This is a genomic window from Desulfovibrio sp. (assembly GCF_034006445.1).
In the GTDB taxonomy this organism is placed as follows: domain Bacteria; phylum Desulfobacterota; class Desulfovibrionia; order Desulfovibrionales; family Desulfovibrionaceae; genus Desulfovibrio.
Genome location: NZ_JAVESS010000010.1, coordinates 1 through 57671 on the forward strand (window position 1 = coordinate 1; position 57671 = coordinate 57671).

A 57671-nucleotide genomic window follows, 5' to 3' on the forward strand; every position below is an offset into this window, starting at 1 on the left:
TGGCTTTTTCAATGCGCGCCTTGGACATTTCCACCACAATGATCTTGCCCGCGCCTGCGGCTCTGACGGCCATAATGGTGCCAAGGCCGATGGTGCCCGCGCCGAGCACAACCACGTTAAGCCCCAATATGCTGCCAGCCATGCGCACGGCCTTGAAGCCCGTGGCCAGCGGCTCCATGACGGCTCCGGCCTCGGCGCTGACGCCTTCGGGCAGCACGTAGCACAATTCGGCGGGCACATTCACAAGGGATGCAAAAGCCCCGTCATTATGCAGGCCGGTAAAGGCCAGTTTTTCGCAGACGTTGTAGCGCCCTTCGCGGCAGGGTTGGCATTCGCCGCAATGCTGACAGGCATCGGGGGCCACCATGTCGCCAACCTTGATGCTGGTTACGCCCTCGCCAACGGCCACAACCTTGCCGGTAAATTCATGCCCCAGGATGAGGCTGCCCTGTTTGCCGGTGAGCGGGTGGGGAGCGTTCACAGGAATAAAGATGGGGCCGGCCAGGTATTCATGCAGGTCAGACCCGCAAATACCGCACCACTCAACCTTCACCTGCACCCAACCGGGGGCCGGGGGGGAAGGAAGAGGCACCGTTTCAACCCGCACATCTTTTTTACCGTGCCATACCGCGGCTTGCATGCTCTCCGCCATAACGACCTCTCTCGTAAAAGGGTATATGATGCCCTTTCATTTGCACAGGTCGTGCCTTAAAGGCCGCAGTGGCGCGGATTTTTGGCAATCAGGCCGGGAAGCGGCTCACATCCTTGATAGGGAAAAAATGCACATGTCGATTGTCATACCAGGTGCATGATGCTTGTTCCATGCCCGAACACAATCCGGCCTGTGCTGTGCTGGTATGGAACAGCATATACGCCCCTCTGCCCGGAATTTCGCTGTACGCAATTCCGGGCAGAGAAGAAAATCGGGGAGCAGCCAGCAAAAAAAGATGACAGATCGGCGGGATCAGTTGCAGTGATCTATTTTGCGCAGTTTCGCGTAAAGGGTGTTGCGCCCTATGCCCAAGGCCTTGGCCGCTTGCAGCATGTTGCCCTTGTAGTGGGCCAGGGCTGCCTTGATGGCGTGGGCCTCGATGCTGCCCAGGTTGAACTCCGTCATGCGGGGCAGGGCGGTCATGGCGCAGTCGCCGCCGCCAGCGGCCAGCGGCTCGTGCCGGGCATGCAGGGGGGCAGGCAGGTGTTCGGGAAGGATACAGCCGCCCTGGGCCATATTGACGGCAAAATCCATGCTGTGCACAAGCTGGCGCACGTTGCCGGGCCAGGCGTAGTCTTCCATAATGCGCAGGGCCTCGGCCGAAAGGCCGCCAAAAGGCTGGCCGTAGGTGCAGCACAGTCGGCGGCAGTGGTATTCCGCAATGAGGCCGATGTCGTCCTTGCGCTCGCGTAAGGGGGGAATCTCAAGCGCCAGCACGTGGATGCGGTAAAAAAGATCCTGGCGAAAACTCCCCGAGGTCATAAGCTGGTCGAGATCCCGGTTGGTGGCCGTGATAAGCCTGAAGTCCACCTTGATGTTCTGTTTGCCGCCCACACGGGTCACGCAGCGCTCTTCCAGCGGGCGCAGCAGGTTGACCTGCATTTCCAGGGGCATTTCAGATATTTCATCCAGAAAAAGCGTGCCCTTTTCAGCCAGTTCAAATTTGCCGGGGCGGCCCTTTTCCGCCGCGCCGGTAAACGCTCCTTTTTCATAGCCAAAAAGTTCACTCTGAATAAGCTCGCGGGGCAGGGCGCCGCAGTTGACTGCCACAAAGGGGCCGTCAGCCTGCGCGCTGGCCTCGTGGATGGCCCTGGCGAAAAGTTCCTTGCCTGTGCCGGTTTCGCCATACAGCAGTATGGCTGCCGGGCTTTGGGCCATATGCCGTGCTCTGGCCACAACACTGGCCATTTTTTCGCTGCGGTAGAGGATGTCGCCAAAGGGGCGGGGCTCTTCGCGGCGGCTTCGCCGGACGGGCGTCGGCAGAACGCGCGGGGCCTCGGCCTGCAAGGTAATTATGGAGTGGCGGTTTTCAGTGCCGCTGGTCATGAATGACACGATGCGGGCGCTGAGTTCCGGGTTTGCGGTGCAGCGCAGCGGCACGCTTTCGGCGTTGTTCTGCCGCCAGTGCGTGTGCGCGGGGCTGCAGAAAAACATGTCGGCGCGGCAGTCGCGCAGATCTCCGGCATAGCGCAACATGCGGGCGGCGAGGGTATTGGCGTAGCTTATGCGGCCCTCATCATCCACCATGAGTATGCCTATGGGCATGGAACTGAACAGGGTGTTCAAGAGGCTGCGCGACTTGTTTTCCATAGTGGCCAGCGAAGCGTTGAGCAAAAGGCGCTCAATTTCGCGGGCAGCGCCCATGACCAGCCACAGGGCATGGCTGTGGTCGGCGCTGGTGGGGCCGGAAATATCAAAACAGCCCCACAGGTCGCCAAATGGCGTGAAAATGGGAGCCGCCGAACAGCCCCAGGACTGGTGGCTGTTGCAAAAGTGTTCCACTCCCATGACCTGGGCTGGCGTGCCGTCGTTAATGGACAGACTGATGGCGTTGGTGCCCACGCTGAGTTCCGACCACACGGCCCCCGGCCCGAAATGCAGGCGGTCGGCCTCCAGCAGAACTTCCTTGCTGCCACAGGTGCGCAAAATGCGCCCCTCGGCGTCAGCCACCGTAATGAGCAGGCCCCTCTGCTTTATCTGATCATATACCTGCCGCTCCACATCCGCCGCCAGATCGGCGTAGATGTCGGCCAGGGGCTCTATCTGCGTCATGGGGGTGAACTCGCAGCACCGGGGCGAAAGGGGGTCGACGCCCATGTCGCGGCAACGCTGCCAGGATGCGGCGATGGGCCGGGGAAGTGTGGGATCGTCGATGTGTCCTGTTCTGATGAATGTTTCCCACACATCTCGCCTTTGCTTGCCGCTTGAGGAGCCGCCGCCGAGCAAAAGTCCGGGGCGCGGAGATTTGGATGTTCCTCTGGGTTCTTGCCGCATTTCAAAAACATCACCATTGCGCTGCAATACGTACATACCCTTCTCCTCATGCCGCATTCATGTGGCGTAAACCGCCTGCGGATGGCCGCATTGTGGCTTGTTCCGCGCGACCGACACACACCCTGTCAGGATGGCAAGACAGGCCCACCGCATGTGACGGTTCTGTGTACGCTGGAACAAATCTAGTTGGAGAAAGTAATACCTTAGTATTTAGAAAAAATGAATAGGGTTTTCGCAGGATTTTACTAGAGAACTACAACTATCATGGCAGAATTATGTCATGTTTTTATATTGAAGTGTCCTGTATTTGGTATGTTGTCATGTAAAAATGTTCCATTTTTGAACACTTTAACTGTGTATTGGTGATACTTAATAAAATTATATTAGATTTTAGCATGTTATAAGATGGCATCAGAGTTGCACTACTTGGACAAGAGCAGCAAATGGATGGGCCGGGTCGGGGGTATTGCCGAAAGTCGAATACTTTACGGCGGGCGTTGGCCGCCCCGGAATCCGAACGTACCGTCTGTCATAAAAAATCGCTCCACATGAGGAGGTTTGAGGATGGCCTACGAAGTGCAGATGCCCAAATGGGGCCTGACCATGAAAACCGGCAAGATAGCGCGCTGGCTTGTGTCAGAAGGCGGCGCGGTGGAAACGGGGCAGCCGCTTTTGGAAGTGGAGACCGACAAGATTACCAATGTGGTGGAGTCCCCCGCCAGTGGCGTACTTTTACAGATAGTTTCCCCGCAGGGCGAAGTGGTGCCGGTCATGCAGGTCATCGGCGTCATTGGCGCAGCCGGTGAAGCCGTGGCGGCGCAGCCCGCCGCCAGTGCCGCCGCCTCCTCCGCAGCCCCTGCCAAGGCGGAAAAAGCCCCGACTTCCGGTGCCGCTGCCAAAGCCTCCGGCGAGCCGGCACGGGCCATGCCCGCCGCGCGCAGACTGGCTGCGGAACTGGGCGTGGATCTTGCCTCGGTGCAAGGGTCCGGGCGTGACGGGGCCGTGACCGAAAAAGACGTGCGGGCAGCCCACGAAGCCGCCCAAAAGGCTCCTTCCGCTGGGGGGGCCGCCCCGGCAGCCTCCGGTTCCTGCGCGGGTTCTTCCGTGCCTTCCGGGCCTTCCGGCCCCGGCTGCGAAGACGAAATTGTGCCCATGGACGGCCTGCGCAAGCTCATAGCCGACAATATGATGGCCAGCCTTCAGGGTGCTGCCCAGCTTACGGTTTTTGTGGAAGCCGACGTGACCGAAATGGTGGCCCTGCGCGACAGCATGCTGGCCCGCAACAAAAAGAACCCCGACTACCGCCTTTCCTACAACGACATCATAGCCTTTGCCGTGTGCCGCGCCCTGCTGCGTCACCCCGTCATGAACAGCACCCTGCGGGAAGACGGCATCCATCTGCATAAACACGTCAATCTGGGCATGGCCGTATCCCTGGATACGGGCCTAATCGTGCCCAATGTGAAAAACGCCGACACCTTCAGCCTTGAACAGCTCAAGGAAAAGGTGCGCGACGCGGCTTCACGCGCCCGCAAGGGCGGGCTTTCCATGGACGAGATATCCGGCGGCACCTTCACCATCTCCAACGTGAGCATGCTTGGCGTCGACGGCTTTACGCCCATCCTGAATCCGCCGGAAACGGGCATCCTTGGCGTTGGCCGTGTGGTGGAAAAACCGGGCGTGTTCGAGGGTGAAGTGTGCGCGCGCAAGATGATGACGCTTTCGCTCACCTTCAACCATATGGTCACCGACGGCGGCCCGGCCATGAGCTTTTTGCGCACCCTTGCAGACATGCTGGAAAAACCGGTGCGCATGCTGGGCTAAGCCCGAGCGGACAAAGCGAGGAAACCATGCTTCAACGCTACATTGTTGAACTCGGCACCGGAGCGGATCTGCACGGTGCGGACATGACCAAGGCCGCCAGGCGCGCCGTGAAAGACGCCATTTCACGGTCATGTCTCTGTGGTCTGGTTGAAGTGCTCGGCCGCTCGTCTTTTCAGGGAGTGCACGTGCACGCTGAAATCGCCGTGCCCGACCCTGCGGGCGTGGATGTGGAGGCCGTAAAAGCCGCCATACCCATTGGCGATAAAAACGTGACCATTGTTTCCGGCGGATTGCGCGTTCCTGGTCTGGAAGTGCCTATTTTCGGGCCGGGATGCAGCGATATTGTGATGGCCTGCGCGGCTCTTACCGTGTCGGTCTATGTGGATTGAACAGGCACTGATCATGTAAAGGAGGAGAGCATCATGAAACATCCCGACAAGAAGGTCTTGCTGGAAATGTTCAGCACCATGACCAAGATCCGCCTTTTTGAAACGGAACTGCAAAAGTTCTTCGCGGCGGGCAAGATTCCCGGTTTCGTTCACCTGTATCTCGGTGAAGAAGCCGTGGCCACGGGAGCCTGCGCGGCTCTTAAAAAGACGGACATGATCACGAGTACCCACCGTGGGCACGGTCACTGTCTGGCCAAGGGCGGCGACCTCAAGCTCATGATGGCCGAAATCTTCGGCCGTTCCACGGGCTACTGCAAGGGCAAGGGCGGATCCATGCACATCGCCGACTTCAACATCGGCATCCTTGGCGCCAACGGCATCGTTGGCGGCGGCGGCCCCCTGGCCGTGGGCGCGGCCCTGAGCTGCCAGTACAAGAACAACAAGGGCGTGTGCGCCTGCTTCTTCGGCGACGGCGCGTCCAACCAGGGCACCACCCAGGAAGCGCTCAACATGGCCAGCGCCTGGAAGCTTCCCGTGGTCTTCATCAATGAAAACAATGGATACGGCATCTCCTGCGCCCAGCACAGGGCCATGGCCATTACCGATATCGCCGACCGCGCGGCAGGCTATGACATGCCCGGCGTTGTGGTTGACGGCAACGACGTGCTGGCTGTCTACGAAGCCGTGACCGAAGCCGTGGAACGGGCGCGCAAGGGCCATGGCCCCTCGCTTGTTGAATGCAAGACCTACCGCTGGCGCGGCCACTTTGAAGGTGATGCCTGCGTCTACCGTTCCGATCAGGAACTGGAAGAATGGAAGGCCAAGGATCCCCTGCCGCGTTTCGCAGCCAAGCTGGTTGACTCTGGTCTGGCCACCCAGGCGGAACTGGACGCCATCACCGCCAAGGTGACAGCCGACGTGGATGAAGCCGTGAAGTTCGCCGAAGACAGCCCCTTCCCCACTGAGGCTGCCCTGATGGAAGACGTGTACGCCTGACACTCCGGAGCATCATTCGGGACGGCGGAGTAATTTTAGGGAACCACCTTCATATTTTCATAATGGAGAAAGATATGGCCATCAAAACCTACCTGCAGGCGATCAACGATGCCATGCGCCAGGAGATGGAGCGGGACGAAAATGTGTTCATCATCGGTGAAGATGTGGGCAAGTTCGGCGGTTGTTTCGGCGTGACCCAGGGGCTTTTTGACAAATTCGGCGAACGCCGCGTTCGTGACACCCCCATTACCGAAAGCGCCATCGTGGGCGCTGCGGCGGGCGCTGCGGCGGCCGGTCTGCGGCCCATCGCCGAGCTCATGTTCGTGGACTTCATCGGCGTAGCCATGGACCAGCTTTTCAACCAGGCAGCCAAGATGCACTACATGTTCGGCGGCAAGGCCAAGGTGCCCATGGTGCTGCGCATGCCCCAGGGTGCGGGCGTCAGCGCCGCGGCCCAGCACTCCCAGTGCCTGGAAGCCTGGTTCATGCATATGCCAGGAATCAAGGTGTGCATCCCCTCCACCCCTGCGGACGCCAAAGGCATGCTCATCAGCGCCATCCGTGACGACAACCCCGTGGTCTTCCTTGAGCACAAGCTGCTCTACGGCGTGGAAGGCGAAGTGGACGACGCTGTTTATGAAATCCCCCTGGGCAAGGGCGAAATCAAGCGCGAAGGCACCGACGTGACCGTGGTGGCCACGTCCCTCATGGTGCACAAGGCTCTGGAAGCCGCCGAAAAGCTGGCCGCCGAAGACATCAGCGTTGAAGTGGTGGACCCCCGCTGCCTCGTGCCGCTGGACAAGGACATCATCCTCAATTCCGTCAAAAAAACCCATGCGCTGGTGATTGCCCAGGAAGCTGTGAAAACCGCCGGTGCTGGCGCTGAAATAGCCGCCATGGTGGCCGAGGAGGCTCTGGACTATCTGGACGCCCCCATAGCGCGCGTGGGCGCTCCGTACTGCCCCGTGCCCTTCAGCCCTCCGCTGGAAGCGGCCTACATTCCTTCTGCGGAACAGATTGTGGCTGCGGTCAAAGGCCTTCGCTAAGAGCGGAGCAACCGTTGCGCTAGAGCAGTTTACGAATGAAATGAGTTAAAGGCTCTAGCAGGTATGGCCGCAGGTATGGCCTGCGGCCGAAATTTCCACCGGAGTTCACGTGAAAGCAGCCATTATCGCCAATCCAGCTTCAGGCAAGGACATTCGCCGCATAGTCGCGCACGGCAGCGTCTTCGACAATCAGGAAAAGGTGCGCATGGTGCGCCGCATCCTGGTTGGTCTGGCCGCTGCCGGAGTGCGGGATGTTCTCTACATGCCCGAGGGGTACGGCATCGTACCCCGCGCCCTCAGCGATCTGGAAAGCCTTGAAACGCCTGTCAACGTGACTCCGGTGGATATGTATCTGCACAATACGCAGCAGGATACGGTCAATGCCGCCGCCCTCATGCAGGAAGCGGGCGTGGCCGTCATCATCGTGCTTGGCGGCGACGGCACCAGCCGCGCCGCCTGCAAGGGGGCGCGCAACACGCCGCTGCTGCCCCTTTCAACAGGCACAAACAATGTTTTTCCCATCATGACAGAAGCCACGGTGGCTGGCCTGGCCGCGGGCGTTCTGGCCTGTGGCGGCGTCTCTGTGGGCGAGGGCTGTACCGAGGTGAGCCTTCTTGAGGTTCTGGTGGACGATACGCCGGTGGACATCGCCCTGGTGGACGTGGCCGTGTCGGACAACCTTTTTGTGGGGTCGCGCGCCCTGTGGGACATGAGCGACGTGAGTCAGCTCTTTTTTTCGCGCTGCAACCCCGCCTGCATAGGATTTTCCGCCGTTGGCGGCCAGCTGGACAGCATCCGGCCGGAAGAGCCGCGCGGTCTGGCGCTGGATATTGATCCCGATTTCGCCTGTCGCGTGCGTGCGGCCATCGGCCCCGGCCTTTTTGCCGATGTGGGCGTGTCCGGCATGCACAAAATGCTGCCCGGCGACGTCATTGCCGTGCGTCACTCGCCCTGCACCCTGGCGCTGGACGGCGAGCGCGAGGTTGAAGTGCGCAAGGGGCAGCGGGCCGGGGTCAGGCTGTCGGACGACTGGCTGCGCGTGGTGGATGTGCAGCGCACGCTCGAATACGCGCGCCAGCGTGGACTGTTCATACGCGGGGCGCAGGTCTGCTACTCCCGCTAGAGCATTTAACACTTGAAATGCTCGCGTACGGCAGGCAAAGCCCGCCTGCTCGCATTTCGTGGCAAGGATTTTTCAGAAAAATCCTTGCAGAGCAGTTAACTCATTTCATTCGTGAACTGCTCTAGCGCTTGCGGCACGCGCGGTTACACGGCGACACGGCAACGTGGCAACTGCGGCACGCGCGGCACAGCAGCAAGCATGGCAGCAGGCCAGGGTCGGCACGCGCGGCAAGAGCGTCATGGTTCAAAGGCAAAACTGAAGGGGAGCATATGAAACTCAAGGCAGCATTCATTTTTCTTACCAAGATGGAATCCGGGGCGGATTCTCCCGCCGAATACAGAAACTGGACGCGCACTCCCGCTGTGGATCTTTTGTCCATTGGCGTGGCCACCTATGCCCAGGCAGTGGCGGCGGCCCAAAAGGCCGTCAATGAAGAAGGCTGCGTCTGCATTGAACTGTGCGGCGGGTTTGGCGTGCAGGGGACGGCCCTTGTGTCCCGCGCGGTGCAGGTTCCCGTGGGCGTTGTGCGCTTTGACGTGCACCCCGGCCTCGGCAACGTGAGCGGCGACGGCATTTTTGCCTGATCCGGAGCATTATTGGCTACCGTTGATGCAGCTACATTACTGAAAAAAGCCGCCGGACAGCCTTTTGCCATAACACATCTATAAAATCAGCAGGAGTATAGCAGTGAGTATTGAACTTGCCATGCCGAAACTGGGTCTCACCATGAAGACCGGCAAGGTTTCCAAATGGTTCGTGGCCGAAGGCGCCATGGTTAAGCAGGGGGACGACCTTTTTGAGGTGGAAACGGACAAGATCACCAACAAGGTCGAAAGCCCGGCCGACGGCGTGCTTTTTCAGATCCTCGTGCAGCCCAAGCAGGAAGTGGCAGTAGGCGCGGTGCTGGGCATTATTGCAGAACCTGGGGAAAATCCCGCCCGAGTTGAGGGCGGAGCCGCCTCTTCCCCTGCCGGTGATGCTGATGCCGCAAGCCCTGCCGCTGCCCAAAAGAGCACGCCAGCCGCCGCCCAGCCCCCACGCTCAGGCGGGCGGGCCTTCTCCTCTCCCGCCGCACGGCGGCTGGCGTGCGAACTTGATGTGGATATTGCCTGTGTGGTCGGCAGCGGCCCCGAAGGGCGCATTCTCGAGCGTGACGTGCGTGCCCGCTTTGATGCTGTAGGCAAGATCAAGATCACGCCCCTGGCCGCTGTTGTGGCCGCCCGCGCAGGGCTGGACATTACAACGCTCACCGGCACCGGCGAGGGCGGCAAGATCGTGCGCGAAGATGTGGAACGCGCGCTGCACCCCGAAAAGTTCGCGGCTGAAGAGGCCAAGGCCCAGGCCGGAGCAGCTTCTTGCGCCGATGGGTCTGGCGCAAATGGGTTTGGCGCAAATGGGTTTGGCGCCGACGGCCCTGGTACAGTGCCCATGGAAGGCATGCGCAAGATCATTGCCGACAACATGCAGGCCAGCCTGCAGAATTCCGCGCAGCTCACTTTGGTCAGCGAGGCCGACGTGACCGCCTGCGTGGACATCATCGCCGACCTCAGGGCCAGGCACAAGAAGGACAAGGACTTCCGCCTGTCCATGAACGATGTGCTCATCCTGGCCGTGTCCCGCACGCTGAAAAAGCACCCGCGCATGAATGCCACCCTTGATGGCGACACCATCACCCGCCACGCCGAAGTGCACATGGGCGTGGCCGTGGCCCTGCCCGAAGGGCTTGTGGTTCCCGTGCTGCACAATGCGGATGACATGGGCCTGCTCCGTATCGCCAGCGAGGCCCGCCTGCTGGCCGGGCGCGCGCGCAAGGGCGGCCTCACGCCCGACGACATGAGCGGCGGCACGTTTACCATTACCAACATGGCGCATTCCGTGGTGGACTTTTTTACCCCCATCCTGAAACCCGGCGAAACGGGCATCCTGGGCGTGGGCCGCGTGACGGAAAAGCCCGTGGTGCGCAACGGGGCCATTGTGGTGCGTTCCATGATGGGCCTGAGCCTCACCTTTGACCACAGGGTTGAAGACGGCGCTCCGGCGGCGGAATTTTTAAAGACGCTGACCGAGTTTCTGGCGGAACCGGCCCTGCTGTTGTTCTGAGGCGTTCCGGGCCTGAAAGGCTCGTGCCACGGTGAGGCATGCCGCGTTTGCAGCGCGCATGCGACAGCAAACCGCGCTGGCGGCGTAATGCAGGCTTGAATTGTGTACGGTTTTACGGGCGGGGTGCGCCAGGATTGCAGAGGCATTGGCGGAAAGCCAAGAATGCCCCGGGTTCGGGAAAGCCGGGTGGATATTCCGGCAGCGGGCGTATCCCGCACACAAGAAATACAAACAGCGTTCAGGAGAACAAAATGTACGACGTGCTTGTTATTGGTGGTGGCCCCGGCGGATATGCCGCCGCCATCCGCGCTTCACAGCTCAAGGGTAAGGTGGCTCTGGTCGAAGGCGGCAATATGGGCGGCACCTGCGTCATGCGCGGCTGCATTCCCAGCAAGATATGGCTGCGCGCCGCCACCCTGCTTGAACAGTCGCGCAATGCCGGAGAATTCGGCCTTGAACTGACTGTGGGCAAGCTGGACTTCAACGCGGTGCTGGCCCGCAAACAGGGCGTGTCCAACGACATCCGCATGGGTATGGAAGCACTGCTGGCCAACAACGGCGCGGAAGTCATCACGGGCATGGCGAAAATAACCGGCCCCAACAGCGTGGAAGTGGACGGCAAAAAATTTGAGGCCAAAAACATCATCGTGGCCACGGGCAGCATGCTCGACATGCCCGATGTGCCCGGTCTTTCCGGCGCGGCCTTCACCTCGGACGCCCTGCTGGACATGAAGGAAGCCCCGGCTTCGGTTCTTGTCACCGATCCCACCTATATCGGCGTTGAAATGGCCGCGCTGTTGAGCATCCTTGGCAGCAAGGTGGTCTACGCCGTGCCCGGCCCCCGCATCCTGCCCGATGAGGATCAGGATTCCAGCCAGCGTCTGGCCCAGTCCCTGCGCGAGCGCGGCGTGCAGATTATTGCGCGTCACACCCTGGTCAAGGTTGCGGGCAAGACCTGCACCCTCAAGAGCGGCGACAAGGAACAGACCGTTGACGTGGACAAGGTGCTGGTTTCCGGCCGCAAGCCCGTCAGCGCCGGGCTTGGCCTTGAGGCCCTTGGCGTGGGCTTTGGCGATGACGGCAGCATCGTGGTTGACGGCCAGTGCCGCACCGCCTGCCCCTCCATCTTCGCCATCGGCGATTGCACGGGCGGCTGGATGCTGAGCCATGTGGCGTCGGCCATGGGCATCTGCGCGGCGGAAAACTGCATGGGCATGTCTGCGAAGTTCCCGGCCCACCTGGTTTCCCGCGCCATCTGGGGCAGCCCGGAAATGGGTTCCGTGGGCCTTTCTGAAGAGCAGGCCGAGCGCAAGGGCTATGAGGTTGAGGTGGGCGGCTTCCCGTACTCCATCAACGGCTACGCCATGCTGCGCGGCGAGGTGGACGGCGCGGTGAAGATGGTTTCCGACGCTGAAACCGGAGAAATCCTGGGCGTACACATCGTGGGCAGCTGCGCTTCGGAGCTTATAGGCGAAGCGGTGCTGGCCATGCAGCTTGAATGCACGGTGCGCGAATTTGCCAAGGGCTTCCGCGTGCATCCGGCCTTCTGCGAAACAGTGGTGGACGCCGCACGCGACGCCGCTGGCTGGGCCCTGTACCTGCCCAAAAGAGGATAATACCGCATAAACAAGCTCCGGCCGTCCCACAGCAAACCGTGCCGGTTCAGCCGCAGGACGGCCGGAGCATGCAATTTTCAAGGAAGAAGCGCCATGTCCAGAGTTCAAGCCTTGCCGCAAAATACTCCGCCTCGGGCGGGCTGCGCGACGCCTCTGGAAATCCTCGACCTTGGCCGTATCGAATACGGCGAAGCCCTGGATTTTCAGAAAAGCCGCGTGAGTTCCCGCATCAACGGCGTCACCGGCGACACCCTGCTGTTGCTGGAGCACGAGCCGGTCATCACCATGGGGCGCGGCGGTCTGGCCGAACACCTGCATGTGAGCGAAGAACACCTCAGGCGGCAGGGCGTGGGGCTCTTCTGGGTGGAGCGGGGCGGCATGGCCACGTTTCACGGGCCAGGGCAGCTTGTGGCCTATCCCATCATTCTTCTGCACGAAAAAGACCTGCACCTGTATATGGAAAAACTGCTGGCCGCCATTGCCGCCGTGCTGCGCGGCTACGGGCTTGAGCCGCAGATGGGCGTCCACGGCCCCGGAGTGTGGGTCAATGGCGGCAAAATCGCCAGTGTGGGCATGGCCGTGCGCAAATGGGTGACCTTTCACGGCATGGCCCTCAACGTCAATACGGACATTGGCTGGTTCGGCCTCATCACGCCCTGCGGCAATCCCACCGAGCGCATAACCTCCATGCGGCAGGAACTGGGGCATGACGTGGACTTTGCCGAAGTTTCGCGACGCTTTGTGCGCGCCTTCGCCGACGAGTTCGGATTTTCGCCGCGCCCCGAACCGCAGGAGCGGCGGCCTGACTGGCTCACGGTGCGTCTGCAGCCGGAGGCAAGCGTCAGCCCCGTGGAGGACATGCTGTCCGGCCTGCATTTGCACACGGTCTGTCAGGAGGCCATGTGCCCCAACAAGGGCGAATGTTTTGCGCGCGGCACCTCCACATTCATCATTCTGGGCGACGTCTGCACCAGGGGTTGTCGCTATTGCGCGGTGGGCAAGGGCAAACCCGAAGCCCCGGACGCTGCCGAGCCGTATAATGTGGCGCAGGCCGTGCAGCGCATGAAGCTACGGCACGCTGTCATAACTTCCGTGACCCGCGATGACCTGCCCGACGGCGGCGCGGGGCATTTTGTGGCTGTCATGAAGGCCGTTCGGGCCGCCAGCCCGCATACCAGCGTTGAAGTGCTTGTGCCGGATTTTCAGGGCAACCGCGATGCCATCAACGCCGTCTGCGACGTGCGGCCCGACGTCTTCAATCACAACCTTGAGGCCGTGCGGCGCATTTTCGCCCAGGTGCGCCCCCGCGCCAGCTATGACCTTTCCTTGAAGGTTCTGGCCCATGCCGCAGAGAGGGGACTGCGCGTGAAGTCCGGCATCATGCTGGGCCTTGGCGAAACCTGGGACGAAATACGGCAGACCCTGGCGGATCTGCACGCCCACGGCTGCCGCTTTCTGACCCTGGGGCAGTACCTCGCGCCGTCCACGGCCCATGTGCCCGTGGCGCGCTATCTGGCCCCGGACGAATTTGATCACTGGAAGCGCGTGGCTCTGAACATGGGCTTTACCGGCGTGGCCTCAGCGCCTCTGGTGCGCAGTTCCTACAGGGCGGAAGCCATGCTGGAAGAGCAGGCCGCCGCGTCCCGGCTGCAGTCCTGCCATGGCCACGAGGCCTCCACGGACGCGACTGTGGCCAGTCAGGGGCATCAGGGGCATCAGGGCCGTCAGGGAATGGCGTGCGCCACTGCGCCGCAGGGGATTGTGTAGCAATCCCCATACTAAAGAGATTTGGGCAAGCCTTGCCTGTGGTGAAATGATTGATTCAGTGCCGTAGTTGCAGAACATATTATGACGCACTGTTGGGGCGCTGCACAGGCAGACGCTCGCTGTAGTGTCGAAAAAGCTTGTTATTTGTGTGGGTAAACGCCGTAAATGACGTGCGTAAACTTTAAGAATGGACATTCTCAAAGGTAATCCGCTCTAGGAGAAGAACATGAAGTTGTGGTTTAACACGCGCCATACCGCCGCCTCTCTGCCCGTTTTTCTGGTGGCCTTGCTACTGGTGCTGGCGGTCTGCTGGCTTCGGCCCGCCGCCGCTCATGCAGGCAGTTCATGGCTCATAGACGAGATGCGTTTTCACGCCTCGGCCCACAGCGCTCTGTCCTGTACCGATTGCCACACAGACATTGCCGAAGCCGCCGAGCATCCCACGGCCAAGGGGCTGAATCAGCCCGGCAGCACGGCTTTTTCCGCCGAGGGCTGCTACAATTGCCACAGTGAGGTGGAAGCCGAGCTTGCCAAGGGCAAACACGCGGGCAAGGCCCTTGTGAAGGGGCAGGATTATGCCCAGTGCACCACCTGCCATAGCCCGCACTATGTGCTGGGGGCCGAGGCCCGCGCCAAGGGGCTGAGAAAGGGCGCAAATATTTCGCAATCCTGCAATGTCTGCCATGAGATGAAAAAGGCCTTGCCCGTGCCCGCTGCTGACGTGGCCGCCTGCCTGACCTGTCACGGTCTGCAGACCGGAGTGGCGCAAGCGGCCTCGGGCGCGGCGACGGCTTCGGGTTCCGGCGGCGCTGCTGCCCCGCAGGCACAGGCTTCACAGGGCCAGGCCACACAGCCGCAGATTGCGCAAGCAACGCAGGGCCAGTCCGCGCAAGCGCAAGCCCTGCAAGCGCAGGCTCTGCAACCCCGCGCCCTGTGCATGACCTGCCACGGCCCTGAAGCCAGGGATATGCCCGGAGCCGCCCGCATGGACGCGCAGGCCCTGGCCGCCATGACCCACAAGAATATGGACTGCCTGTCCTGTCACAAGGACGCGGCGCGCTATCCGCACAACAAACAGGAGCGCGTGGCCTGCCTGACCTGCCACACGCGCCATACGGAATCGGTCATTCATGACGCCCACAGCCGGGTAAGCTGCGAAAGCTGCCATCTGCAGGGCGTGACCCCCGTGCTCAAGAACGGCATGGTGGTGGCGCGCGTGAACGCTGGCCCCCTCATGGCGCACGACATGGGCCTGCCTTCGGGCACGGCGTCCTGCGTGCGTTGCCATTCTCCGGCCATCTCCGCCGCCAGCCCGGCGGGTGCGGGAAGCGTGGGCGCGGCGGATGCCGTGCTGCCAGCCAAAAGCGTGCTGTGCATGGGCTGCCACGCGGGCACCTTTACGGTGCAGGATACGCCCAGCCGCCTGGGACTCGGCATCTTTGTGCTGGGTTTTGCGGCGCTGATGCTGTTCTGGTTCTCCACCAGCAATCTCGGCAAGGGAAGTCTTGCTCCGGCATCGGACACGCAAAGCAGTGCCGACGGCACAGGCCAGACCCACGGTTGCCCGCGTCCCGAACACCATGGCACGAGCGAAAACCGCTGGCTGGCGCTCCTTGTGGACGTGCTGCTGCAACGCCGCCTGTACCGCGAATCGCGCACGCGCTGGGCCATACACGCCCTGATCTTCTTCCCCTTCCTCATCCGTTTCAGCTGGGGCGTGCTGGCCCTGTTAGGCTCGCATCAGGCGGCTGGTATGGAATGGCCCTGGCTTATGCTGGCCAAGGACTGGGCCCCCACGGCCTTCATCTATGACGTCAGCGGTCTGGCCTTGCTGGCTGGCCTTGTGTGGGCAGCCCTGTTCTGGCGCAGGGAAAAGAAGGCGGCAGCCAATGCGCCGCGCCACGACTGGCCCGCCCTGTGGCTGCTTTTGGCCATCACCGTCACCGGCTTTGTGCTGGAAGGCATGCGCATGGCCCTTACCGGCATGCCTGACGGCAGTGAGTGGGCCTTTGCGGGCCACGCGCTGGCCAGCCTGTTCACCCTTATGAGCCCTGCGCAACTGGCCCGTGTGTACGGCTGGGGCTGGTATGTGCATGCCATAGTTACGGCGGCCACCGTGGCCTACATGCCCTTCAGCCAGTTGCGCCACATTGTCACCACCCCGGTGTTTCTGCTTGTCCAAACCCTGAGGGGCCGTCACTAGCCCCGGAACCACATAAGGAGACTGTTATGGAAATTGCCGGCTACAATATGCCCGAGGAACTGTATTACGACCAATACCACTTCTGGACCCGCGTTGACGGCGACGAACTGGTCATCGGCATGGACGATTTCGCTGAAAAACTGGCCGGACAGATAGTGTTTGTGCAGTTGCCCTTTGTGGGCAAGGTCGTCACGGCGGGCAAGAAGTTCGCCAAGGTGGAATCCGGCAAGTGGCTGGGCACGGTCTACAGCCCGGCGGACGGCGAAATAAGCGCCGTCAATGAGGAGCTGGAGGCCAATCCCTCCCTCATCAACAGCGACTGCTATGGCAAGGGCTGGATGTACAAGATCAGGCCCGTGGACATGAGCCAGATCAATACCCTCATCCACGGCGGCAAGGACGTTATCGAGGCCTGGCTGCTGGAGGATATCAAGAAATTCAAGAAGGACTAAATCATGCGTCAGTCAGCATTCAGCATCAGGCAGCGTATGGCCCTGGACGCCTGCACCGAGTGCGGCCAGTGCCTCACCGTGTGCCCGGCCGTGGCGGCCTCGGGCGATGCGGACCTCTCGGCCCAGGTGCGCATGCATAACCTGAAAAAACTGCTGCGCGAGGGCAACTTCTTCTGGAAGGCGCTCAACGAAATGCTGGGCCGGGAGCCTCTGGCCACGCCGCAGGTGCTCAAGGACTATGGCCTCTCCGTTTTTCGCTGTTCACTCTGCGGCGATTGCGAAGAGGTCTGCCCGGCCGGTCTGCCCCTCAAGAACATGTGGCTGTCCCTGCGTGAGGAACTCTCGCGCACCGGCGATGCGCCCGACAAGATACGCATGATCCGTGCCAACCTCGACGGCAGCCACAACGTCTTTGACGAGGATAACGACGAGCGCGGCGACTGGGTGGACGACATGCGCAAGCCCCCCAAGGGCGGTTGTGTCAAGGACTCCGCCGAGGTGGTGTACTTCACGGGTTGCGTGGGCGCGTACTTTCCGCTGGCCCAGAAGATCCCCATGGCCTTTGTGGAAATACTGGATGCTGGCGGCGTTGATTTCACCATTATGGCAGGGGACGAGTGGTGCTGCGGCTTTCCTTTGCAGGGCTCTGGCCAGAGCGAGGGGCTGCCCGCCATCATCGCCCATAACGTGGCTGCGGCCAAGGCTCGCGGGGCGCGCAAGGTGGTGTTCACCTGCCCGTCCTGCTACCAGATCTGGCGCGAAGCCTATCCCCCGGAATTCGAACTGGTCCATGCCTCAGAAATGGTGGCCCAGCTCGTTCTTGAAGACAGGCTGCCCCTGGGCGAACTGCCCATGACCGTCACGTATCACGATCCCTGCGACCTCGGGCGTGGCGGGCGTGTTTTTGACGAACCGCGCGCGATTATGGCCCGCATCCCCGGCCTCACTCTGGTGGAGATGGAGCATAACCGCGAGCATTGCCTGTGCTGCGGAGGCGGCGGCAACCTCGAAATGATTGATCCCGATCTTTCCGCCGCCATGGCCAAACGCAAGGTGGAGGAGGCCGTGGCCACAGGCGCGGAGGCCATTATCACCAACTGTCAGCAGTGCGTGCGCACCATGATGACCTACGCCAAACGTAACAAGGTCAATATTGATGTGATGGATATGAGCCAGCTTGTGGCCAAATCCTTAGAGGCTGGCCGCAAGGCCGTGGTTGCGGCCGAAGCCGCCAGGGCGGCGCAACCCGAAAGCGCTGCGGGAACTCAGGGATAATAGCCGGGGGCTGGGGGGTAGAGCAGTTTACGAATGAAATGAGTTAACTGCTCTGCAAGGATTTTTCTGAAAATCCTTGCCACGAAATGCGAGTAGGCAGGCTTTTGCCTGCCGTACGCGAGCATTTCAAGTGTTAAATGCTCTAGTGGGTGCCCCCCGGCCCCCGTGTTCTGCAGCATTGTTTTTCACGCGACAGCCAGCGGCGTGCCGTAAATGGGGCCGTCACAGGCCGTTGATCTCAAAAAGCCGGGGAGAAGGCCCCCGGTCCGCCGGGGACGGTTTTTCCCCGCCAGACTTCAAGGGGTAGTTTCATGAAAGCGCAGTGGCGACTGCTGGACTTGCCGCCCATGACAGCGGCGGAAAACATGGCTCTGGACGAGGTGCTGGTGGAGGTGCGCGGCAGCGGACACTCCACAGATACCCTGCGTTTTCTGCAATTTCGCCCGGCAACGGTGCTGGTGGGTTTTCATCAGTCTCTGCAGGAAGAAGTGCGCCTGTCCTACTGCCGTGAGCACGGCATTGACGTGAACCGGCGCATCACGGGCGGCGGCGGCCTGCTTTTTGACGAAAACCAGCTCGGTTGGGAAATCATCTGCGCCAAGTCCTTTTTCGGCGTGGGCATACCCAACGCCAATTTGTTCCGCCGTCTGTGCGAACCCACCATCACGGCCCTGCGCGGCATGGGCATTGACGCATCCTTCAGGCCCCGCAACGACATTGAGGTGGCGGGCCGCAAAATATCGGGTACGGGCGGCACGGACTGCGAGTCGGCCTTTTTGTTCCAGGGTACCTTGCTGGTGGATTTTGACATTGAAACCATGCTCAAATGCCTGCGCGTGCCTGTGGAAAAGCTCAAGGCAAAGGAAATAGATTCCATCAAAAAAAGGGTGACCTGCCTGGCCTGGGAACTGGGGCGCGTGCCCGAAACCAGGGAAGTGAAGCGCAACCTTGTGGAGGCCTTTGAGCAGCACATGGGCATCACGCTCCGGCCTGGCGGCCTCACGGCGGAAGAAGAAGACCTGCTGGCCGAGAAACTGCCACACTTCCAGTCGCAGGAATGGATAGACATGGTGCGCCCCACCTATGAGAAAACAGAGGTGGTGCAGGGCGCGCGCAAGTCTCCTTTCGGCCTTGTGCGCGTGACCATGCAGCTGAACATGCCGCGCAAAACGCTCAAGAATATCTATATCACCGGTGATTTTCTGTCCTTTCCGTCGCGGGCGCTTTTTGACCTTGAAGCCGCCCTGCGCGGTCAGCCCCTGGACGGCGACCATTTGTGCGGCATCATAAAAGATTTTTTCAAGGATGGCAGAATCGTCATACCGGACATGGGGGCGGAAGATATCTGCATTCCCCTGCGCATGGCTCTGGAAAAGGCCGCCATTGCCCGCCACGGCATCCCCCTTGAGCACTGCAACCGCATCTTCACCACCAACGGCAGTTTTGACGAGGTGCTGGCGGCTGGGCCGCAGGCGCTGCTCTTGCCGTACTGCGCCAAACTCAAGGACTGCGACCTGCGCTTCACCCGTTCGTGCCGCGCCTGCGGTGAATGCGTTGTGGGCGATGCCTGGACATTGGGCCACGAGCGCAAATGGAGCACAGTCTGCATCACCAGCTTTGAGCATCTCATGCAGGAGCTGGAGAAAATGAAGGGGCAGGGCGTGCCCGCCTTTATCGGCTGCTGCTGCCAGCCTTTCTACATCAAGCATGTGGAGGATTTCGCCCGTCTTGGTCTGCCTGGCATCCTCATAGATATCGAAAATACCACCTGCTATGACCTTGACCAGAGCGAAGCCGCCCACAGGGGGGAATTCTCCAGCCAGACCATGCTGAACATGGCCTTGCTGCATGACATTCTTCGGGTTGCCGGACAGGCCAAGTTGTCTGGACAGGCAGAACGGGCCGACGGGGCCGGGCAGCAGGCCATAACAAATGGCGCGTCAGGCGTCGTTCCCGGTGTCACGCCCGGTGTAACGCTCGGTGTAACGCTCGGTGTAGCGCTCGGTGTAGCGCCCGGTGTAACGCCCGGTGCAGCGGCTGGCGCAAAAAAGGCTGGGGGGACGCATGCTGCACTATGACGTGCTGATTGTGGGCGCTGGCCCCGCCGGTTCCAGTGCCGCCAGAGCTGCCGCGCAGGCCGGAGCTTCCGTGGCCCTTGTGGAGCGCCGCAGCGCAGTGGGCGTGCCCGTGCGTTGCGCCGAATACATACCGGCAATGCTGGTGGGCCAGGCTGACGTGGGCAAGGACTATATCGCCCAGGCCACGCTTGGCATGCGCAGTTATCTGCACGGCCACCGTATTCAGGACATGGCGGCTCCGGGCTATGTCATCCACCGGGACAAATTCGATCAGGCGCTGGCCAGCGCCGCTGCGGATGCCGGGGCGCATGTACTGCTGGGGCACTGCGTTCTTGGCCGTGAAGGCGGGCAGGGCAGTTGCATCATGTTGTCCACGCCCACAGGCGGGATGATTAGCATAAAAGCCAAGGTCGTCATCGGGGCCGACGGCCCGCATTCGCGCGTGGCCCAATGGGTCGGGCTGCTCAATACCCATTGCCTGCCGTCCATACAGGTGCGCCTGCCCCTGTGCAAAACTCTGGACCATACCTGCATATATTTTGATGAAAGCATCACTGCCGGCTATGCCTGGCTCTTCCCCAAGGGGGACGTCGCCAATGTGGGGCTCGGCATGCTGCGGCAAAGGCACACGCCGGGCCTGCGCCGGGTGCTGCGGCGCTTTGTGCGCGGCCTGTCGGCCCTTGGGCTGGTGCGCGACGAGCCCCTGTCGTTCACGGGCGGCTGGATACCCGCCGGGCCGCCCAGGCCCTGCGTATCGGGCGACATACTGCTGGCCGGAGACGCGGCGGGGCATACCCATCCCATAACAGGGGCGGGCATCTTTCAGGCCGTCATGGGCGGCCAGATGGCTGGCCGCTGGGCGGCCCGCGCCGTCCGGGAGAACAGCCTGGATGTCTTGCAGGGCTATGCGGACGAATGGAACGACTTTTACGGCGACGTTCTGTCCCACGCCCACAAGCGCAGGCTGGACTGGGAAGGGCATAACGGCGTGCTGGACCAGTCCATAAACAGGTTCTGGATAGGATTCAGGGAATACTATGCGGCCTCTTGATCACTGGGACGACGTGCAGCTGGAGCAGGCCCGTGAGCTTTCGTGGGCGCGGCACGGCAAAAAAATACTCTTCTACCTGCCAGGCATGTTTGTGCGTGACGGCGTGCAGGGGCAATACCCCGCGCTTTCCGTCACTGGCCGCGACTGTGCGCAGCACTGCGCCCACTGCGGCGGCGCGCTCTTGCAGAGCATGCCCGATGTGAGCAAACCCGGCAGCCTGCTGGAAAAATGCAGGGCGCTTGAGGCGCAGGGCGTGCAGGGCGTGCTGCTTTCTGGCGGCTGCGACGGTCGGGGGCGGGTTCCGTGGAAGAATTTCATCCGCGCCATTGCCGAAGTTAAGCGGCAGACAGGGCTTTTTGTGTCCGTTCACTGCGGCATGCTGGATGCGGCCACCGCGCGCGATCTGAAAAGCGCCGGGGCGGATCAGGCCCTCATTGACATCATCGGCAGTGCTGAAACGTACTACAAGGTCTATCATCTTGAAGACGGCCCGGAGTTGCTGGACAGCAGCCTTGAAGCGCTGGCGCAGGCCGGACTGCCGGTGGTGCCGCACATTGTGGCCGGGCTGCACTTCGGCAGGCTGCTTGGTGAAAGCTGGGCTCTGGAAATCGTTGCCCGGCACCCGCCAGCCCTGCTGGTCATCGTGGCCTGCATGAATTTGCCCGGCACGGACATGGCGGGCATGACCCCGCCAGCGGCGCGCGAGGTCTGCGGCGTCATCTTGCGGGCACGGGAACTCATGCCGGATACGGAAATAAGCCTGGGCTGCGCCCGCCCCCGCAAGGGCGCCGCCGATCTGGAAGAACTGGCCCTGCTGGCCGGGGTCAACCGCATGGCCCTGCCTTCACAGGAGGCCGTGGCCATGGCCGCCAGCATGGGGCTTGAGGCGCAGTTTCGCAAAACCTGCTGCTCGGTGCGTATGGGCGGGGGCACGGCTGGCTGGTGAAAGGCCGGTATTGGAAGGATTTGCGTTCACGTACACCACGTGACGGGCATATGGAAAAAACGTCTGCTCAAGGGCAGCCAGCGAGGATATTATGAGCCAAGCCACAGAACTGAAAAGTCAATGTTCCCCCAGCCAGGGCGTTTGCGGGCAGGAACCCGCGCCCGAAAGCCCCGATGTCGTGCGCATGAGCCTTGCCGCCGCCATGACGCTGGACTTTGCGCCGGGCAGTTTTTACCGCAACGCCTGCCTTTCGTGCGTCAATCTTCTTTTGACCTACCGCTCTGGATGCGCGGCCCGCTGTTCCTACTGTGGCCTTTCAGGGGCCAAGGAAAAGCGCCCCATCAAGAGCTTTATCCGCGTAACCTGGCCTTCCTTTACCGTGGATGAAGTCATTGCGGGCATTTTGCGGCGTCAGGAGCGCGTCAAGCGCATCTGCATATCCATGCTAACCAACAGCCGCGCCCCGCGCGACGCGACGGACATCTGCCGCCGTTTGCGCGCGGCCGTGGACATTCCGGTTTCCCTGCTCATCTCGCCGACCATACTGACACGCCGCCACCTGGAAGAATTCCGCGACGCCGGAGCGGACAAGATCGGCGTGGCCATTGACCTTGCCACGCCGGAGCTCTTTGCCCGGTACCGTGGGGCCGGGGTAGGGGGGCCGCACTCCTGGGAACGCTACTGGCAATGCCTGGAAGAAAGCCTGGATGTTTTCGGCAAGGGCATGGCCGGTTCACATTTTATGGTCGGCATGGGCGAAACCGAAGAAGAGATGAGCCGCGCCATGCAGCGTGTGCACGATATGGGCGGCAACACGCATCTGTTCTCGTTTTTCCCCGAGGGGGGGTCGCCCCTGGCCGAGCATCTGCCGCCGCCCATTGACCAGTATCGCCGCATCCAGCTGGCGCGCTGGCTCATTGACCACGATCATGCCCGCGCCGAAGCCTTCACCTACAATCAGCGCCGGGCCATCACCGGGTACGGACTGCCAAAGGACGCGCTGGACGGCTTCATCAACGCTGGCGAGCCATTCCGCACCTGCGGCTGCACGGGCCGCGACGGCGAGGTGGCCTGCAACCGCCCCTACGCCAATTCGCGCCCGGGGCCTGGCATACGCAACTATCCTTTCAAGCCGGAAGAAGCGGACGTGCGCCATATCCGTCTGCAAATGGGCTTGCCTTTGTAATTTGCGGCAAAGGCCGCAAGGGCCTTTTTCGCAATCTGCGAATCTGAAACAGGATCGGGCAGGCATCCTGTTTCAGGTTCGTGGACAGCGTGCCGCTTAGAGCAATTTCACTTTGGAATTGCTCTGCTGACGCGAAGGCGGCAGCCGCCACGAAGTGGCGTGGATTCTGGCGAAAACCACGTTTTTCGCCAGAATGATGCGTTGAAACAAAGAGTGTTTCAAAAGCAAAATGCTCTAGCGTGGGCGGCACAGGGCCGCGCCGGTTTACCCCTCCGGCGCGGCCCGCTCTTTGACGCCATAGCGGGAGAGGAGTAAAAAACACACATGACCTTGATCTGCCTGGGCGACAGCCTCACATATGGTTTCGGTATTCCCCGTCACCGGGTCTGGCCTTCATTGCTGGCCAAAACTACAAGCATGAAGGTGCTCAACTGGGGCATCAACGGCGACACCACAGGCGGTATGCTGGCCCGTTTTCAGGCTCACAGCGCCGTTAGCGACGCCCGTGCGGCCATTCTTATGGGCGGGTTCAACGATCTTGCTCTGGGCGCGGATATTGGCGTGGTAAAAGCCAATATGTTCGCCCTGGTGCAGCAATGCTTCAATGTTCGCGTCAAGCCGGTGCTCGGCATCCCCATCCCCGTGCGCTATCCCATCACCTTTCCTCTGCTGGCCAGCATGGATGTGGATAGGGCCTGCGCCGCCTATGGCGGATTGCGGCCCTGGCTGCACAGCCTGGCTGAAGATTTTTCCCTGCCTGTGGTGGATTTTTATCGTCGATTTGAAGAGTTTTTAGTCTCTGCGGCCCTCAACGGCAGAGAGTATTTTGACGCCCTGTACACTGACGGTCTGCACGCCAGCGAAGCCGGGCACGCCCTCATGGCGCAGGAAGCTGCACGGGCGCTGCACAATATCTGACCTTCCCGCTCCGGCGCGCTGCAAGCCCCAGATTTTCGGGCGCTGTCAATCCCTGATTGCCCCCTGATTGCCGGTGCGCTGTCCCCGCGTTTCGGCGCGCTGTCCCCTCGTTTCGGCGCGCTGTCCGTTTTTGAACAGCGCGCCCAGCTTTGCAGCCTTGGGCCGCTCCTTGAGCGTACAGTCTGCGGGGCTGGATTTCATCCGTAAACCAGCCCGTATAATTCAATTTTATCGTTAAATTACCGTGTGTTGACTCAGAGTTTTTCTGTCCGGAAGGCGTGTCACGCGGCCGCTCTTTTGCAAGACGCAGCGGTATTATGGTATGAAAATATGATAAATGTGTAACATTCTTAATTAATTAGCTTTGCAGCATTGTATTTTATATACACTATAATAGAACTCTGTATTGACAGCATTTAAAACATCAATGATTAAAGAAGTATGTATTGCAACCAATTTTATATAAATTAAAACTATCACTAATTGTAAGTGAACGTGAAAAAAATAATTTAATTGCATTGATTATTCTTTCTGTGTTTTATTTACCTCATAAGTGAAAAATCTATGAGAGGGTGGCAATGCGCAGAGGGATGGCTTTTTCCGTGGCAATTATTGCCGCTATTTTTTGCCTTCATTGGGCAATCAATATGGGATTATTGCAGTCCCGTGGAAGTGTGCCATTCTGTGAATCTGTCAAACATCAGAATACCTGTCTTTCTTTGCTTGCTGTAGTTGATAATAATGTGCATAAACCGCCGGACATCAGTGCGGACAGCGCAAAAGAGCTTCCAAGTACTTCGGCTAGCCTTATGGACACCATGCCTGGGTGTGCAAGCGATGATGTTGAAGACCTGCCTCAGATTAAGCATACCTTTTTAAAGATATTTCACCACGATCCAATTAAAAATTTTGGATTGTCCCCTCTGTCCGAAACTCTCACGTGGTTGGACAAAAGCAAACTTCGCACCCTGCGACCCCCTGTGCGTGCAGCGCCGCGCGCCTGACGATAATTCTGCCCAACTTTCCACAAGCACACGCTAAACTGAGACAGCACATGTCCCGGTCCGGTTCCGTGGCAAAAGCTTCCGGCTGTAAAGCCGCGTAGCCTCTGGATGCTGTTTCTAAATAACACGCCTTCAACAGCATTACTTAAAGGTGGAACGTATGCTTAAGTATTTGAGAGTGCTCTATGTACAAGTGTTGATTGCAATCATGATAGGTATTTTGCTGGGGCATTTCTATCCGCAAATGGCGGTAAAGATGCAGCCCTTGGGCAAGATGTTCATCAACCTGATCAAAATGATCATCGCGCCGCTCATTTTTTCCACAGTTGTGACAGGTATCGCGGGCATGAACGACATCAAGGCCGTGGGTAAAACCGGCGGCCTCGCCATCGTATATTTTACAGGCATCACACTGCTGGCCCTGGTTATCGGTCTGGTGGTCGTAAACCTGGTGCAGCCCGGCGCGGGCATGAATGTTGACGTGAGCACCTTTGACGCCGCCGACAAAAGCATCGCCGCCCAATACGCAGGCAAGGCCAAAGACAATAACCTCATCAACTTTTTAATGAATATCATTCCGCATACTTTCGTTTCCGCTTTTACCAGCGGCGAGATACTGCAGGTTCTGCTTGTGGCCATCATCTTCGCCTTTGCCCTGAACTTTAGCGGCGCCAAGGGCCAGCTGTGCTTTGATCTCATCAAGAGCCTTTCTGAAGTGCTTTTCAAGGTTATCAATATCATCATGCGCGTCGCGCCCATTGGCGCTTTTGGCGCAATGGCCTTCACCATCGGCAAGGAAGGGATAGGCTCCGTACTGGCGCTGGGTGAACTGATACTGTGTTTTTACGCCACCAGTATCATGTTTGTAATACTGGTTCTCGGTGTTGTGGGCCTGTTCAGCGGGTTCAGCATCTTCAAGTTCGTCCGGTATATTAAAGAAGAGTTGTTTATCGTTCTTGGCACGTCTTCCTCCGAATCCGTGCTGCCCAACATGCTGCGCAAGATGGAGAAGGTGGGCTGCAACAAGAGCGTCGTGGACCTGGTTATCCCGGCAGGCTACTCCTTTAACCTGGACGGCACGGCTATCTATCTGACCATGGCCGCGGTATTTTTGGCCCAGGCTACCAATACGCCCATGACCATTGGCGAAGAACTCGTGCTTCTTGGCATTTTGCTGATTTCATCCAAGGGCGCGGCGGCAGTTACTGGCGGCGGATTTATCGTGCTGGCGGGTACGTTGAGTTCTGTTGGCAAGATTCCTCCGGAAAGCATCGCCGTCATTTTCGGTATTGACCGCTTTATGTCCGAAGCGCGTGCGCTGACCAATCTTGTGGGCAACGGCGTGGCCACCATCTTTATTTCCAAGATGACCGGCAATCTTGATTCCGAAAAGCTGCGCCGCGAGCTTAACGGACATACGCTGGAAGTCGAAGTGGATGACGATGTTGCTGAAACGGAGATGGCCGCAAGCAAGGCGGACGTTTGATCCACTTCCGAACTGATGCGCGCTGGGCGCCAACTGAAGAGGCACAAGCGAACAGATTGGGAGAGTCATGAAAGAAATTCATTGCAATGACATAGCGCAGGCAGTGGCGCGTCTGGCCATAGATGCCTGCTACCGACTGCCTGCGGATATGGTTGAAGCCATGCGTAAATCCCGCGAGGCCGAACCTTCGCCGGTGGGTCGCACCATACTGGATCAGTTACTGGAAAATGCGGGCATTGCCGCTGAAGGGCAGATTCCTTTGTGTCAGGACACAGGAATCACAGTGGTTTTCGCCGAGATAGGACAGGATGTACACATAGTGGGCGGCGCTTTTGAAGACGCCGTCAATGAGGGGGTTCGCCGGGGGTACACGGACGGCTATTTGCGCAAATCCTGTGTGTTCGAGCCTTTGTTTGAGCGCAAAAATACGGGGGACAACACCCCGGCCGTCCTGCATTCCCGCCTGGTGCCAGGCGACAGGCTGCGCTTGCGTCTGGCGCCCAAGGGGGCAGGATCAGAAAATAAAAGCGTACTCAAAATGCTGGTGCCGGCCGACGGCATCGAGGGGGTACGCAAGGTGGTTCTGGACGCCGTTCTTGCGGCTGGCCCCAACTCCTGTCCCCCTCTGGTCGTGGGCGTGGGCATCGGCGGCACTATGGAACTGGCCGCCCTGTGCGCCAAACGCGCCGCAGCCCGCGACCTTGAAAGCCACAACGCGGATGCGCGTTATGCGGCCTTTGAAGATGAACTGCTTGATATGGTCAACAGAACCGGCGTCGGCCCGCAAGGGCTTGGCGGCGTGACCACGGCCCTCAAGGTGCATGTGGAGTGGGCCCCGACCCATATAGCTTCGTTGCCGGTGGCCGTGAACATCAACTGTCACGCGGCGCGCCACGCCGAAATCGTCCTGTAGGGGGGGCCATGTCTGACCAAGTCAAAAAAATACGTGCTCCTTTTGACGAAACCACGGCCCGCTCCCTGCGGGCCGGCGACAGGGTGCTTATTACGGGCACCATTCTGGCCGCGCGCGATGCGGCCCATAAAAGGCTGGTGGAAACACTGGACAGGGGCGAACCTCTGCCGGTGGATCTGCAAGGGGCTGTTGTCTATTACCTGGGGCCAAGTCCGGCCCGTCCCGGTCATCCCATCGGGGCGGCCGGGCCGACGACTTCAGGCCGTATGGACGCCTATACGCCCCGCCTGCTCAAGCAGGGCCTCAAGGGCATGATTGGCAAGGGCTATCGCAGCCCTGACGTCATAAAGGCTATGGAAGAATTCGGCGTACCGTATCTGGCCGCCGTGGGCGGGGCGGGAGCGCTCATTGCCCGCAGCATCAGAAAATATACGGTGCTGGCCTATGAAGATCTGGGGCCCGAAGCCGTTGCCGCCATGGAGGTGGAGGATTTTCCCGCCATTGTGGTTATCGACTGTCTGGGCGGCAATTACTACGAGGCTGGCCAGGCGCCGTATCGACGTATCTGATGTGTACGTGGCGCGTCCATAGACTGTTTACGTATCATTGCACAAGGAGTTCATAATGGCTTTGAGCAGAAATTCCGCTGAGGGCAAAACTCGCCTGGATTTCTGGCAGGCCGCCACGGGCGCTTTTTTGGCGCTGTTTGTGTGCGTGCACCTGCTGCTGGAAGGGACGGTGGTGATCAGCCCTGCGTTGACCAATGGCATAGCCTGGTTTCTCGAGGCTACGTGGTTGACCCACCTGGTGGCCCCTATCATTATTTTGATGGTTGTTTTTCATTTTTATATTGCGGCCCGCAAGATGCCCTTTCGTACGCATGAGCTTGGCATCTTTGTGCGGCACAGCAGAAGCCTGAAGGATTTTGACACCTGGCTGTGGCTTGTGCAGGTCTTTACGGCCATAGCCATCCTGCTCGGCGTGTTTTTTCACGTATACGCGATCATGACAGACCTTCCCATCAATGTGGCAGGCAGCGCCAAGCGCCTGCACAGCGGATGGCTGGCCTTTTATGTTGTCTTTTTGCCCTGCGTCATCCTCCATACGGGCATCGGCGTGTACCGCATCGCCGTGAAGTACGGCGTCTGCGTCAAGAGCGCCAAGGACATGTGCCGCAAGTGGATATGGATCGTCATGGGCTGTTATCTGTTGCTCGGCTCGCTGGCCTTGGCCCGCGTCTGGTTTCAGGGATAGGGGGGCGTATGCGTATTTTTGAAAGTGACGTTTTGTGCATTGGCGCTGGTCTGGCCGGAGAGCGTGTGGCGGTGGAGGCCGCACAGGATGGCTTCAGCGTTATCTGTCTTTCCGTGGTGCCGCCCAAACGCTCGCACTCCTCTGCCGCCATGGGCGGCATGCAGGCGGCCCTGGGCAACTCAATCATGGGCGAGGGCGACTGCCCCGAAATCCATTTTAACGATACGGTAAAGGGTTCTGACTGGGGTTGCGACCAGGAGGTGGCCCGTCTGTTTGCTGAAACCGGCCCCATAGCCATGCGCGAAATGGCCTGGATGGGCGTGCCCTGGAGCCGCGTCGTGCCCGGCGAGCACACCTACTACAAGGGCGGCAAGCCTTTTCAGGCCACGGAAAAAAAGGAAAATGAGGGGCTTATCCATTCCCGCGCCTTTGGCGGCACCGCCAAGTGGCGTACCTGCTACACTTCGGACGGCACAGGCCATGCCGTGCTTTTCACCCTGGACAGCCGCCTGCTGCAACTGGGTGTGGATGTGCACGACCGCATGCAGGCCGAAGTGCTGGTGCACGATGGCCAGCGCTGCATGGGCTGCGTGGCCCGCGACCTGCGCACCGGTGAACTGGTAGGGTACTTCGCCAAGGCAACGCTTATCGCCACCGGTGGATACGGCCGTATTTACCGGGCCACCACCAATGCCATCATCTGCGACGGCGGCGGCCAGATAGCGGCCCTTGAAACGGGCGTGGTGCCCCTGGGCAATATGGAGGCCGTGCAGTTTCACCCCACGGGCACGGTGCCCACGGACATTCTGGTCACAGAAGGCTGCCGTGGCGACGGCGGAACCCTGCTGGACGTGAATGAATACCGCTTTATGCCGGATTATGAGCCGGACAAGGCCGAGCTTGCCTCGCGTGACGTGGTGTCGCGCCGCATGACAGAGCATATGCGCAAGGGCTTTGGCGTGCCCAGTCCCTACGGCGAGCATCTCTGGCTGGACATCCGGCATCTGGGCGAAAAGCACATCACCACAAACCTGCGCGAAGTGTATGACATCTCCACCCATTTCCTTGGCGTGAACCCCATACACCAGCTCATCCCCGTGCGGCCCACCCATCACTACAGCATGGGCGGCGTGCGCATCAACAAGGATGGCCACGCCTACGGGCTTGAGGGGCTTTTCTCCGCCGGCGAGGCCGCCTGCTGGGATATGCACGGCTTCAACCGCCTGGGCGGCAACTCTCTTGCTGAAACCATCGTTTCCGGACGTATTGTGGGCAAAAAGCTGGTGGAATTCCTGCATGGCTACGAAACCGTGTTCTCCACAGCCGAAATGAAGGCCGCCGCGCTCAAGGTCAAGGATCGCATCGCCGCGCTGCTGCGCGGCACGGGCGACGGCTGCTACACGCTGCGCAACGAGATGCAGGATGTCATGATGGAGCATGTCGGCATCTTCCGTAATGGCAAGGATCTGGAGGCAGGCGTCGTCAAGCTGCAAAACCTGCTGGAGCGCTGCAAAAACATGCGCCTTGGCAGCGGCAACATCCCTGGCCCCAATGCGGAGCTTTCAATGGCCCTGCGGGTGCCCGGCATGCTCAAGCTGGCCCTGTGCACGGCCTACGGCGCGCTTATGCGCACTGAAAGCCGGGGCGCGCACGCGCGCGAGGACCACCCTGAACGCAACGACAAGGACTGGCTTGTGCGCACCCTGGCCTATTGGAACGAGGGCGACAGCCTCCCCACGCTCCGGTATGAGCCTGCCACGCCATTCTTCATTCTGCCTCCGGGCGACCGGGGCTATGGCGGCGGCAAGATCATCCAGGGCGACATCAGGGAAGACCAGATCGTTCCCTACCACGAGAAAGGTTAAGGGAGGCAAGCTCAATGGGACGCAATCTTACGTTCGAGATATTCCGCTATAATCCGCTGGATGCCGGGTCCTACCCGCACATGCAGAAATTCCAGCTTGAAGAGCATCCAAGCATGACGCTCTTTATCGCGCTGAATCTCATCCGCGAAAAGCAGGACCCCTCCTTGCAGTTTGATTTCTGCTGCCGCGCAGGCATCTGCGGCTCCTGCGGCATGGTGATCAACGGGCGGCCCGGCCTGGCCTGCCACACGCAAACCTGTGACCTGCCGGACCACATAACCCTGCACCCCCTGCCAGTCTTCAAACTGCTGGGCGATCTCTCCGTGGATACGGGCACGTGGTTTCGCAATGTGGGCCAGAAGATCGAATCGTGGATACACACCAGCAAGGCCTTTGATCCGGCGGCGCAGGAAGAACGCATGGACAATGAGCTCGCCACCCAGATATTCGAACTGGACAGGTGCATCGAGTGCGGCTGCTGCGTGGCGGCCTGCGGCACGGCCCGCATGCGTGAAGACTTCATCGGGGCCACGGCCATCAACCGCATGGCGCGCTTCTATATTGATCCGAGAGACAACCGCACCCCGGCCGATTACTACGACCTCATCGGCGACGATACAGGGGTCTTCGGCTGCATGGGCCTGCTGGCCTGCGACAGCGTGTGCCCCAAGCAACTGCCCCTGCACGACCAGTTGGGCATCATGCGGCGTATGGTGAGCATGGAATCCGTGAGGGGCATCCTGCCGGATTTCCTGCGTAAAAAAATGCAGGGCTGCGGCCATACGCATTGCAGCGGCAAGGACTAGGGCACGTTTACCTTGAAACGGCTCTGGCACCCGCGTGAGCGGTGCCCGCCGGGCAGGCATGGGGAAACGCTGATTTATTTTGTTTAGCGGTGTTGCTTCACTTTTTTTGAAACAGTCGAGGACGGAAGAGTCCACTCCTGCTTCAAAAAAAGAGCGCGCCTTGCCAAACGAAATACCAGCGCGTTTCCAGGAAGCTCTTTAATCAATGCTTCCATAAGCACAGCCTGCACACTGTTACTGCCGTAACGGCCGTGCCGTACCCTTTGGGAGTGCATCCTAAAGGTGACCTGTTCTCACTGCGCGCCAACAGGAACGAATGGGCCTGTTGGCGCAACTACACAGAATGTCAGAAGATGCTAGGAGTAATTCATGTCCCGTATAAAGAATCTGCGTGAAGATGCGCTGGCCATGCACAAGAATTTTCAGGGCAAGATTGAAGTGCGCGTAAAGGTTCCCGTTCGTGATGCCGATGATCTCACTCTTGCGTATTCGCCCGGCGTGGCGGAACCCTGCATGGAAATCAACCGTAATCCTGAAATGCTGGACGTGTACACCAACCACGGCAATTTTGTCTGCGTGGTGTCCAACGGCACAGCGGTGTTGGGCCTGGGCGACATTGGCCCCGGCGCCGCCATGCCGGTGATGGAAGGTAAAAGTCTGCTGTTCAAGACCTTTGGCGATGTGGATGCTTTTCCCATCTGCGTTGACACCAAGGACACAGCCAAGATCGTCGAGCTTGTGGAACTGATGGCCCCCACCTTTGGCGGCGTGAACCTTGAAGACATCAAAGCACCGCAATGCTTTATCATTGAGGATGCCCTCAAGAAAAACGGCGTTTTCAAGGGCCCCATCTTCCACGACGACCAGCACGGCACCGCCGTGGTTACTCTGGCCGGGCTTATCAATGCTCTCAAGGTCGTCAACAAGAAGCTGGAAGACGTTACTGTGGTCACCAGCGGCGCGGGTGCGGCCGGTATTGCCATCATCAAACTGCTCATGGCCATGGGCCTCAAGAACGTCATCATGTGCGACACGCGCGGGGCCATCTACGAAGGCCGCGCCGAAGGCATGAATCCGTATAAGGAAGAAATAGCCCGGCGCACCAATCCGCAGAAGGTCAAGGGCGGTCTGGCCGAGGCTATCAAGGGGGCGGACGTGTTTATCGGCGTTTCCGCACCCAACACCCTTACTGAAGACATGATCCGCAGCATGGCCAAGGACCCCATAGTCTTTGCCCAGGCCAACCCCATCCCCGAAATCTGGCCTATCCAGCGCGCGCTGGACGCCGGTGCGCGGGTGGTGTCCACGGGGCGTTCGGACTGCCCCAACCAGATTAACAATGTGCTGGCCTTTCCCGGCATCTTCCGTGGCGCTCTGGACGTGGCCGCCACGGACATCAATGACGCCATGAAGATAGCCGCAGCCTACGCCATTGCAGAACTGGTCACGGCTGACGAACTGCGGCCCGACTATATCATACCTTCAACCCTTAATCCCGATGTGGCCCCGGCCGTGGCTGCCGCCACTGCCCGCGCCGCCATAGAAAGCGGCATTGCCCGCAACCCTGTGGATCCGGCCATTGTGGGGAAAAACCTCAAGAACAGACTTGCTAACCGCAAGTAAAACCTTCAGGCGTGTAACAGGCGAATAACGTTGTATCTTCTTCAGCCGCTGCCCCTGTGGGCAGCGGCTGAAGCCGTCTTTGCCCTTGGCGCAGTTCACTGTTTATCCCCATATCTCCTCGGTTTCTGGGAGGCCCCGCCATCAGCCCCGCCATATTTTGTCGGGGCTGATCTGTTTTCGGGAACAGGGCGTTTTTGCTGGCAAGCCTGCCGTGGCGGCGACTGGTTGCGGTTGCCCGGTTTCGGCGGCCCGGTTGTGGCCGGGCATGCCTTTGCGCACGGGCATATCACGGGCGCGCTGGGAAGACTGCAGGAGATCCTGCTGGTACTATTACGCTCCCTGTGAAAACTCTGGTATCTCACGTCTGTGTACTGATAAATGCATAGTTAATGACTATGTTTTTATCGGAAATTTCTTATGTTCACGTTTTTAAAAATACCGATACCAAGTTGCGCATTGTACTCTCCATCTGTACTCAAGTACTACCAAAAATTTTATTTGATTGGAGATGTTCTGTTGAAGCGCACTGTACACTGCCTGGGTGCTTACAGTGTTATATTTCTGTTATCTCAATAACCGGAGGGCATATGAAATGTAGGCGCGTGGTATCCCTGCTCGCTATTCTGCTGTTGCAGGCAAGTGGAGCATGGGCACAGGAGGAGGGGGCAACAGAGGTTTTGTTGACGCCACTTGAGATGACAGAGCCAAAAAACACCATTGACCATATCACCCAGACAGATATGGAAAGAAAGACGGCCACAAATCTGTGGGAAGCACTCAGGGGAGTGCAGGGCGTATATCTTCAGACAACAGGGGCCCGCAATGAGGGTACCATTGGTATACGTGGCTCAAACCGGTATCAGGTCGGCATGTATATTGACGATATTCCCATTGCCACTGCGTACCGCAATGAATGGGATTACAATAATACCCTGACCTATGGCCTTGAGTCTGTAGACATCTCAAAAGGGTACAGTTCGCCCCTGCTTGCAAGCAACAACAACCTGGCTGGCGTGGTAAACCTGCGCACTGCAAAACCCAAAAAAGAATTTGAATTTTCAGCGAAATACATGAATTTTTTTGATCGCAGAATGCATGATCAGGGCCGCATGGCTGCCACCAGCATAGGCACGCGGCAGGAGCTCTACTACCTGAAAGGCACCTTTGTGTATGACAACCAGGATTTTTTCACCCTGCCCGAAGGGTTTGACGCCGCACCCTACCAGGGCACGGGACGTCGCAAAAACTCCGACCACAGAAATCTGAGCGCCAACATCATTGGCGGCTGGACCCCCAGTGATGATGTGGACATCATGGTGGGCTACATGCGGCAAAGCTCCAGAAAAGGCCAACCCTTTGACGCAGCCGAGCTCCGTAAGGGGTCGGATCTTCCCTTTAAACGCTCGTGGTACTGGCCGGAATATGAAACCAGCCGTCTGTACACCAACGCCAATTTTAATCTGAGCAGGCAGGCCCACCTCAAGGCCGTGGTGTACTACGACTCGCATCAGGACAAGTCCGAAAGCTATACCGACATAGCCATGACCAAAAGGGACGGCGCTGATAAAAAGTATGATCAGTACACGCTCGGCGGGCAGTTGACTTTTGACTATGCCTTCAACGCGGCCAACAAGCTGGCGCTCTCTGCTGGCTACCGCATCCTTTCGCATAAAGAGTATAATGATTACGCTGTATTTGATGACACCGGACTGCCCGCCAAGCAAAAAAAGAAAAAGGCCGACGTCGGCGAGCAGCTGGATGAGCGCATTTCGGAAGGGTACTGGGATCTTGGCGCGGAATATACCCTCAAGCCCATTGAGCGCCTGACGCTTGTTTTTGGCACGAGCCTCAGCACCTTGACCCCCATGACGCTTGAAAGCCGTGACCATACTACAGATGCCATGAATTCTTATAAAAAAGGGCTGGACGATACCAAGACCCTGTTCAACTACCAGGTGGGCGCGTTCTACGACCTTACCGAAAAGCATGAAATTTTTGCCACCTTTGCCAAAAAATCCCGGTTCGCCACCATGCGCGAACGGTTCCTGAGAATTGGCGACGCTCCTGCCAATCCCGATTTGAACCCCGAACACGCTTATCATTACGAGCTTGGCTACAAGGGCCTTGTCAGCGACTGGCTCAAGCTCAACACCAGCGTGTACTACAGCGACGTCAGCGACATGATCACGTCCAAGGGGGTCAAGCCGAACATAACTTTTGAAAACCTCGGCAGGGCCACATTCTATGGCTTTGAGGCAGGGGCTGAGGCTGTTGTCAATCAGTACTTCAGCGCGGGCGCTGTGTTCAACTACATGCGTTGGAATAACTGCTCCAATGATGATAAGATTGCCCAATTGCCTGAAATAACAAGCACTCTTTATGGCGTGATCACTCCTCTGGAAGGGTTATCCATCATTCCCCAGCTCAACATCAGCAGCGGCTTTTACTGGAATACCTCCGCTGCTGACGTCCCGTACAGAAAGTCTCCCAACTTTGCCACTGCGGATATCAAAGCGGTGTATGACATCAACAAGAACTTCTCGGTGGAAGCTGGCGTGAAAAACCTGTTTGACCAGGAATATGCGTACAGCGCCTATTATCCGGAACCGGGCCGGAGCTATTTTGTGGGCGTGAGCGCCAATTTCTAGGGAAACGCTGATTTATTCCATTTGGCGGACTTGCTTCACTTTTTTGAAACAATCGAGGACGGAAGAGTCCACTCCTGCTTCAAAAAAGATCGCGCCTTGCCAAAGGAAATACCAGCGCGTTTCCAGGAGGCTCTTTAATCAGTGCTCCCCTAGAGCATTTAACACTTGAAATGCTCGCGTACGGCAGGCAAAAGCCCGCCTGCTCGCATTTCGTGGCAAGGATTTTTCAGAAAAATCCTTGCAGAGCATTTAACTCATTTCATTCGTAAACTGCTCTAGCGCTGATTCAGATATGCTTGACGTACTGTGAACACTGCCGCTTCAGCCGTTGCCATGCGTGTAACGGCTGAAGCGCATCCTGCGTTCATAGAGGTAGCCGTACCGTGAGCACAACGTCGACGTAACATCGGCGCAACGTAGGGCGCAAAGCGCCGGTCTGGCTCTCCCTTTGCCAGAAGACGGCCGGAGCGACATGCCGAAAGGATGGTGACTGTGCAGATTCGATTACTTGCCTCAGGGCTGCTTGTGCTGTTTGTCATGCTTGCCATGCCTGTCATGCCGTGTCGCGCCGGAGCGGCGGCGAGTCCTGCTGCCGTGACTGAGAGTGGGCCAGAGGCAAAGGATGCGCGCAGCGTCTATTGCGCCACCCCGCCTTCCACATTCACGCTGTACGCCTTTGCGCCGGAACTGCTGGCTGGCTGGAATACGCCCCTCAGGGATTATGAAAAAAAATTCATTCCCGCCCGGTACCACAATCTGCCGGTGCTGGGCGGCTGGTACGGCCAGGGCTTCATACCCGACAGGGAAATGCTGCTGGCCAGCGGCATCAAAAAAGCCTTTTACCTGTCCATGGGCCCGCACGACCGCCTGCCCATTGAAAAGACCCTGACCAGCCTTGGCATGCAGGTAACCAGCGTGCCCGGCGCGAGCATGGCGGACATGGCCACCTGTTTTCTGGATATGGGCCGGGCCTTTGGCCGTGAGGAGCGTGGGGCGGCATTGGCCACCTATGCAGAGCAGACGCTTGAAAAAGTGTCCCACGCCATGCGGGATCTGCCCAGTGAAAAATGGACAAGGGTTTATGTGGCCCTTGAGGCTGACGGTCTGGCCTCCGTCTGCCGCAAGTCACAGCGAGCAGAGGTATTTGCCGCCGCCGGGGCCCTGAGCGTGCACGACTGTCCGCCCGGAACGGAAGAATCCTTTTTGCGCGTGACCTTTGAGCAACTGATGGCCTATGACCCTGAAGTCATACTGGTTTTCCATCCGGCGCTCATGCGCCGCATCCCCACAGACCCCAAATGGTCGTCCCTGCCCGCCGTGCGCCAGGGCAAGGTGTACTTTATCCCGCGCGGGCCGTTCAGCTGGCTGGAGCGTCCCGCCACCTACATGCGCCTGCTGGGCGTGCAGTGGCTGGCAAACAAACTGCACCCCGACCTCTACCCCGTGGACATCGCGGCGGAGAGCAGACATTTTATGAAACTTTTTTTCAACCTGGAGCTTGATGACGCCCAGGTGAACGATTTTTTTGATCCCTATGGCACATTCTAAAAAAACCCTGCTCATACTGAGCCTGCTTTTGCTGGCGGCCATCGTGTTTGCCCTGCCCATGGGCCGTTACCCGTTGGCCCTGGGCGATCTGTGCCGCAGCCTGCTGGACGCGTGGGCAGGGCGGCCCCTGAATGAAGAGCAGAGCCGCCAGCTTTTTTTGTTCTTTGACCTGCGGCTGCCGCGCATTGGCGCGGCCCTGGTGGTGGGAGCCTGTCTTTCCGCTTCGGGTACGGTGTACCAGAACATGTTTCAAAATCCCCTCGTATCGCCGGGCATACTGGGCGTGCAGCACGGAGCCGCTTTTGGCGCGGCCATTGGTATAGTGTTTTTTTCTTCCTGGCCGCTCACGCAGGCTTTTTCCTTTACTGGCGGCGCGCTGGGCGTGGGGCTTTCGCTCTTTTTCGCCTGGCTTTATCCCAGAGCGCGCTTTCTGGCCCTTGTGGTGGGCGGCCTTGTGAGCAGTTCGTTTTTTGTGGCCCTGACGTCGCTTGTGCAGTATGTGGCCGACCCCAACCGCCAGCTGCCGGAACTTGTGTACTGGCTTATGGGCACGCTGGCCCGCACGGAACCGCGCCAACTGGCCTGGAGCACCCCCCTCATGCTGGCCGGGCTGGCCTATATCTGCCTCAATGGCAAGGCGGTGAACGCGCTTGCCATGGGGGATGACGAGGCCCGCGCCCTGGGCGTGCAGAGTATGGGCATGAAGCTGCGCCTTATCGGCGCGGCCACCCTGATCTGTTCGCTTACCGTGGTGCTGGCCGGGGTCATCAACTGGGTGGGGCTGGTCATCCCGCATGTCATGCGTTTCATAATCGGGCCGGACAACAGGGTGGGCCTCACAGCGTCAGCCCTTGGCGGAGCGCTTTTTGTGCTGCTCACAGACACGCTCATACGTTCTGTCTGGACAGTGGAACTGCCGCTGGGCATTGCCACATCGCTCATCAGCATGCCGCTTTTTGCCTTCAGCCTGTGGTACGACTGGAAACGGCGATGATAGAAATTCATAATCTTACCGTCAGCTATCACAGCGCCCCTCCGGTGCTGAAAAATATTTCCCTGCGCGTGGACAGGGGCGAGGTGGTCAATGTGCTTGGCCCCAACGGCTGCGGCAAAACGACGCTGCTCCGGGCGCTTCTTGGTCTTTTGCCCTCTCCGCCCGGCAGTATCTTGCTGGACGGCCGCCCTCTGGAAACAATCCCGCGGCGCAGTCTGGCCCGCAGCCTTGCCTATGTGCCGCAACAGCATACCGGGGTTTTTGGCTTTCAGGTGCTGGATGTGGTGCTCATGGGCCGCACCGTGCGCAGTCCCTGGTTGCGTTTTTCCGCCGAGGATCGGCAACAGGCCATGGCCGCGCTGGAAAAAGTGCGCCTGACCCATCTGGCGCACAGGTCGTATCTGGAGCTTTCTGGCGGGCAACGCCAGATGGTGCTGATTGCGCGCGCCCTGGCTCAGGACTGCGGGGCACTTGTGATGGATGAACCTGTCACGGGACTGGATTATGGCAATCAGTTTCATCTGCTTGACCTTATTGGCGAACTGGCCGCATCTGGGCCAGCCATCTTGCTCACCACGCACCATCCGGAGCAGGCCGTCTACCTTGGCGGGCGGGCCGTGCTGTTGAAAGACGGCATCCTGGTGGCGGATGGCGCTGTGGCATCGACCATTACCGAAGATCAGGTGCGCAAGTTGTATGAACTGCCGCCCAGGGCTGAAGCGTGGATGCGCCTGACCGGGACCAGTGCGCCATGAGCCATACAGATGTTGCAGAAGCCGCCATTGGCATGCCCCAGGCTGCGCAGGAGCGCGGCAGGCCGGTAATTTTCGGCAATGTGCTGGTCTTTCTGCTTTCTTTGACGCTCCATACGGCCGCGCTCGCCGCCTTGTGGTTTCTGGCTGTTCCCGCATCGGGCGCGGGACAGGGCGGGGGAACGGACGGATATATCACGGTCAGCCTGCTGGGCGGGCTACCGGGCGATTCGGGCGGCGTTGGCTCCGGAGCCGTGCCGGCCAATGCCGCCGATGCCGCAGCCTCTTCCGCAAACGAATCAGAACCCTCAGATGCCAAGGCTCATGAGTCTCCTTCCGTCACGCCTGTTCAGGAGACTGTGCCTGCCGCTGATCACGTTACGCAGCATGCAGAGGCCGACCAGGCCAAGCCTTCTCTTCCAGTGACGGACGCGGCTATTCCTGTACGCACTGCAAAGCCCGTTCCCAAAGACAAGACCCCCAACCCGCCCGCAAATCCCGCCGCCAACCCGCCCGCAAATTCCGCCGCCAAAAAATCCTCGCACGAGCAGGCGCGGCCAGCCAGCGCTGGCACGGCGCAGCAGGGTGAAAAGGCTTCAAGCCCCGGCCATGAAGGGGGCGGCATGGCAGCGGGCCGAGGCGGCCAAAGTAGCGGGCAGGCAGGACAAAAAGGCGGTGGAAGCGGCGGTGAAAACAGCGCTGCCGGACAGGGAGGTTCCGCCGGATATCTGAAAGGAAATTACGAGTACATCAAAAGACGTGTCAGGCAGTATCTGGTCTACAGTCCGCAGGCCAAGCGTATGGGAATTCAGGGTATGGTGACCGTGTCGTTTACCATCCAACAGGACGGCAGGGTCAGGGATGTTGCGGTCAGTAAAAGCAGCGGTTACCCTTTGCTGGACGAATCCGCCCTTGAAGCGGTGCGTAGTGCAGCCCCCTTCGCAGCGCCGCCGGAGTCGGCGCGCGTGATCATGCCCGTGCAGTTCAGCCTGAGGTAGCGAGGTAGCTATGGTTATTGCAAGAATTCTGCTTTCTCTTTTTCTGCTGGTTTGCTCCGCCGTTCCCGTTCTGGCGGATGTAAAAATATTTGTTACCAATGATGTTCATGGCTACGTGGCCGACAATCCAGAAAAAAAGAACATCGGCTATGCCCGGCTCAAGGCCGTGGCCGATGGCGCGCGGGCCGAGGGCCATACGGTGTTTGTTCTGGATGCGGGTGACGCCTTCAGCGGCAGCGCCTTTGCGCAGATCGACCAGGGCCGCAGCGTGGCAAAGCTTATGGGACAGGTGGGCTACCGCGTGCTCACGCCGGGCAACCACGCCTTTGATTACACCCTGTCTGAAGGCCCATTGTACTACGGCAATGAGTTGCTGCGCCTGGTGCGTGAAAACAGCCCCGGCAAGGTTGACGCCGTGGCCGAAAACCTCACGTACAAGGGGGCCGATCCTCCCGGCATGGTCACAAAGCCTGTGGTCATTTATGATGAAACAGCGAAAAATCCACAGGGCATGCGCGTCATTGTCACTGGCGTTATTACGCCATATTCCGTGAAACCCAGCTTGCGTCAGGCGCTGGCGGACTACGACTTCGACTTGAAGCCAACCCCCGAGGCCACCAAAAAAACCATTCTTGACCGGCTGACGCAGTCTCTTGCACCGTATGACAGGCCTCAGGATGTGGTCATCGTGCTGAGCCACCTTGGCTATGCCGGGCCCAAAGGCGACAAGGACGGGCGTATCACCGGGCCTGATGTGGCCGCCGTGCCCAATGTGGATTTTGTGGCGGACGGGCACAGCCACAAGGCTGTGACCCCGAACCGTGACTACGGGGCAATGTACGCCAACGGCGGACGCTATCTTGAGCATTTCATGGTGATCACCCTTGATGGCAAAAAGGGCGACATGGCCCTTAAATCATACGCTGACGTGGCGGAAGTCGTGCCGGACAAGGCCATGACGGACAGCATCCGACAGCTTGATGCCGCACAGGGTCTTGAGGAAGTTATCTTCACCTCCCCTGACGACAGTGTTTTCAAGGACGGGCATTTACGCAAGGACAGCACGCCCCTGGGGCGCCTTATTTGCGAGAGCATGGCAAAGGCTGCCGGAGCCGCCATTGCCCTGCACACTCCCGGCGGCATACGCGCGGGGCTGCCCGGCGGGCCCGTGCACCGGCGTGACCTGCTTGATGTTTTGCCCTTTGACGACCGACTTGTTGCCGTAGACATGACAGGCAAGGAGATTGCCGGTGTGTTCACGCGCGGCATGGGGCACGGCGGGCGTGGCTTGCCGCAGTTTTTCGGGCTTGATGTATGGGCCTGGCGGGATGAAGACGACAGCCTGCACGTGGCCGGGTTGCGCCTCACGAACGGGGATTCGCTCCAGCCGGACAAACAGTACCGGGTGGCCCTGAACGGATTTATGGCCAGAAATATGAATCTGCCCACAAAGAAAGATCGTGGAAACCTCGTGGATGCTTTGGAAAAACAGTTGAAACAGGGTGTTGATGTGGAGGCCCTGCGGGCAGGCAGGAATTTGTTTGTTTTTGCGGACAAGGCAGCGGCGGAGGCGGCCTGGAAGGCCGGGAACCGTTAGTAGGGGTAGCCTGCGAGGGCGGTATTTTTAGTGGAAACTATCAGTCCGGCTGGTGTTATTTAGAGGCGGCGTTCAGGCAGCTATGGATCGGTAGGAATTTTGGGGGCTGTTCTTAGTTTGAGTTTGGGCCGCCTGCGCGGCGGGCGGCAGAGGCGGTCGCAGACCGGGATTTGATCGCTGGGCTATTGTGCTGGCCGGGATTTTGTAGAGGCGGCGTTCAGGAAGGGTATAGGCCGGTAGTATTTTTTTGGGCTGCTCATTACTCTGGTTTGGGCCGCCTGCGCGGCGGGCGGCAGAGGGGGGCTGGCAGACCGGGTTTCGAACGCAGGGCTATTGTGCTGGCCGGGATTTTATATAGGTGGCGTTCAGTGCAGGGTATAGACCGAACGTAATTTTTGGGGCTGTTCTTGGTTTGAGTTTGGGCCGCCTGCGCGGCGGGCGGCAGAGGGGGCCTGTTAGGGGCTGTGCCCCTCCGAGGCCCCCTCTGCACTCCCCCCGGACGACCCCCAAGGTTCTCAATTACCCTAACGTGGCGAGGGCTGCGCGGCTTTTGCTGCGGGAGCTTCCTCGCTCCGCTCGGCGATCTCCCTCCGCGCCGCGCAATGCCATCCACAAGTTTGGCTGTGGTTCAGCCAGGCAATCGCTTGCCATCAACGCGTTTGCTGTGGTTCAGCCAGGCATAGCTTGCCATCAACGCGTTTGCTGCGGTTCAGTTCGGGCAGGCACTTGCACTCGGCGCAATGCCATCCACAAGTTTGGCTGCGGTTCAGTAGGGGCGTCGCTTGCCATCCACGCGTTTGGCTGCGGTTCAGTTCGTGTAGTCGCTAGTCCTCCACGAGATTGCTGCGGTTCAATTCGGGTAGTCGCGGAGTCATTCAGTGCAACGCCATTGGTGGGGTTTGCTGCTGTTCAGAACAACGGTGAGCAAGCCATCCGGCGCAATGCCATCCACAAGTTTGGCTGCGGTTCAGCCAGGCAATAGCTTGCTATTCACAAGTTTGGCTGCAGTTCAGCCAGGCAATCGCTTGCCATCCACGAGATTGCTGCGGTTCTGTTTGGACAGTCATTTGCACTCGGCGCAATGCACCTGCAGGTGTAGCTACGGCCCAGACTGCGGGGCTGTAAATCATCCGGCGCGATGGCATAAAAGCAGTACTCCAGCCCCGATATCTGCGTTTACGCCTGTGCTGTGGCCGGATTTGTCACAGGCAGGGCTGACTTGTGGGCAGCTTGCGGCTATACGCTCCAGAACATGAGGGCGGCCTTTGCCTGCACACTTTCCCGCACCCGACCGTCACTGCTCAGTTCCGCCAGTTTACGGGTCAGGCCCTCCTTTTGCTGCGGGCTAAGCGGCCCCATGCTTTCAAAGAAGCGCAGATACATGAGTTCCGCCTCTTCAAGGCTGCAGTCGCTTTCCCACGCGCGGTCCATATATTCCACTTCGGGGTAGTATCCCATCAGCCAGAGCAGATTGAAGGCGCAATAAAAACTGCGGCTTACGCGCTCCTTGTGCGCGTCCCAGTCCACCAGCGACTTGAGTTGGTCGCGCACCGAGTGGCAGGTATCAACCTGGCTGATGATGCAGCAGGAGCCGCAAGAGGCCGCGATCATTTTTTCCAGGGCAGCCTTGTCGTTGACTGCCGGAGTTCTGGAGGCAAGAACCAGGTGAAACCGGTTGCGCCATCCCAGGGCGTCCAGATCGGCAATGCTCCAGTCCAGCACCTGAAAATGCGCCTTGTCGCACCCGTCCCGCGCGGCGTTTTCCCTGGCGAGTTCTATCATGGCGGGGGCAATGTCAAAGCCCTCCACGCGACCCACCAGAGGAGCCATCTCAAGCGCGTGGCTGCCAGGGCCGCAGCCGATATCAAGTACAGACGCCGACGGGTCAAGCCCCGCCTTGCGGGCTATGTGCTCCACAAGCAGACGCCTGTGTTCGCGTGAGGCATCACCCCGGATGTGGTCGTTGAACGAAGGCGCGCGTTTGTTCCAAAAATCCGCCATGCCGGTTCGCTCTGGCTGGTAGTCCACCCAAAGCGCTTCAAAAGTACGCATGGTTAGTGGCATGATTCAGCCACCATATTTACCTTTTGCCCACCGTGCCCAAAAATGGCTTCACAGTTGTCGTTCTTGAGGGATGCGCTCATCTTTTCAGCGTCAACCACAACCAGACCCGAAAGGGAGCGCACCCCGTGCGAGAAAAGCAGAGGGTTCATGGGCGTGCTGGGGCCCACCATGTATACCTTGGCGTTGGCGCTCAGTTCCAGCAGCCTGGTGATGGTCTTATTGATAAAGGTGGTGCCGGTAATAAAAACAAGATCTTGCTGTGGCAAAATATATTCCGCCGCAGTGTCCGGCAAATCCCCGGGTTGGGGCTGACGCTCAAGTATTGAAAGTTCACAGTGCTGGCGCAGCCGCCCAAGACCGGGAAAATGCCCGACAACGGTTACTTTTTTGCCCTTTGCCTCTGAAAGAAAAAAGTCAAAGGCATCCCCGTGGCGATTGTCCAGCGCCGTACGCAGGGGGCTTGGCTCCACAAGAGCCAGGGTATTGTTGGCGGCGTTCAGGGCGGCAAGGCCGATGGAGGCGGCGTTGAAATCCCAGGACTTTATTTTTTCCGCTATCCGGCGCAGAGGCTGGCCCACCATGTCATGACAGGACTGGGCAGAGTCGGACGCACCCGGAGCAGGGGGGAAATACTGCGCCATCCCTATGCCGCCGCTGTCTGTCTCCACCATGAGCCAGTGTTTGCCGCAGGTGAAGGATTTGACCAGAGCAGTGTCGGGCACAGAGTCAAGCAGTGCGTCATACAAAAACCAGCGGTTACTCATGGCAGACCTCAAGTGGGCGATAGTAAGCGCCATCGGCGCAGGCGCGGCAGTATGTCTTGCCGTCCCGCAAGACTTCCTTGCAGTCCAGCACATCCTCACCACAGGCGGCGCAGGTGCATACGCGAACTGGCGGGCCGGGCAGTTCGCCTTCCGGCATGTCTATGTGTACTTCCTGCCATGCAAAGATGTCATCATCAGTGTACTTTTCCCAAAAGGCTATCTGCTCCTGTTTGGGAACATCGTGGGGAGGACGGTCGGATGTGGTCACGTGTACCCTGACAGCCCGTCCGCTCTTAAGGTCAAGAAAAGACATGGCGGTTTTGCCATATCCATAGACCTTGACCCGCCTGCGGCCCAGAGTCACGCCTGTGACCACATGGGTGGCATCGGCCACGCATCTGTCAGTTTCCAGAAAAATAACAAGATCCCGCAGGTTGTCTTCGGGTTTGAGATCAAGCAGGCGCAAGGCCATAAGGGACATGCGGATGCCCAAGACCTGCCCGCTACAAATGTGACCGTGGTACTTTTCAGCCTTTTCAAGGAATGGTGTGATGTTTGTCATGGCCATACTGTAGTTGTGGTGTATGATATAGTTGCATAAACCTGACCTGTGACACGGAGCCTGTCAATGTATTATGGGGGGTAAGTGTGTACTCAGTATTGTTATAACATTGCTTACGACATGTCACGTCTTTGTTAAATTTTAATAGTCACGCTTTTTTAGTAACCGAGACTATTGTGTGGACGGATGACATAGTCATTCCATTGGCTTTTTCAAAGGAGCGTGCGCTGCCCCTTGTGGGCTGGGGAAGATGTGCGTTGCAATGGCGTGCTGCCTGCAGGAAGGCTGTAGTTGGAGCCACTCAGCACAGACACATTTGGAGCGAAGTATGTTTTGGGGCGTGAATTCTCTACGTTCAAGGCATGCCCGTTACGGCGCTTGAACTCGCGGATAACCAGCGTTGACGCTATCCGGCGAACGCCAGCAGGGAACCGACGCTCTGCGCCATACTAAAATACAAGAAGAGTTTTCGGGGGGGAGTGTGGGGGAGGAGCTCTTTTGCAAAAGGCCCCCCCCGCAAGGCATTTCAGGCTATCTGCGGCATGACGCCATGGAGCGCTTACCGCAAACTGAAGATGAAGGGCAGTTCCACCAGGGTATTCACTGGCTGACCCTTGAGTTTGCCGGGGACAAAACGCATGTTTTTTGCCGCCTTGAGCGCCGCTTCCTCGAAATACCCGTCCGGCGTCGCGTTGACAACTTCACAGTTGCGGGGCTGGCCGGAGGCGTCCACCACAAGGCGCACCTTGACGGAACCCTGAATGTTCATGCGTTGGGCCCTGGCGGGGTATTCCGGTTCAACGCGCCGGGTAATGCTGGGGCGTTGATCCAGTACATCGCAGGCGTAGGCGTCAATCCCGCCCACGGTGCGCGGCTGCGGCCCTGCTGGTGCGGTTGCCCCTGCCTGAAGTGCCGGGCCAGCCGTGGTGCCTGTGGCGGCCGAGGCAACCGTAGTGGTCGGGACGGCAGGAGAAGGCTGTGCTGCCGGAAGGGAAGGCTGCTCAGGCGTGGCTGCTTCCTTGGGTATGGCTGTTTCGCTCTTTTTGGGGCTGATCTTTTTTGCTTCCGGCTTCGGTGGTACAGGTTTGGCGGGGCGGGCATCCGGCTTTGGCTGCGCCAGTTCCGGCGGAGGCGGCGGAGACGGCGCGGGCTTTTCCGCCACAGCGGGCGCGGCAAGCAAGGTGGGATCTGCAGACACGGCAGGCGGCGATCCAGCGGCCGGAGCAAACTCGGCAAGCGTCACACGGTAGACCCTTACCGCTGTGGGTGGCGCTTCCCTGCCCAGCAGCAGCAAACCGCCCAGCAGCAGCGCGTGCATACCCAGGGAAAGGGCCAGGGCCACGCCACGTATGCCAGACAGTGTCGTCATGGGCGTCTTTCCTGGTATTTCTGCGTTGAACTTCGTCCTGTATTCCGGACGAGTGCCATCAGAGTACACTCCCTGCATAAAAAGCTCGTTTTCCTTAAAAAAGCACATGGGGCTGGCCGTCAATGGTCTGCAAACGGACTGCCATGCCGTATGCGCGGCCAAGGTCATGCTCGCTCAGTCCCGATGTCGGCCCCTGATATGCCGGGCGTCCCTGGTGCAGAAGCATGGCGTGCTGCGTGTAGCGCAGCGCATAGCTCAGGTGGTGCAGCACGATGCACACACAAATGCGGCGAGTTGTACTGATATCTGTAATTGTTTCAAGCAGTTCAACCTGATTGCGTATGTCCAGGTGGTTGACGGGCTCATCCAGCAGAAGGACGGGAGCTTCCTGCGCAAGAGCGCGGGCTATAAGCACTTTTTGCAGCTCGCCGCCGCTGAGGCTGGTGACGCACTGTTTTTCCAGATGGGTGAGATGCAGTTCTTCAAGGGCGGCCTGTGTTTTCAGGCGATCTTCCTTGCCGGGCAGCCAGCCCATGTGCGCTCTGCGCCCCAAAAGCACGGCATCAAAAACGCTGCTCGGCACGGGCTGGGCAGTCTGCGACAGGTAGGCCACGGCTTGCGCGCGCTGGCGGCGGTTCAGGCCGAAAAGGCCGCTTCCTCCGTACAGCACGCGCCCGGATGTGGGGCGTTCAAGCCCGGCCACAATTCTGGCAAGGGTGCTTTTGCCCGCGCCGTTGGGGCCGATGAGGGCCATGCAGCGTCCCGGTTCAAGGCAAAAGGATATGCCCTCAAGGATGGTTTTGCCGGAGCGTGCCACAAGAGAGATGTTTTCGGCCTCAAGCATGCGCCCTGGCCCCCCTGAAAAGAATGTACAGAAAAACCGGAACCCCGGTGAAGGCGCAGACAATGCCTACAGGCAACAGGGCGGGGTAGATGATGGACTGGGCCACGAGGTCGGCTGCCAGCAAAAAACACGCGCCAAACAGGGCGGAACCGCCTAGCAGAAAAAAATGTCCGGCGTGGGGAAAGATGAGCCGCACCATGTGGGGCGCCACCAGGCCCACAAAGCCGATGACCCCGTAAAAGGCGGTGGCAAAGGCCGCCATAAGCGAGGCCATGAGCAGGGTAGTGCAGCGCAGCCGCAGCACTGACACGCCCAGAGCCGCCGCCTGGGCGTCGCCCCAGCGCAGGGTGTCATAGTCCAGGTTGCGGCGCAGGGAAAAGACGAGGCCCGTCAGCAGCACGAGGCCCACCAGCGCGACCTCGCGCCAGCTTCCCCTGCCCAGATCGCCGAAGCTCCAGAAAACGGTGGCGGCCACCTGGCTGTCAGAGGCGAAAAACTGCAAGGACATGGTGGCGGCCCCAAAGAGGGTGGACAGGGCCACCCCTGCGAGAATAAGCCCCTGCGGCCCCATGCCCCGCACCATGCTGAAGGCCAGTATGATCAGGGCCGCGCTGAGCGAACCGGCCAGCGCGCCCATGGCCACGGTGCTCAATCCCGCCAGTCCGCCAGCCATGGGCAGAATAACCATGGAAAAGCTGGCTCCAAAGGCGGCCCCCTGTGAAAGCCCCAGGGTAAAGGACGAGGCCAGCGGGTTGTTGAGCACATTTTGCAGCATGGTTCCGGTGAGAGCCAGGGACGCGCCGACAGCCAGGGCGGCGCAGACCTTGGGCAAGCGCAGATGGAGGACAAAATAACGTAAGGATTCGTCGCCGGAAGCGCTGAACAGGGCGGCCCAGATGTCGGACCACGAGCGTGAAAGCGCACCCATCTTTAGGCCCGCCAGCCCCAGCAGCACGGTCACAACCAGCAGTGCCGCCATTGAGAAGACGCGCGCGCGGGGGCCATCCCACGGTTGGGAGCAGCAGTCCCCTTTTGGGGCCACAAAAAGCGGGGAGTGCTGGCTGCCGCAATAAGCCTGGCTGCCGCAGTGGGCGTGCGGGCTGTCGCAGTGGGCCTGGCTGCCGCAGTGGGCATGCGGGCTGTCGCAGTGGGCCTGGCTGCCGCAGTGGGCTTGGGGGTGCTGGGCCGTGTCACTCTGGCCGCCAGTGGGCACCTTACCGGGCATAGTCCAGCCCCTGTGCGGTCAGTTGCAGTCTGCCCGGCCTGCCGGTGACGCGCACCATGTCTTCATACAGGGGGAAGCCGTTGAAAAGAATGAATATTTCATCGGCCAGCGCCTCGGGATCAAGGCTGGAATATCTTTGGGGGTAGGCTGCCTTGGCCATGAAAAAGGCATTGATATACAGCACTTCAGGATTGTTGAAATAGGCCGTGTGGGGCAGCAGCAGCCAGGTGTTGCCGCTTGTGAGGGCTGTGAGGCGTTCATAATACCGCCGTTCGCTGTCCAGCGCCTGGCGTATGAGCGGCAGCCCGTTGCCGTCTATGAAGATCAGGGGCGGGTCGGCCGCCAGCAGAAATTCCCTGTTGATGAAAAAATGTCCTGATTGGCCCATACCATCGACCATGTTTTTTACGCCCGAAAGCGTGAAGGGCAGAAAGTCGGCGGCCGTGCTTTTGATGTCCTGGTTGCCCTTGTAGGAAAGCCCGCCCATGTAGGCCTGCACCATCGCTTGTTCAGCCGGGGCGGGCAGGCGTTTGGCCAGATCGCCAATGCCCGTGACCAGTTCCTGAGCGCGTTCTTCCCTGCCCAGAATGTTTCCGGCAAGGAGGATGGACTCAAAAAAAATCTCGCTGTCAAAGGCGGGCAGCCCCTGACTCAGGGCAATGACCGGCACGCGCAGCTTGCGCTGGATCTGGTCAGGTTCTGACGGATCAGTGGAGATGATAAAGACCACATCCGGGTTGAGGGCCACAATACGTTCATAGTTGGGCACGCGCACGGCCCCGGCCTTGCCGACCACGGGCAGGTCTTTGAAGCGCTCGCGGTTGCAGAGCACATAGGGCTTGGCAATGACGGCCTTGTCGATGTCCTCCACGCCCACGATCCTGTCCTGCGCGCCAAGGTAGGTCACAAAGGCCATGCTGCTGCCAAGGGCGATAACGCGCCGCACGTTTTGCGGCTCCGGCACTTCCACAAGGCGGCCCATGGCGTCGGTGACGGGGCGCGCCCCGGCAGGAGCCGCGCCCGACAGCAGCGCCAGAGCCAGCAGGAGCAGACTCAGCGCTTTTGCCATATGATCATCTCGATGACATAGTCCGTGCGTTCCACATACTGGCCTTGTTCATCCTTGAATGTCTCCACGTGCGCTTCCACAAAGCGCGGGTCGGGTTCCGCGCCGTATTCACGCAGGGTGGTGAGGCAGACGTCCACAAGATCCTCACGGCTTTTTGCCACCACCCACTGGCCCGTGACCGGGATGGCTGTGTAGGGCACGCCATTGCGGTCAAGCCAGGATCGCATATCCTGGGCATTGTTGAAAATTTTTGGGGCAATGCCGTAGTGCTCGTGCAGGCCCTGCATGACGTTGGAGAGCATGCGGTCTGAAAAGCCCATAAAAACCACCTTGTCGGCGGCATACTGCATGAGCTTTTCTCTACTTGCGTCGCTTTCAATGGCTGGCGTCATTGAGGCAAAAACAACGTCAAAGCGTTCATGGGCAGAAAAGTCATCCCAGCCGGAGCATACGGTGGTAATGTTGGTGATGTGCATGGCCGCGGCGTCTTCGCGCAGCAGGCGCAGCATCTCGTCGGACACGTCCACCGCCGTGACGTGCTCGCCCATGCGCGCCAGACGCAGGGTGTACATGCCGCTGCCACAGCCCACATCCAGAATGCGTTTATTGGTGAAATCCACTCCGTTTTCCATGGCGTGACGAAGCATCTTGGCCTCGTAGGTATGATCGCCTTCCTCAAAGCGCGGGAAGGTGCGCGAGCGGGCATTCCAGAATTCACGCTGCTTTTGCTGTTTTTCGTCTACAGTTCCCATTTGATGCTGACCCCCGCGTTGATTCCCAGTGCCGGGTATCCCCAGGCTTCTTCATACTGGGTGTTGGTTATGTTGTCCGCATAGGCTTCAAGAGTAAGGTGTTCGTCAACCCTGTAGCTGAGGCTTGCGCCAAGGGTGGCGTAGTCGTGCAGCGTGCCCTTACGCAACTGGGCCGTATTGACGTAGTAGTTGCGTTGCCCCACATAGGTCAGCACGGCGTCAAGGGTGAACTGTTCGTTGATTTTCCAGGTGGTTCCAAGGGTTCCCTTCCAGTCGGGGATGTATTCCAGCCTGTCCAGCACGCCGTTGGGGTCGGCAGGGTCATTGGTTTTTTTGCTGTCCTGCCTGGTGATGGCGGCGTTGACCGTCACAGTGTCCAGCAAATCATAGCTGCCGCTCAGGGTGGCCCCGTATATTTCGGCGTCGATATTGTAGGCGGCCCAGGCCTGGTAGCTCGGCGACCGGTTAACGTAGACAGGTTTGTGAACGATGTAGTCCTGAACGGTGTAGTAAAAGCCGGAAAGCTTGAGAAAACCCTTGCCCCCGAAGCTGTATTTATAGGCAGCGTCAATGCCGCGCGCGGTTTCGGGCTTTATGTCCTTGCCCACCAGATAGGGCACGTTGACCGTGGCGTCCCGCGATGATGCCTGCGAGTTCCAGTACAGTTCCGGGATGGTGGGGGTTCTGTAATTCTGGTACAGCGCAAGGGAGGCGGACTGGTGTTCGGTAAAGTCATACGTGAGCATGATCTTTGGGGAAAGCTGCGAGTTTAAAAGATGTTTGTCCTGACCTTCAGGGCTGTAGCTGAAACTGTCGTAGCGCAGGCCCATATCAAGACGCAGGCTGTCGGTGATGGAGAACTTGTCGGCCAGAAAGGCACCCGTGACCGTGGCGGGCCTGCCTGCTTCTGCGGAGTCCATCTTGCCCGTCCACTTGTTGGCCCCGGCCTTGTTGTAGTTTTCGTCCACATATTCAACGGTGATGGGGCCGGGGGTCAGCCTTTTGTATTCAACACCCGTCATGAGCTCGTGGCCATGAACGGTGACGCCCGTTTTGAACTTGAAGCCGTAGGTATTGTCCACAATGACGTTACGGTCCAGTACGAGGTCGCCGTTTCTTGTTTGGGAGGGATTAAAGTCTCTGGGATTCGTTGTTTTTAACTGCATGCGGGCGTCAACGTCCGCATAGTTTTTTTCACGGCGGCTTTCGCTGTTCTTGAAACCGGAGACTTCAAAGTAGGCGGTTTCAAGAAACTCCTGCCGATAGGTGAAATCCATAAGGTGGCGGTACTTGGTCCAGTGCGCGCCGTCGCCGATAACCGTCATGGAAGGCGTGGGCGAACCACCGGCAAAGCTTTCGCCGCTGGCTGTTGGGTAGTTGGAGTCAATGGCGGAACTGAAGCCGGGCACATCCGGATTGGCGTCGCTGGCGGGGTTGCCGTCGTTTCTGTTGCTGCGGATAAGCCCGCGCCGGGTCTGGCTGTAGTTGTACCCCAGGGTGAGTTCTGCCCGCCAGGGCAGGTCGATGTAGAGCTTGGGGTTGAAGTGGAAGGAGTCGTAGTCGTTGTTGCGCAAAAAGGGGTCGGCGTGCTGATGGCTCAGGCCCACGCTGAGGCCGATGGCGTTGAACTTCTGGGCATAGCTGCCGCGCACGTTGTGAAAATCGTAAAAGTCCTTCCAGCCGCCCATGGTGGCGTAAGCGCTGAAATGGGGCTGCTCCGTGGGCCGACGGGTATAGGCGTTGATGACCCCGCCAAGGGCGCTGTTGCCGTATTCAACCGAACTGCCGCCCTTGATGACCTCAATCTTCTCGATATTGTCCAGCGGGATGGTGCCAAAGTCGATATAGTTGCCGCCGGACATGCCCGTGGAACTGATATCACGCCCATCAAGGTTGAGCATGATTCTTTTGGATTCCATGCCCCGTATGGAAATGATGTCGCTGCTGTCTCCCATGGCGGCCTTGCGCTTGAAGGATATTTCAGGGTCGCGCACCAGGTAGTCGGCCACGTTGTTGCTGCGGTTTTTTTCCACAACAATGGCGGTTGTTCTGTCCAGATTGTCTTCTTCCATACGTCCGGTAACCTTTATGGGATCCAGAACAAAGACATCCTGCATGAGGTTGTCGGAACCGGCCGCGATCCCCGCTCGGGGAAAGGCCATAACTGCCAGCAAGCACAGACTGAGAACAAGTTTCATGCGTACTCCGGAGCGGCGCCTGTGCTGAAGGTTGGTGTCAGTCCTGCGCATGTGATGTTTTTTAAAAAAGTGCTACTGTCTGATGGAAAAAAGGCTGCTCGCGGCAGCCTTTTGCCTTTTTTTGTTACCAGCGCCGGTGGTATGTATGCTGGCAGTCCAGGCAGACCTTTTTGCCGTCCTCAAGGCGCAGCATGGGTTCCGCCACGCCCTCGCCGCAGACTTCGCAGGCTATGGTGGAAAAAATGCGGGGAGCTTCAGGGATTGCATAGTCCGGGGCCGCCGCGCTGAATAGTTTTTCAAGCGGCATGTCCATAAGGGTTTGCTGCCATTCATCCCTGCTGGCCTGTTCGCTTTTATTGACCTGCAGGCACAGGCGCAAGGACGCGCCGCTTTCGCGGTCAAAAAAGGAATAGGCGTGTTTGCCGCGCGGGCGCGCCACAAGATTGCCCTTGCCAGCCGAACAGCCGAGCAGGCTTTGAATGGCGTCCACACCGCAGGCGTCGTTTTCTGTAACGCAAACAAGCTTGCCGTAGGCGGCCTGCCCAAGCACGGGGTGGGCCATCACAGCCTCCACGGCGCGCAAACCGATGACAAGGCCGGGGCAAAGATGCCCGTGAAAGGTTACGGCCCTGTTGAGCCTGTCCGAAGCTGATTGGTCCATGATGCCCCCCTGCATGCAGCCTGACTCTGCATGCCAGTTTCCGCATAGCTGTTTGCTTTTGCATGGCAGTTTGGCCACGCCTTCCCGTGCGCGGCCTACCCCGGTCATCCCTGCCCAGCGGCATTGTCGCCGTGTGGATACGACGGTACGGCTTTGGGCAATTCATAGTAACACAATTTGAATTATCGTAACACGTAAGGCTAAGCTTGGCAAGAAGTCTGCGCTTGTTTGCCATGCACGTTGGCGACGCACGCAGGCAGCAGGATTTGGCAGTGGCAGGGCAAGGGCCGTGTGTGTTGCAACGCTTTGTGGGGAGGGCGGGTTGTTCTGTCAGTAAAGAGCAGGGCGGGCAGCGGTGGACGTGCTGTAGAGCAGTTTACGAATGAAATGAGTTAAATGCTCTGCAAGGATTTTTCTAAAAAATCCTTGCCACGAAATGCGAGCAGGCGGGCTTTTGCCTGCCGTACGCGAGCATTTCAAGTGTTAAATGCTCTAGAATGGCAGGTGCGGCCTTGCGCAAAAGAATGAAAAAAGCCCGGAGGGGGCCTCCGGGCTTGTGATTTGCGCGAAAAGAAGAATCAGCGTTTCCAACTGGCTCTTTAGCCGGCGTTTTCCTTGAGCTCTTGCATGAATCCTTCGGGCACTTCAAAGCCGAGCTTTTGGGCTGTTTCCGCCGCTTCTTTGGCCTTGGCATGCTCGCCCTGGTCAAAATAGGCCAGCGCAAGGTTGTTCCAGGCAGGGGCAAAGGCGGGTTCTTTTTTGATGATGGCCAGGCACTGTTCTTCGCAGGCCTTGTAGTTGCCCTTCATGAAATAGGCCGTGGCCAGGGCGTTTTGCGCCTGCACAAAGTTGGGGTCCCACTTGAGGGCCTTGTTCAGGGCGGTGATGGCCTTGTCGGGTTCGCCGCGCTGCAGGTGTACAAAGGCGATATTGCCCCACGGCACGGGGAACTTGGCGCGGCAGTTGGCGGCTTCTTCATTGTAGCGCAGGCAGCCGTCAAGGTCGCCGCGTTCAAGGCAGATGCCGCCAAGCTGCACGTAGGCCTCGGCCAGGTGCGGCGAATTGCGCACGGCCTCCAGAAAGGATTCTTCGGCGGCCACAAAGTCGCGCTTGCTCAAAAGGGCCAGGCCCAGATTATAGTGATGGTTGGCGCATTGCTCATTTCCGGCAATTTCCGCCTTGAGGTCTGCAATATACTCGTCCAGATCGTCGTAGCGAGCTTTCATTGGATGTGTCCTTCTTTTTTCAAAAGATCATGGTACCAGCGGCAAAAGTCGAAAATGCCCATGTATTTTTCGTCTTTATTGATGACGCCCAAAGCGCATTCCATAGCGCCCTTGCTGTAAGCCTTGCCGTACGGCCCGTTCTTGGCCGTATCGCGCAGAAATTCGTTGATAAGCTGTTGCGTGGTGCGCTTTGAGATGTCCGTGCGCAAATCAAGAGGATCATTGGGTTTCTGGAAAGGATCCCAGTTTTCATAGCCCAGGCGGTCCACAAATTTGCGGCGACGCGGATTCATGCGGTCATAAATCTCGCGCTTGAGCTTTTCCTGCTCTTCGTTCAGTTCTTGCGGCGTGCCGTCCCGAAAGACGGTGGCGGGTATGCTGCCGTACATGCCGTACTCCTTGCTGTGCGCCAAAAACGTCTGTGGGCGTGCCGTTCCGGTTTGTGCCGGATTCGCCGCAGCCACGCCCGCGCGCACGGCGGTTGCGGCTGATATTGCCAGCGGCGGCCTAATCTTCTTTCTTGGCGGGGCCTATGCCAAGGTACGCCTCGTCATAGCGGGTCAGCAGCGCCATGGACAGCGGCACATAGACTTCATGCAGTTCCTTGAAGCGCGACTTGGCGGCAGTGGCAATTTCCTTGCTCAGATCTTCAAGCCTGGCCTGCATCTTGTCCATATGCACCGTGGGGTAGGAACGGCCCTTTTCAAAAGCCGAGAACCCGCATACGTGCCCCTGGCCGCCAATGGCCGTGGGCACGCCGTAAAGCCGACAGGTGATGGGTCTGGCTTCATACAAAAGGCAGCGATCTTCATCGTCCAGCAGCGGACAGCGCATCTTGACTTTGGCGGCCACGGACATGATGGCTTCGGGGCTTTCGCCGTCTTTCTCAGCGCGGTACAGTTCGCGCTTGAGGCGGGTGATGTGGCGATCCAGTTCAGAAGCGCGCTCCAGAATGGCCGAGCGTTCGGGCCCGTAATTGAAAGCTTTTTCAAAGGCCCTGTGAATATACATGGCCTCCACCAGCGAAAGGTCGAACATGGCGTGGCAGCAGTCGCTACAGCCTTCTTTACAGGTCACGCACTGCGGACATGCCTCCCGTACCCGGTCAAAGAGGGTGTCGGCCTCAGCCCGCAGGTTTTCATAACGGGCGAAAATGTCGGTCAGATCAGGGATCATGGTCATCCTGTGGCTGTGCGGAGGGCGCGTACGGCCGTCCGGCAAATGTGCGGCAGGGCGCAGGCGGAAGGTGTGAACCTTGTTTTTGCGGGCGTTCTGGCCAGGCCTGAACACAAAGCCCACAAGGCGTATCCGGTCGCGCCCGGCGTAGTGTACGGGATTTCAAGGCTGGTTGTGATCCGCAGGGAAAAACCCCGCGTTTCGCCTTGTATGTAAGTGCCGCCTGGCGCTCGTGCGTCGGGCGGCACAACACTCAGTCTGTGACTGGGTCAGCAATGGAATGCCAAACGGCCTTCCACCATTACCTTAGTTTTCTTCAATGGTAATGGCGCTGACTTCACAGACTTCGACACAGGATTCACAGCCGAGGCATTCTTCAGCGTTCACCGGTTCGGACTTACCGTCCTTGATTTCATAAACTTCAACGGGGCAAACATCCACGCATTCGCCACAGCCGATGCACTTGTCCACGTCAACATTCACATTGTAACCCATGATGTCCTCCCAATAGGTTGTCTTGCTTGATCTCACAAGCGGGTAAAATTAGCTTGTGCAATTGGATAGCTTTAGCCTACCCCCCTGTCAAGTGCCCTTTGTTCTGTGCCTGAAAAGCCTCGCCATGCGCTGGTTTTCAGGCGTATGGCCTGTGATGGGGTCAAAAAGGCAAAGCATTGCCGTACCCCGCCGGAATCTGCCCGAAGGGGCGTAATCCGGCTGCTCAGGGCATTATTCTGGCGTAATAGCCCTTGCCGTTACGCATGACCTGCAAAAGCACCTGCCCGGCCATGCGTTCGCGCCGGAAGGCCTGCAACAGATCGTTCATCTCGCGTACAGGGTTGGCCCCCACAGCGGTGATTGCATCGCCCTTGCGCAAGAAACTTGAAGCCCCCTGCTTGTTGACGCTGTTGACCACAACGCCGCCGGATGTCTGCACCGCGCTGAAACCCCAGCGTTTTTCCATGAGAGCGCGGGCGTTTTCATCCGTAAAGGGCGCGGGAACAACCTCGACCGTCACGGCCCGGCCGTCCCGCCGCAGGGCCAGGCGCAGCTTTGCGTCTGGCGTCTGGTTGCGCAAAATATCAAGATAGTCGCGTCGGTCGCGCACGGGCGTTGCATTGATGGTGTCCAGAATGTCGCCGGGGCGTATCTGGGCCTTGTCGGCAGGAGTGCCGGGAAAAACCATATTGATCAGCACGCCGCGCGCGTTCTTGAGGCCCAGCGCCATGGCGGTTTGCACGTCCACATCCTGCACGTCAAGCCCGAGCCACAGGGGAGCGACCTTGCCGCTGTCCACAAGGTCGGCCATAACCCGGCGGGCCTTGTTGACGGGGATGGCAAAGCCTATGCCCTCGGCCCTGGCGTCCACGGCAGTGTTGATGCCGATAAGCACGCCCTCCAGATTGAGCAGGGGGCCGCCGCTGTTGCCGGGATTGATGGCCGCGTCGGTCTGTATGAGGTCGGTAAAGGCGCTGTTGCGGCTGCGTATGGTGCGCCCCAGGGCGGAAACCACACCCGTCGTGACCGTATGGCTGAAGCCGAAGGGGTTGCCTATGGCAATGACGGTCTCGCCCGGCATCACGTCGTCAGAATCTCCAAGGCGCACTGCCGGAAGATTCTGCGGGGCCCTGATCTCCAGTACGGCTATGTCGAAATCAGGGTCGGCCCCCCGCACGATGGCGGGGAACTCACGCCCGTCAAGCAGGCGTACCATGACTTCGTCGCCGCCCGCGATAACGTGGGCGTTGGTGAGCACGAGTCCCTTTTTGCCGTCAACAATAACGCCTGTTCCCAGGCTTTCGCGCTTCTGGTTGCGGGGGGAGGGGCCGCCGAAATCCGGGCTCAATCCAAAGCCCGGCCCAAAAAACTGTTCCAGAGGCGAAAGATATTGCCCCTGAATCATATGGGTGCTGGTGATGTTGACCACAGCCGGAGCAACGGCCTGCACGGCGCGAACCACAGGGGTCATGCGCGGGCTGTTTTCCTGAGGGGCCGCGCCTGCCTGCGCAGGGGCAAGGGTAAGCAGCCCGCCGGAAAGAAGCGTCAGCAAGGTCCAGTAGAGCGCCCAGGACAAGGTGCGGTGGACGCCGCAAAAATGCCGTTGCCCGCACAGGGAACGAACCCTGGAGGGAACCTGGGCATATATGGTTGTGAGAGTTTGGGTCATTGGTGAGAATCCTCGGTTTCGTATACCCGTCATAATAAGCACCCTCAGGCGATGGTAAAGGGCGGGCTGGCATATTCTCTCTGTTTGCCGCGCCTGCCCTTGCGCACGGAAAGGGGAAAGGCTAGAGAAAAATTATGAACGACACCACTTCAC

48 protein-coding genes are annotated in these 57671 nt (G+C 59.2%); 31 read left to right on the forward strand and 17 right to left on the reverse strand.

What is annotated here, in order from left to right; all coding sequences use genetic code 11:
- Positions 1 to 640, reverse strand: a 640-nt coding sequence (locus RBR41_RS09445) for an alcohol dehydrogenase catalytic domain-containing protein (protein ID WP_320352310.1), incomplete at its 3' end; no start/stop codon positions are given.
- A gap of 324 nt (positions 641 to 964) precedes the next feature.
- Positions 965 to 3022, reverse strand: coding sequence for a sigma-54-dependent Fis family transcriptional regulator (locus RBR41_RS09450; RefSeq protein ID WP_320352312.1), 2058 nt, complete (start codon positions 3020 to 3022; stop codon positions 965 to 967).
- A gap of 528 nt (positions 3023 to 3550) precedes the next feature.
- On the opposite strand from RBR41_RS09450, the gene RBR41_RS09455 reads away from it, so the two are divergent.
- From RBR41_RS09455 to RBR41_RS09605, 31 genes are all read left to right on the forward strand, one after another.
- Positions 3551 to 4810, forward strand: coding sequence for a dihydrolipoamide acetyltransferase family protein (locus tag RBR41_RS09455; RefSeq protein ID WP_320352313.1), 1260 nt, complete (start codon positions 3551 to 3553; stop codon positions 4808 to 4810).
- Between the two features lie 26 nt (positions 4811 to 4836).
- Positions 4837 to 5199: a Lin0512 family protein gene (locus RBR41_RS09460; protein ID WP_320352314.1), complete on the forward strand. Its 363-nt coding sequence runs from the start codon at positions 4837 to 4839 to the stop codon at positions 5197 to 5199.
- 33 nt (positions 5200 to 5232) lie between these two features.
- Entirely contained in the window at positions 5233 to 6195 is a 963-nt protein-coding gene (locus tag RBR41_RS09465; protein WP_320352315.1) for a thiamine pyrophosphate-dependent dehydrogenase E1 component subunit alpha, read from the forward strand.
- A 74-nt stretch (positions 6196 to 6269) separates the two neighbouring features.
- Positions 6270 to 7241: an alpha-ketoacid dehydrogenase subunit beta gene (locus RBR41_RS09470; protein WP_320352316.1), complete on the forward strand. Its 972-nt coding sequence runs from the start codon at positions 6270 to 6272 to the stop codon at positions 7239 to 7241.
- A 109-nt stretch (positions 7242 to 7350) separates the two neighbouring features.
- A complete protein-coding gene (locus tag RBR41_RS09475) occupies positions 7351 to 8364 on the forward strand; it encodes an ATP-NAD kinase family protein (RefSeq protein WP_320352317.1) in 1014 nt (337 codons plus the stop codon).
- Between the two features lie 269 nt (positions 8365 to 8633).
- On the forward strand, positions 8634 to 8948 hold the full coding sequence (locus RBR41_RS09480; protein ID WP_320352318.1) for a DUF6506 family protein: 315 nt from the start codon (positions 8634 to 8636) through the stop codon (positions 8946 to 8948).
- A 103-nt stretch (positions 8949 to 9051) separates the two neighbouring features.
- Positions 9052 to 10464 carry a dihydrolipoamide acetyltransferase family protein gene (locus RBR41_RS09485; protein ID WP_320352319.1) on the forward strand — a complete coding sequence of 471 codons (1413 nt, stop codon included), beginning with the start codon at positions 9052 to 9054 and terminating at the stop codon, positions 10462 to 10464.
- A gap of 251 nt (positions 10465 to 10715) precedes the next feature.
- Positions 10716 to 12080, forward strand: coding sequence for a dihydrolipoyl dehydrogenase (lpdA, locus tag RBR41_RS09490; protein ID WP_320352320.1), 1365 nt, complete (start codon positions 10716 to 10718; stop codon positions 12078 to 12080).
- A gap of 93 nt (positions 12081 to 12173) precedes the next feature.
- Positions 12174 to 13847, forward strand: coding sequence for a lipoyl synthase (gene lipA, locus RBR41_RS09495; RefSeq protein WP_320352321.1), 1674 nt, complete (start codon positions 12174 to 12176; stop codon positions 13845 to 13847).
- 226 nt (positions 13848 to 14073) lie between these two features.
- On the forward strand, positions 14074 to 16050 hold the full coding sequence (locus RBR41_RS09500) for a cytochrome c3 family protein (RefSeq protein WP_320352322.1): 1977 nt from the start codon (positions 14074 to 14076) through the stop codon (positions 16048 to 16050).
- Positions 16051 to 16076: 26 nt separating this feature from the next.
- The gene (locus RBR41_RS09505) at positions 16077 to 16502 is read left to right on the forward strand and encodes a glycine cleavage system H protein (RefSeq protein ID WP_320352323.1); all 426 of its coding nucleotides are present in this window, start codon (positions 16077 to 16079) and stop codon (positions 16500 to 16502) included.
- Between the two features lie 3 nt (positions 16503 to 16505).
- Positions 16506 to 17777: a (Fe-S)-binding protein gene (locus RBR41_RS09510; protein ID WP_320352324.1), complete on the forward strand. Its 1272-nt coding sequence runs from the start codon at positions 16506 to 16508 to the stop codon at positions 17775 to 17777.
- A gap of 311 nt (positions 17778 to 18088) precedes the next feature.
- A complete protein-coding gene (locus RBR41_RS09515) occupies positions 18089 to 19855 on the forward strand; it encodes a lipoyl protein ligase domain-containing protein (RefSeq protein ID WP_320352325.1) in 1767 nt (588 codons plus the stop codon).
- Positions 19842 to 20906, forward strand: coding sequence for an NAD(P)/FAD-dependent oxidoreductase (locus RBR41_RS09520; protein ID WP_320352326.1), 1065 nt, complete (start codon positions 19842 to 19844; stop codon positions 20904 to 20906). Before RBR41_RS09515 ends, RBR41_RS09520 begins: the two co-directional genes overlap by 14 nt.
- Positions 20893 to 21852 carry a radical SAM protein gene (locus tag RBR41_RS09525; protein WP_320352327.1) on the forward strand — a complete coding sequence of 320 codons (960 nt, stop codon included), beginning with the start codon at positions 20893 to 20895 and terminating at the stop codon, positions 21850 to 21852. The genes RBR41_RS09520 and RBR41_RS09525 overlap by 14 nt, the downstream gene beginning before the upstream one ends.
- Before the next feature lie 91 nt (positions 21853 to 21943).
- The gene (locus RBR41_RS09530; RefSeq protein WP_320352328.1) at positions 21944 to 23038 is read left to right on the forward strand and encodes a radical SAM protein; all 1095 of its coding nucleotides are present in this window, start codon (positions 21944 to 21946) and stop codon (positions 23036 to 23038) included.
- A 324-nt stretch (positions 23039 to 23362) separates the two neighbouring features.
- Positions 23363 to 23956, forward strand: coding sequence for a GDSL-type esterase/lipase family protein (locus RBR41_RS09535; protein WP_320352329.1), 594 nt, complete (start codon positions 23363 to 23365; stop codon positions 23954 to 23956).
- Between the two features lie 602 nt (positions 23957 to 24558).
- Positions 24559 to 24960: a hypothetical protein gene (locus tag RBR41_RS09540; protein ID WP_320352331.1), complete on the forward strand. Its 402-nt coding sequence runs from the start codon at positions 24559 to 24561 to the stop codon at positions 24958 to 24960.
- A gap of 160 nt (positions 24961 to 25120) precedes the next feature.
- On the forward strand, positions 25121 to 26446 hold the full coding sequence (locus tag RBR41_RS09545) for a dicarboxylate/amino acid:cation symporter (protein WP_320352332.1): 1326 nt from the start codon (positions 25121 to 25123) through the stop codon (positions 26444 to 26446).
- 67 nt (positions 26447 to 26513) lie between these two features.
- A complete protein-coding gene (locus RBR41_RS09550; RefSeq protein ID WP_320352333.1) occupies positions 26514 to 27359 on the forward strand; it encodes a fumarate hydratase in 846 nt (281 codons plus the stop codon).
- An 8-nt stretch (positions 27360 to 27367) separates the two neighbouring features.
- Entirely contained in the window at positions 27368 to 27928 is a 561-nt protein-coding gene (locus RBR41_RS09555; protein ID WP_320352334.1) for a Fe-S-containing hydro-lyase, read from the forward strand.
- 55 nt (positions 27929 to 27983) lie between these two features.
- Positions 27984 to 28613 (forward strand): succinate dehydrogenase/fumarate reductase transmembrane subunit, encoded by a 630-nt coding sequence (locus RBR41_RS09560; protein WP_320352336.1) that lies wholly within the window; start codon positions 27984 to 27986, stop codon positions 28611 to 28613.
- Between the two features lie 8 nt (positions 28614 to 28621).
- On the forward strand, positions 28622 to 30478 hold the full coding sequence (locus RBR41_RS09565) for a fumarate reductase flavoprotein subunit (protein WP_320352338.1): 1857 nt from the start codon (positions 28622 to 28624) through the stop codon (positions 30476 to 30478).
- Positions 30479 to 30492: 14 nt separating this feature from the next.
- A complete protein-coding gene (locus RBR41_RS09570; protein WP_320352339.1) occupies positions 30493 to 31284 on the forward strand; it encodes a fumarate reductase iron-sulfur subunit in 792 nt (263 codons plus the stop codon).
- A 378-nt stretch (positions 31285 to 31662) separates the two neighbouring features.
- Complete coding sequence (locus tag RBR41_RS09575; RefSeq protein ID WP_413785149.1) at positions 31663 to 32907, forward strand: NAD(P)-dependent malic enzyme; 1245 nt, start codon at positions 31663 to 31665, stop codon at positions 32905 to 32907.
- Positions 32908 to 33494: 587 nt separating this feature from the next.
- Positions 33495 to 35555, forward strand: coding sequence for a TonB-dependent receptor (locus RBR41_RS09580; protein ID WP_320352341.1), 2061 nt, complete (start codon positions 33495 to 33497; stop codon positions 35553 to 35555).
- Between the two features lie 492 nt (positions 35556 to 36047).
- On the forward strand, positions 36048 to 37103 hold the full coding sequence (locus tag RBR41_RS09585; RefSeq protein ID WP_320352343.1) for an ABC transporter substrate-binding protein: 1056 nt from the start codon (positions 36048 to 36050) through the stop codon (positions 37101 to 37103).
- Entirely contained in the window at positions 37090 to 38097 is a 1008-nt protein-coding gene (locus RBR41_RS09590) for an iron ABC transporter permease (RefSeq protein ID WP_320352344.1), read from the forward strand. Before RBR41_RS09585 ends, RBR41_RS09590 begins: the two co-directional genes overlap by 14 nt.
- The gene (locus RBR41_RS09595) at positions 38094 to 38852 is read left to right on the forward strand and encodes an ABC transporter ATP-binding protein (RefSeq protein WP_320352345.1); all 759 of its coding nucleotides are present in this window, start codon (positions 38094 to 38096) and stop codon (positions 38850 to 38852) included. Before RBR41_RS09590 ends, RBR41_RS09595 begins: the two co-directional genes overlap by 4 nt.
- Positions 38849 to 39847 (forward strand): energy transducer TonB, encoded by a 999-nt coding sequence (locus RBR41_RS09600; protein ID WP_320352346.1) that lies wholly within the window; start codon positions 38849 to 38851, stop codon positions 39845 to 39847. Before RBR41_RS09595 ends, RBR41_RS09600 begins: the two co-directional genes overlap by 4 nt.
- A 10-nt stretch (positions 39848 to 39857) precedes the next feature.
- On the forward strand, positions 39858 to 41444 hold the full coding sequence (locus RBR41_RS09605) for a bifunctional metallophosphatase/5'-nucleotidase (RefSeq protein WP_320352347.1): 1587 nt from the start codon (positions 39858 to 39860) through the stop codon (positions 41442 to 41444).
- A 1236-nt stretch (positions 41445 to 42680) separates the two neighbouring features.
- Here the strand turns inward: RBR41_RS09605 and RBR41_RS09610 are convergent.
- The 15 genes from RBR41_RS09610 to RBR41_RS09680 form a co-directional block, all read right to left on the reverse strand.
- Complete coding sequence (locus RBR41_RS09610; protein WP_320352348.1) at positions 42681 to 43508, reverse strand: class I SAM-dependent methyltransferase; 828 nt, start codon at positions 43506 to 43508, stop codon at positions 42681 to 42683.
- Positions 43499 to 44272 carry a DUF364 domain-containing protein gene (locus RBR41_RS09615; RefSeq protein ID WP_320352349.1) on the reverse strand — a complete coding sequence of 258 codons (774 nt, stop codon included), beginning with the start codon at positions 44270 to 44272 and terminating at the stop codon, positions 43499 to 43501. Before RBR41_RS09615 ends, RBR41_RS09610 begins: the two co-directional genes overlap by 10 nt.
- On the reverse strand, positions 44265 to 44834 hold the full coding sequence (locus RBR41_RS09620) for an FmdE family protein (protein ID WP_320352350.1): 570 nt from the start codon (positions 44832 to 44834) through the stop codon (positions 44265 to 44267). The genes RBR41_RS09615 and RBR41_RS09620 overlap by 8 nt, the downstream gene beginning before the upstream one ends.
- Positions 44835 to 45393: 559 nt before the next feature.
- Positions 45394 to 46203 carry an energy transducer TonB gene (locus tag RBR41_RS09625; RefSeq protein WP_320352351.1) on the reverse strand — a complete coding sequence of 270 codons (810 nt, stop codon included), beginning with the start codon at positions 46201 to 46203 and terminating at the stop codon, positions 45394 to 45396.
- Between the two features lie 94 nt (positions 46204 to 46297).
- On the reverse strand, positions 46298 to 47047 hold the full coding sequence (locus RBR41_RS09630) for an ABC transporter ATP-binding protein (RefSeq protein ID WP_320352352.1): 750 nt from the start codon (positions 47045 to 47047) through the stop codon (positions 46298 to 46300).
- Positions 47040 to 48272 (reverse strand): iron ABC transporter permease, encoded by a 1233-nt coding sequence (locus RBR41_RS09635; protein ID WP_320352353.1) that lies wholly within the window; start codon positions 48270 to 48272, stop codon positions 47040 to 47042. Before RBR41_RS09635 ends, RBR41_RS09630 begins: the two co-directional genes overlap by 8 nt.
- Entirely contained in the window at positions 48262 to 49341 is a 1080-nt protein-coding gene (locus tag RBR41_RS09640) for an ABC transporter substrate-binding protein (RefSeq protein WP_320352354.1), read from the reverse strand. The genes RBR41_RS09635 and RBR41_RS09640 overlap by 11 nt, the downstream gene beginning before the upstream one ends.
- Complete coding sequence (locus RBR41_RS09645; protein ID WP_320352355.1) at positions 49326 to 50093, reverse strand: class I SAM-dependent methyltransferase; 768 nt, start codon at positions 50091 to 50093, stop codon at positions 49326 to 49328. The genes RBR41_RS09640 and RBR41_RS09645 overlap by 16 nt, the downstream gene beginning before the upstream one ends.
- Complete coding sequence (locus tag RBR41_RS09650; protein ID WP_320352356.1) at positions 50081 to 52291, reverse strand: TonB-dependent receptor; 2211 nt, start codon at positions 52289 to 52291, stop codon at positions 50081 to 50083. Before RBR41_RS09650 ends, RBR41_RS09645 begins: the two co-directional genes overlap by 13 nt.
- 124 nt (positions 52292 to 52415) lie before the next feature.
- Complete coding sequence (locus RBR41_RS09655; RefSeq protein WP_320352357.1) at positions 52416 to 52952, reverse strand: FmdE family protein; 537 nt, start codon at positions 52950 to 52952, stop codon at positions 52416 to 52418.
- 599 nt (positions 52953 to 53551) lie between these two features.
- The gene (locus RBR41_RS09660) at positions 53552 to 54178 is read right to left on the reverse strand and encodes a tetratricopeptide repeat protein (protein ID WP_320352358.1); all 627 of its coding nucleotides are present in this window, start codon (positions 54176 to 54178) and stop codon (positions 53552 to 53554) included.
- The gene (locus RBR41_RS09665) at positions 54175 to 54567 is read right to left on the reverse strand and encodes a hypothetical protein (RefSeq protein WP_320352359.1); all 393 of its coding nucleotides are present in this window, start codon (positions 54565 to 54567) and stop codon (positions 54175 to 54177) included. The genes RBR41_RS09660 and RBR41_RS09665 overlap by 4 nt, the downstream gene beginning before the upstream one ends.
- 118 nt (positions 54568 to 54685) lie before the next feature.
- Entirely contained in the window at positions 54686 to 55354 is a 669-nt protein-coding gene (locus RBR41_RS09670; RefSeq protein ID WP_320352386.1) for a YkgJ family cysteine cluster protein, read from the reverse strand.
- 306 nt (positions 55355 to 55660) lie between these two features.
- Entirely contained in the window at positions 55661 to 55849 is a 189-nt protein-coding gene (locus RBR41_RS09675) for a ferredoxin (RefSeq protein WP_179981165.1), read from the reverse strand.
- 223 nt (positions 55850 to 56072) lie between these two features.
- The gene (locus RBR41_RS09680; RefSeq protein WP_320352360.1) at positions 56073 to 57518 is read right to left on the reverse strand and encodes a trypsin-like peptidase domain-containing protein; all 1446 of its coding nucleotides are present in this window, start codon (positions 57516 to 57518) and stop codon (positions 56073 to 56075) included.
- Between the last annotated feature and the right edge of the window lie 153 nt (positions 57519 to 57671).

What these genes read in the sequence shown, in the direction of transcription:
- RBR41_RS09565 (WP_320352338.1), top strand. Translation starts at nt 28,622, where the DNA reads ATGCGTATTTTTGAAAGTGACGTTTTGTGCATTGGCGCTGGTCTGGCC.
- RBR41_RS09560 (WP_320352336.1), top strand. Translation starts at nt 27,984, where the DNA reads ATGGCTTTGAGCAGAAATTCCGCTGAGGGCAAAACTCGCCTGGATTTC.
- RBR41_RS09580 (WP_320352341.1), top strand. Translation starts at nt 33,495, where the DNA reads ATGAAATGTAGGCGCGTGGTATCCCTGCTCGCTATTCTGCTGTTGCAG.
- RBR41_RS09620 (WP_320352350.1), bottom strand. Translation starts at nt 44,834, where the DNA reads ATGACAAACATCACACCATTCCTTGAAAAGGCTGAAAAGTACCACGGT.
- RBR41_RS09505 (WP_320352323.1), top strand. Translation starts at nt 16,077, where the DNA reads ATGGAAATTGCCGGCTACAATATGCCCGAGGAACTGTATTACGACCAA.
- RBR41_RS09590 (WP_320352344.1), top strand. Translation starts at nt 37,090, where the DNA reads ATGGCACATTCTAAAAAAACCCTGCTCATACTGAGCCTGCTTTTGCTG.
- RBR41_RS09570 (WP_320352339.1), top strand. Translation starts at nt 30,493, where the DNA reads ATGGGACGCAATCTTACGTTCGAGATATTCCGCTATAATCCGCTGGAT.
- RBR41_RS09480 (WP_320352318.1), top strand. Translation starts at nt 8,634, where the DNA reads ATGAAACTCAAGGCAGCATTCATTTTTCTTACCAAGATGGAATCCGGG.
- RBR41_RS09640 (WP_320352354.1), bottom strand. Translation starts at nt 49,341, where the DNA reads ATGGCAAAAGCGCTGAGTCTGCTCCTGCTGGCTCTGGCGCTGCTGTCG.
- RBR41_RS09550 (WP_320352333.1), top strand. Translation starts at nt 26,514, where the DNA reads ATGAAAGAAATTCATTGCAATGACATAGCGCAGGCAGTGGCGCGTCTG.
- RBR41_RS09520 (WP_320352326.1), top strand. Translation starts at nt 19,842, where the DNA reads ATGCTGCACTATGACGTGCTGATTGTGGGCGCTGGCCCCGCCGGTTCC.
- RBR41_RS09655 (WP_320352357.1), bottom strand. Translation starts at nt 52,952, where the DNA reads ATGGACCAATCAGCTTCGGACAGGCTCAACAGGGCCGTAACCTTTCAC.
- RBR41_RS09530 (WP_320352328.1), top strand. Translation starts at nt 21,944, where the DNA reads ATGAGCCAAGCCACAGAACTGAAAAGTCAATGTTCCCCCAGCCAGGGC.
- RBR41_RS09500 (WP_320352322.1), top strand. Translation starts at nt 14,074, where the DNA reads ATGAAGTTGTGGTTTAACACGCGCCATACCGCCGCCTCTCTGCCCGTT.
- RBR41_RS09510 (WP_320352324.1), top strand. Translation starts at nt 16,506, where the DNA reads ATGCGTCAGTCAGCATTCAGCATCAGGCAGCGTATGGCCCTGGACGCC.
- RBR41_RS09635 (WP_320352353.1), bottom strand. Translation starts at nt 48,272, where the DNA reads ATGCCCGGTAAGGTGCCCACTGGCGGCCAGAGTGACACGGCCCAGCAC.
- RBR41_RS09595 (WP_320352345.1), top strand. Translation starts at nt 38,094, where the DNA reads ATGATAGAAATTCATAATCTTACCGTCAGCTATCACAGCGCCCCTCCG.
- RBR41_RS09630 (WP_320352352.1), bottom strand. Translation starts at nt 47,047, where the DNA reads ATGCTTGAGGCCGAAAACATCTCTCTTGTGGCACGCTCCGGCAAAACC.
- RBR41_RS09605 (WP_320352347.1), top strand. Translation starts at nt 39,858, where the DNA reads ATGGTTATTGCAAGAATTCTGCTTTCTCTTTTTCTGCTGGTTTGCTCC.
- RBR41_RS09680 (WP_320352360.1), bottom strand. Translation starts at nt 57,518, where the DNA reads ATGACCCAAACTCTCACAACCATATATGCCCAGGTTCCCTCCAGGGTT.
- RBR41_RS09450 (WP_320352312.1), bottom strand. Translation starts at nt 3,022, where the DNA reads ATGTACGTATTGCAGCGCAATGGTGATGTTTTTGAAATGCGGCAAGAA.
- RBR41_RS09675 (WP_179981165.1), bottom strand. Translation starts at nt 55,849, where the DNA reads ATGGGTTACAATGTGAATGTTGACGTGGACAAGTGCATCGGCTGTGGC.
- RBR41_RS09545 (WP_320352332.1), top strand. Translation starts at nt 25,121, where the DNA reads ATGCTTAAGTATTTGAGAGTGCTCTATGTACAAGTGTTGATTGCAATC.
- RBR41_RS09600 (WP_320352346.1), top strand. Translation starts at nt 38,849, where the DNA reads ATGAGCCATACAGATGTTGCAGAAGCCGCCATTGGCATGCCCCAGGCT.
- RBR41_RS09535 (WP_320352329.1), top strand. Translation starts at nt 23,363, where the DNA reads ATGACCTTGATCTGCCTGGGCGACAGCCTCACATATGGTTTCGGTATT.
- RBR41_RS09610 (WP_320352348.1), bottom strand. Translation starts at nt 43,508, where the DNA reads ATGCCACTAACCATGCGTACTTTTGAAGCGCTTTGGGTGGACTACCAG.
- RBR41_RS09515 (WP_320352325.1), top strand. Translation starts at nt 18,089, where the DNA reads ATGAAAGCGCAGTGGCGACTGCTGGACTTGCCGCCCATGACAGCGGCG.
- RBR41_RS09670 (WP_320352386.1), bottom strand. Translation starts at nt 55,354, where the DNA reads ATGATCCCTGATCTGACCGACATTTTCGCCCGTTATGAAAACCTGCGG.
- lipA (WP_320352321.1), top strand. Translation starts at nt 12,174, where the DNA reads ATGTCCAGAGTTCAAGCCTTGCCGCAAAATACTCCGCCTCGGGCGGGC.
- lpdA (WP_320352320.1), top strand. Translation starts at nt 10,716, where the DNA reads ATGTACGACGTGCTTGTTATTGGTGGTGGCCCCGGCGGATATGCCGCC.
- RBR41_RS09455 (WP_320352313.1), top strand. Translation starts at nt 3,551, where the DNA reads ATGGCCTACGAAGTGCAGATGCCCAAATGGGGCCTGACCATGAAAACC.
- RBR41_RS09555 (WP_320352334.1), top strand. Translation starts at nt 27,368, where the DNA reads ATGTCTGACCAAGTCAAAAAAATACGTGCTCCTTTTGACGAAACCACG.
- RBR41_RS09525 (WP_320352327.1), top strand. Translation starts at nt 20,893, where the DNA reads ATGCGGCCTCTTGATCACTGGGACGACGTGCAGCTGGAGCAGGCCCGT.
- RBR41_RS09645 (WP_320352355.1), bottom strand. Translation starts at nt 50,093, where the DNA reads ATGGGAACTGTAGACGAAAAACAGCAAAAGCAGCGTGAATTCTGGAAT.
- RBR41_RS09625 (WP_320352351.1), bottom strand. Translation starts at nt 46,203, where the DNA reads ATGACGACACTGTCTGGCATACGTGGCGTGGCCCTGGCCCTTTCCCTG.
- RBR41_RS09460 (WP_320352314.1), top strand. Translation starts at nt 4,837, where the DNA reads ATGCTTCAACGCTACATTGTTGAACTCGGCACCGGAGCGGATCTGCAC.
- RBR41_RS09470 (WP_320352316.1), top strand. Translation starts at nt 6,270, where the DNA reads ATGGCCATCAAAACCTACCTGCAGGCGATCAACGATGCCATGCGCCAG.
- RBR41_RS09665 (WP_320352359.1), bottom strand. Translation starts at nt 54,567, where the DNA reads ATGTACGGCAGCATACCCGCCACCGTCTTTCGGGACGGCACGCCGCAA.
- RBR41_RS09650 (WP_320352356.1), bottom strand. Translation starts at nt 52,291, where the DNA reads ATGAAACTTGTTCTCAGTCTGTGCTTGCTGGCAGTTATGGCCTTTCCC.
- RBR41_RS09465 (WP_320352315.1), top strand. Translation starts at nt 5,233, where the DNA reads ATGAAACATCCCGACAAGAAGGTCTTGCTGGAAATGTTCAGCACCATG.
- RBR41_RS09615 (WP_320352349.1), bottom strand. Translation starts at nt 44,272, where the DNA reads ATGAGTAACCGCTGGTTTTTGTATGACGCACTGCTTGACTCTGTGCCC.
- RBR41_RS09660 (WP_320352358.1), bottom strand. Translation starts at nt 54,178, where the DNA reads ATGAAAGCTCGCTACGACGATCTGGACGAGTATATTGCAGACCTCAAG.